We start from the raw sequence: 56,628 nt of genomic DNA on the forward strand, positions 1-56,628 counted from the left end.
CGGCCTCATCTGGCCTTGAAATACAAAACGCCCGATGCGGTGCATCGGGCGCTCGGAGACTGAGCACAGTGTCAACCTATGGCAGGACTTGACACCGCTGACAGGGGTGTCAGTGCGGCGGCAACGGGGTGCCCACGATGGTCTGCGTCAGATGCAGCTTTTCCCGCAGCAGCGGCATGGCGGCCTGAGCAGCCTGCTCGCCCGCGAGAATCGCCTCGTTGCGCGCGGTAAAGTCGCTGCCCTTCACAAACGGCAGCGACGGTGTGATGACCACATCGGCCTGGGCCAGCTCGGTCTTGCTGATGCTCTGACCCATGATGGCTGTCGTCTGCAGCAGCATGCTCGCCTGTCCCGACACAGCCTGGTTGGCAGGGTCTGCCGAGATGTTCACTGCAATCACGAACGTCGCGCCCATCTGCTTGACGTAGGTAACCGGCACTGGCGCCACCAAGCCGCCGTCCACATATTGGCGACCGCTGATCGTTACCGGCTGGAACACGCCCGGGATACTGCAGGACGCACGCACCGCCTGACCGGTATTGCCGCGCCGGAACAGGATCGGCTTGCCGCTCGCCAGGTCCGTCGCAACGATGCCGAGTGGAATGCGCATCTGCTCGATCGTCTTCTGCTTGACCAGCCGGTTGATGTATTTCTCCAGCGCCTCGCCCTTGAGCCAGCCGCCGAAGCGCGTGCCGAAGGGCAGCGCCCAATCGGCGATCATGGCCTCGTCCATCTTGAGCGCCATGCGGTTCATCTCCAGCCCCGACATGCCCGACGCGTAGATCGCCGCTACCACGCTACCCGCGCTCGTGCCGGTGATGAAGTCGATCTGAATGCCTTGGGCTTCCAGCATCTTGATGACGCCGATGTGCGCAAAACCGCGCGCGGCACCTCCGCCCAGTGCCAACCCGATCCGCACGGGCTGTGTGGCTGGTTGAGTCGTGGGCGGCAGCACGGCCGTGGCGGGGGTGACGGGCGTTTCGGTTTTGCCGGACGAGAAACCCGTCACGGTGCAGGCGGAGAGCACGGAGGCGCCGGCGGCACCCAGGAAAAGGCGGCGTTGCATGAGTGAGTTGGGGCGGTTGGTATGCCGCGCAGTTGTGTTCAGTCGTGACCGAGCGCACTGCGGCCGGCCGCCATTGTGCCAAAGTTCAGCGACAGGGTCGGCCAGACACGTGCAGGACGGTTGCTATAATTTCAGTTTTGATAGAGGCCGCTCAGGATCCGCGCTCAGGGTTCGATCACGCGGCCTTATTCGTTCAGCCATTCCTATGACACAGCGCGTCCGTACTCGTTTCGCTCCCAGCCCCACCGGCTTCATCCACCTCGGCAACATCCGCTCGGCACTCTATCCGTGGGCCTTCGCACGCAAGATGAAGGGAGACTTCATCCTGCGCATCGAAGACACCGACGTGGAGCGCTCCAGCCAGGAAGCCGTCGACGTGATCCTGGAAGCGATGGATTGGCTCGACATGGACATCGACGAAGGCCCGTTCTACCAGATGCAGCGCATGGACCGGTACCGCGCCGTGGTTGCTCAGATGGTGCAGCAGGAACTCGCCTACCCGTGCTACATGAGCACCGAAGAACTCGACGCCCTGCGCGAAGCGCAACGCGAGCGCGGCGAGAAGCCCCGCTACGACGGCACCTGGCGCCCCGCACCCGGCAAGATTCTGCCGCCGCCGCCGGCCGGCGTGCAGCCAGTGATTCGCTTCAAGAACCCCATCGGCGGGAGTGTCGTGTGGGACGACGCCGTGAAGGGCCGCATCGAAATCTCCAACGATGAACTCGACGATCTCGTGATCGCGCGCCCGGACGGCACGCCTACGTATAACTTCTGTGTGGTCGTCGACGACATGGATATGCAGATCACGCATGTGATCCGCGGCGACGACCACGTCAACAACACGCCCCGGCAGATCAACATCCTGCGCGCGCTGGGCGGTACGCCGCCGGTCTACGCACACCTGCCGACTGTGCTAAACGAGCAGGGCGAGAAGATGAGCAAGCGCCACGGTGCCATGGCTGTCACGGGCTATCGTGATGCGGGCTATCTGCCAGAAGCCATCGTCAACTACCTCGCCCGTCTGGGCTGGGCGCATGGCGACGCCGAGATCTTTTCGCGCGAGCAGTTCATCGAGTGGTTCGACCTCGAGCACCTGGGCAAGTCGCCGGCGCAATACAACCCTGAGAAGCTTGCCTGGTTGAACAACCACTACATCAAGCAGGCTGACAATGTGCGCCTGGCGGGGCTGGTGAAACCGTTCATCGAGGCGCTGGGTGGCAAGGTGGATGGCGGCCCTGTGCTGGCTGACGTGGTTGCGCTCGTGAAGGATCGCGCCAACACGCTGCGTGAAGTCGCCCAGACAGCGCTGCTGTTCTATCGCTCGGATCTGGCTGTCGAGCCGGAGCTCGCTGCGCAGCACCTGACCGACGACGTGCGTCCTGGCATTGCGGCGCTGGCTGAGAAGCTCGGGGCGCTGCCCGAGTGGAAGCGCGAGGCCATCGGCGCAGTCTTCAAGGAAGTTCTGGCGGCCCACGGCTGGAAGATGCCCAAGCTGGCGATGCCGGTGCGCCTGCTGGTGGCAGGGCAACTGCAAACGCCGTCGATTGATGCGGTGCTGGAGTTGTTCGGTCGCGACGTCGTTCTGCATCGTCTGGCGGCGTGACGTGTGCAGCGCAAAAATTTTTGCGAAAGGGTATTGCCAAGCGCCAAATACTTCCCCTATACTCTTGTTTTCGCTGCAACACGAAGCGAAATGCAGTAAGAAGCAAGCAGTAAAAGGCAGTACCTCGGGGCTATAGCTCAGCTGGGAGAGCGCTTGCATGGCATGCAAGAGGTCAGCGGTTCGATCCCGCTTAGCTCCACCAAAATGCCGGAAGATTCGATTCAAAAAATAAATTTGAAAAGAGGCTTCCAAAACGCAAAGAAGTTCGTTATAGTAGCGGACTTCGCAGCGTAAGACAGAAAGCGTTGCAAAACAGTTTCTGTCCCCTTCGTCTAGAGGCCTAGGACATCACCCTTTCACGGTGAGTACAGGGGTTCGAATCCCCTAGGGGACGCCAAAATAAGAGCTTAACCAGAAGCTCATTAGCAAAATCAGTCTCTAGCTGATTTTGCAACCGACACGGAGCGGTAGTTCAGTCGGTTAGAATACCGGCCTGTCACGCCGGGGGTCGCGGGTTCGAGTCCCGTCCGCTCCGCCAAATCAAAACCCGCTGCTTGCAGCGGGTTTTTTCTTTTGCGCTTTCTATTCAATTCTAGTCATTCCAGATTGACGTCGTTTTAAAGCGGCGGCGAATGGCTTTCTTTAATCGGGCGCACGGCTAACTCGATTGAAATAGCTGACCAGCAACGCGCCGGCCACCATCAAACTGAGCGCATTGGCCGCCCAGAAGCCGGCTGCGCCACGCAGAGGCGTCGCAAACTCGCCCAGTAGTCCAAATCCGAGCACGTAGCCGCCGCCCAGACCCACGCCCCACAGCGATAAGGCGTAGATGACGGTCGGGATGAGCGCGATCTTGTATGCGCGCAGGATGAATGCAGTCATGACCTGCAGCGCATCGAACATCTGATAGAAGGCGATGAAAGGCAGCAGCGGCACCGCAATCGCCAGGACAGTAGCATCGTGCGTGTAGAGGCTGACCAGCTCGCGACGCAAGAACAGCACGGCCGCGCAAACGATGATCGCGCACATCACCGCCAATTTGATGCCGTTCAGCGAGATGCGTCGGGCCGCAACGCGATCGCGCGCGCCGATCGACTGCGCAGCCAGCGTCGACGTCGCGATCGACAAGGACAGCGGCACCATGTAGGCCACTGCCCCGAGGTTGGCGGCAATCTGATGCCCTGCCAAGACCACCGTACCGAGACGCGCGATGAAGATCGCCATCAACGTGAACGATGTGATCTCGATCAGGTAGGTGAAGCCCATCGGCACACCCAGGAGTACGAGTGCCCACAGCCGCGCGCGATTGGGTGGCGAGTAGTGCGTGAAAATCGCAAGCGGCTTGTACGCTGGATTGCGCATCAGGATGGCGGCCGCAGCCACAAACCATAGCCAGCTGATAATCATCGAGGCGAGTGCACAGCCCGGGCCACCCATCGCGGGGACGCCCATGCCGCCGTACAGAAACAGTGCGTTGAGCGGAAATTTGATGGCGAGGCCGGCGAGCTGCAGCACCGTCACCATCACTGGGCGCGACAGCGCGTTGTTCAACGCAGAGTAGATCCGGAAGCCGAGCGCAGCAGGCAATGCGAGTGCTTCATACCGCAAATAGGCGGTGGCTTTCTCGGTGAGTTCCGGTGTCGCATCCGCCAGTTGCAGTAGCGGCGCAGGGAACCACAGGATCAGCATGCCGATAGCCGCGAGCACCAGCCCGAGCCAGACAGCCTGGCGCACTTCTTCGCCGATCTCGCTGTGCCTTTGCGCGCCATACAGTTGGCCGGCGATGGGCGAGAGCGCTTGCAGCACACCCATCAGGCTGATGTACACCGTCACGTAGATCGACCCGCCGAGTCCGATGGCCGCGAGGTCTGCTGCAGTCGCGCGGCCAGCCATCGCCGTATCGAGTACGCCGAAAGCGATGACCGCCAACTGGCCGATCAGCACCGGCCAAGCCAGTGCGGTAATGCGGCGGACGTCGGCGACAAACATGTGGGTACGACCGAGAGCGTTATTGGCGCAGCTTGCGCCGGCGTGTGGTGGCCGGCGCGGGCGGCGGATGTGTGGCGGTGGCCGCCTCGGTCAGGCGGTACATGCGGAAGTGCTCGTCGCGGTCGGCGGGGCGTCGGCCTTCCCAGATCGGGCGCCACTCGTAGTTGGAGACGCTCGTCGGTGCACCGTAGTCGTACGGGTCGTGACGCAGCAGGATGTCGCAATTGTCTTCTGCATTGCCAAAACGGATGTGGCCGAAGTACGCGAACGAGGCAAGCTGCGCATCGCCCATGCGGATCGGCTGCACGCACACGTAGGAACGCGGCAGCGCAAGCGCGGCTGACTGCGCGACATCGCGGTACGTCTTGGCGTAGTTGATGGTGGGCAGCCACAGCGTCATCATCAGCACCCACATCAGCGTGGTGCCGGCGGCCGAGATCACCACTGCGCGCCAGATCGCCTTGGGTGCGCGCGATGTGCGCCAGACGACGATGAGCACCCACGCGGCCGTCACGAGCAGTGCGCAGACCAGTGCGGTCCAGCTGAACTCAGGCCGATAGCCCGGCACGATGCGGTAGACGTTGCGCGCAAGCTGAGGCGGAAAACCTGTCATCTTGGCGATCCACAGTAGCCATAGCGTCCCGCCCAGGATCGTGAAGGCCAGCAGCGCAAACCAGTCGATCGCGCTGATGGCGCCGCGCTTGAGCGTCGGCAGCGCGAACGTGGCCATCACGGCCATCGGTGGAATCAGCAGCAGGAAGCCGTCGTCGCCCGGGTGGGGCTGCATGAGCAGCAGCACCAACTGCGGCAGCAGCACGGCCAACGGCAGCGTGATATGCGGGGCGGTGCGCATGCCGCCCCAGCTCTTCCACGCCCACGCGGCCAGCGGCCAGACCGGCCAGGCGAACAGTGGCAGGTTGCGTGCGACAAAGCCAAGCGAATGCGCCGTGGGGCCGGCGTATTGATGGCGATCGAAGCGCGCCCATTCGCGGACGTAGGTCACGGCGTCCGTCGGATTGTTTGCCAGCAAGTACGTCATCACCGGCCATGAGCAGCCGAGTATGAGCGACACGGGCAGCGCCACTGTCAGCAGGGGTCGCAGCGGCAGTACGCGCGTGGCATGCGCGGCCATCAATACGGCCACCGTGATGGCCAATGGCAGGATTGGCCCGCCCGCCAGCGACAGGCAGCCGATGCCGATGCCGTAGATGAGGCTGCCGTGCACCGGCTTGTCGAGCGCTCGGATCAAGCCATACACCGCGACAGCCACGAAGCACAGCGCCCCGACCAGCGGTGTCGTTTCGTGACCGCGCTGTGCCAGGCCCACGCAGGCGAGGAAGATCAGCAGTGCTCCATCTGCCAGCGTACGGCCGTAGTCGCGCGTGTTTGGCTGGCCGCCAAAGACGAACTCAAACGGTTGGACTTCTGGGCGCCGACCCAGCAGATAGGCCCCGTACCAGATGCAAGCGCTGGTAACGAAGAAGAAGAGGGCGGTGGCCAGGCGAGACGCGTCCGCGGGGCCGAGCCATTGTCCGAAGAGGCGAATGAACGCGCCACCGATCCAGAACACCAGTGGCCCAGATTGCACGACGGGGCGCCCGACGATGTTCGGCATCAGCCAGTCCTGCGCATTGCCGGTGGCCAGTGTCCACATCGCGCCGAAGCCGGCGGCGTCTTCGTTCTTCCACGGGTCGCGCGAGAACAGCCCTGATAGGCCGTAGATCACGCAGATGGCGAGCAGCAGCCAACGCGGCAACTCGCGGGTGGCGGCGGCAGTCAGGCGGATGCGCGAGACGCGGGTGGTGTTCATCGAGTGTCAGGCCGGGCGAGCCCAGCCGGGATTGCACAGCGACGTGCGGATCGTAAAGAGGGCCAAATCAACGGCCTACCATGTGCCGAGAAACAAAAAAGGCAGCCGGAGCTGCCTTTTTCTGACCACTAAGACGGTCTGCACTGAGCGAGTCATGCGCTGAGCCGTCTCCGGCGCCGATATTACTTGGCAGCCTTGCCGATCTTGCTGCCGAACTTGTTGCGGAACTTCTCGACGCGGCCGGCCGTGTCCAGAACCTTTTGCTGGCCCGTGTAGAACGGGTGCGATTCGGACGAGACTTCAATCTTGGCCAGCGGATATTCCTTGCCGTCCAGCGTGATCATTTCCTTGGTCTGGATGGTCGAGCGGGTGATGAACTTGAAGTCGCTGGACATGTCCTGGAACACGACTTCGCGGTAATTCGGGTGAATGCCTTCTTTCATGATGGGCCCTGGGGTAGAGGTAGCCAATTCGCGGCGCGCTTCAGGTGCTCACATGGTAGGAGCCACCGTGCGACCAGCCCTCGAATCACTTGCCGGGTGGAGAAACGAGGATTATGCCAGAGAAACAAGGGCTTGAGCAACGCGCCTGCCGCAAAATCCGTCGTGTCGGGGCATCGAAAAGTGACTCGAAACGCTTATTTCGATCAAGGTTTGCCGAGGCGCTCGATCGTAAGCATGCCGTGACCGTCCAGATCCATGGTCTTGGTGTCGCCGACGCGCAACGAGGTGTCGAGGTTGCGTGCCCAGGTGTCGACCCGGGCAGGGGACTCGGCGTCGGGCGACGGCTGGAACCGATGCAGCGTTACGCCGATGGACAGCGTCTGGAACTCGCCCGATACGACCATCGGCCGCAGGGTGACATCGACGCCGGTCTTGGCCCAGCGGTGACGTATGAATTGGCACGTGGTGGTGTCGCAGCCCAGCGGGATCGTGTCGTCGGGCAGGCCGGCGGCGAAGCGCGCCTCCCATTCCTTGCGTGGTATCGAGCCGCCCACGTCGTACGTATGGGTGCGTTCGAGCAGTGCGACGTGCTGGCCCGTGGTGGATGTTTCGGCCGAAAGCGTGACGCGTTTGGTTTCGGATTGCCCATCGAATTGCGCGGTGACGCTGAGGATCACGGGCGTGGTTGGTTGCGCCAAGGCTGGGGCGGCGGCGAGGCAACAACCGAGCAGCATTGCACGAACCGTTTGGCGAATCGTCATGGCAGGAATCCCTCCTGGCGTTGTTCAGAGTCCAGCACGCGCCGTGCCGGATCTTGCAGGTAGAACGCTTGCAGGAGCGCGTACAACGATGGCAGCGTCTCAAGCAGGGCCAACGGTTCGACGAAGAACGCCTCTGACGCCACCGCAAAGAACTCGGCAGGATGCTGCGCGCCATAGGGATCGAGCAGCGAAAGAATCGGATCCTCGCCCCACCGGCGCTCCGGAAGCTGCTCGCAACGATTGGCAAAGGCGTCGTACTCCGCGTAGAGATCATCGGCCCATTGCTCGCGGTCAACGTTGGCATGCAAGCGCGATGAAAACGCAGGGATGCCGTCCGACTCGCCGTTGAGCATGTCGAGCTTATGCGCGAACTCATGCACCACCACGTTATACGGCTGCGCACCCGGCTCGGCCAGTGCGCCCCCGAGTTCGATGTCCTGCCACGAGAGGATGACCGGACCGTGCTCCCATGCCTCACCGGCGGCTTCTTCGCGCACGTTGTGCACGACGCCGTCTTCATCCATGACTTCCTTGCGGATGACGAACTCGCCAGGGTAGATGACGACGCCGTGCCATCCGCTGTACCACGTGATGCCCAGCTCCAGGATCGGCACGCTGGCTTGCGCGGCAATGCTGACCACCATGTCGTCGGTGAGCGGCAAATCGTGCGCGGTGGTGAATTCCTTTTCGGCGATGAAGAGCGTGGCCGTTTCACGCAGGCGTGCGAGGTCCGTGCCGGGCCAGTCGAGCAAAAAGGGCAGTCCATCCAGCGCGCGTGACCACCGCGCGTCTGAGATGGCGTAACGCGTCAGGCGCCGCGCACGTGCGCGGCCTGAGAACCAGCGGAAAACGGACGAAAGCATGCGGCCAGTATATCGACCGTCGCGCGCGACTTCGCGACGCGCGCTTTCATTTGGGGATGGGGTCAGGCGACCGACAGCAGGCGCGCGCCGCGCTGGTTGGCGACGTACACGGCCTCGGTACGGATGCGTACTTTCAGGCGCCGATACAGGGTGCTGATATGCGCCTTGGCTGTCGCCTCGGAGATGTTCAGCATGCGGCTGATCGTCTTGACCGGATGCCCGCGCGAGAGCAGCACCAGAATCTCGTACTGCCGGGGCGTAATGCCGAGCAGCTTCGGATCGGTCTGAGGGTCGCCAGCGAGCGCAGGGTTGGGCGCACCGTCCAGGCGCGATTCCGGCAGCAGTGCGCTGGCCGGAATGTATTGGCCACCCACCAGCACCAGTTCCAGCGAAGCCGCGATGACTTCGCCCGGCGAATGCTTGAGCGTGTACCCGGACAATCCCATCTGCATCAGCGTACGGATGATGTCGGGCGATTCGGATTCAGCCAGCACGACCACGTGGCGCGCGTGCGGCCGGTGCATGATCTCGCCGATGGCCGACAACTCATCGAGATGTGGCAGCGGCAGGCCGATGACAAGAAGACCCGCGTCGGCATTGGTTTCGATGGCGTCGAACATCCCTTCGTCTGGCTCGACGACAGTGACGCCGGTGACGCCTTTGAGCGTCCGTAGCAGGTGCGCAATGCCTGTACGCACCAACGGATGGGCTTCGATCAAAACAGTGTTCATCGTTGTTCTCGACCTGTTACCGATCTTGCGAACATCCTTGTCGCCCAGGCGAGATACAGGCCGGAGCAGACCCCCGTTCCGAATCATTTTAGTGGCGGAAGTCAAAAATGACAGCCGCCACGGCCATGCCTCGGGACTCTCGTTGCTGCGTCCTGGCTACTGTAGCCCAGCGTTTGCCAGGGCGCGCAATTCGACCACTGGAGAGCCTGCGCCCGACCACCGCGATTTTTGATGGCGACAGCTGTTTCAGTCGCGACACAAAATCGCCTGTCATGCCGGGTTGGATGGTTCTCCGCGTTGAAAATATCCCGTTAAAACAAGGCGTTAGCCGTCATGGCATGGATGTCGCTCTATCCCCGACGGGGAGGAGCTAGCCATGCCGACAATCGCGCAGCGCTGTGCTCGACGTTTGCCGTTCGGGTGGACGGTCGAGAGGACCGGAGTGGTGGCAAACCGCGCGGCCATGATCGTCATGATGCCGGCGCTCGCAATAGACGGCGACCTCATCGTGCGGCGTGCAATCGCGCTGCTGGTCGCCCTTCGAAGCGTTCTCGCCGATACGTTGCCGGCGCGACTCGCATTCGGTCTTGTTCCCACCCGCGCATTCGATCCATCCACCGGTTCTGTCGTGTCCGCACTCACGGACGGCGAACTGAGTACGTCGCATGCGTGGCTTAACAATCCAACGGCGAGGGGGCTTGCGCAATCCCCCCGGAAGTGGGGTGTATCCGGGTGTGTGTCAGCTACCACGCCGGATGATCGGCGCCGCGACAGTCTCTTGGCGCAGGTCGGCGCTGTTGGTGCGACTCCGCGTGCACTAAATGTGGCGCTTTCGCAACGTACGCTGCAGGAGCAGGTACGGCGGCTGTTCAACGGTTTCGTGCTCCGTCCCCCGGCGGGCACTCTTTTCTCATTAGCCATCCTCAAGCGGGATCCCGATGCAAGCCAACCTGACCGCATTTGCCGCGCTAGCGCCGCCGATTCCTTCGCATGCCAGCTGCTGGGTTCAGCGCACTGAACCAAGTATTGGATGAATCGGGTGAGGAAAGCGAGAGGCTGGCCGGGGCGCCATTCCTTCGGCTTGCCCAAAAAAAAGCGCATCCGGGGGGGCATAGCACCCACGCTATGCCCCCGCCGATCGGAATGAAAACGATGAGCCCAGGCCTAGGCCGGGTGCAGTGGATGCTCTGCTCGAATGCCGTGCTTCTGCATCAACCGATACAGCGTGACGCGAGACACCGCCAATTCGCGCGCGGTCATGCCCATATGGAAGCCGTTGCGGGCGATGGCCGTGCGGATGGCATCGGACTCTGCACCCTCGCGCGCTTCCTCCAGTGTCTGGCCCGAGACGGATGCATAGCCTTCGAGGTGCAGGTCGGCCGCGGAGATCTTGCGGTTGTCGGTCATCACCAGCGCGCGGCGCACGCGGTTGATGAGTTCGCGCACGTTGCCCGGCCACGGGTAATGCATCATCGCGTGCAGCGCGCAGGGCGTGAACCCGCGGATCCGGTGCGACGCCTCGCTGGCATGCTGGGCCAGGATGTGTTGGGCCAGCAGCACGATGTCGCTGCCGCGCTCGCGAAGCGGTGGCACCGACAAGGTGAGCACGCACAGTCGATGAAACAGATCGGTGCGAAATCCGCCGTGGTGTTGGGCGGCTTCCAGATCCACGTGCGTTGCCGAAATGATGCGGATGTCCAGCGGAATCGCCTGGTGCCCGCCAAGCCGCGTAATCGTGCCTTGTTGCAGGAAGCGCAGCAGGCTGACTTGGCTCTCAAGCGGCAGGTCGCCGATTTCATCGAGGAACAGCGTGCCGCCGTTGGCATGCTCGACCCAGCCGATATGACGCTGATGCGCGCCGGTAAACGCGCCTTTTTCGTAGCCAAACAATTCGGACTGGATCAGGTGCGGCGGAATCGCCCCGCAATTGATGGCGATGAACGGCCCGCCTGCGCGCGAGGAAGCCTCGTGAATGGCCTGGGCAGTCAGCTCCTTGCCCGTGCCTGACTCCCCCGCGATGAAGGCTGGCGCGCTGTTCTGCGCGACCTTGCGGATGGCGCGAAACAGGCCGTGCATGGCAGGGCACTCGCCCAGCATGCGCGCATGATTGGCCTTCGGCGCTGGCGTGACTTCCTGCGCGAGCGAGGCCATGCCCCAGGCGTGACGCAGCGAATACGCAGCCTCGTCCGTGCGCAGCGGCATCTGCACGTAGTCCACGCAGTAATCGCGCACGAGCTGGCGCACGCGTTCGTGGTTCAGCATGGCCGGCGGCAGGGCCGCCACCCAGCCCACATGCGAGACTTGCATGCAGCGCTCGAGCAAATCCAACTCCGCAGCAGAGAACGCGCTGCCGAAATCGACCAAGCCCGCCTTGGGAACGCCGTCACGAATGGCACAGCCCAGTTCGCGCATCGACGCTACGCGTCGCACGTGCCAGTCCGCACCCAAAATCGTCTCGTCGATCTCCCCCATCCCCGCGCGTGACGCCACTACGACGGTTCGGCACGCGGCAGTACATTCCAGCGACTCTTCGCGCATGGTTTCCCCCGTTCGATTTTTCGTGTGGTTCGTTCTTTGCCGAGGCGGCCCGGCCAGGGCAGGCTTGCAGTATGGTTGCCGGGTTTCTCTTTTGCGATGACGTTTAAGGACGATGGTGGCAAACGCTTGCGCGCCCGGACTGTAATGCAAATGAACTAGCGAATTTCACGACTTTGACAAGAGAACACCGAGGAAAAACTTGTAGTTGACACAGCAATAAAAAAAGCGCACCACGATGGGTGCGCTTTTCGCTATGCAGGCAGGAGACTTAGCCGCCGCGTCGCATCATGTCGAAGAACTCAGCGTTGTTTTTCGTCGTCTTGAGTTTGTCGAGCAGGAATTCCATCGCCTCGACCTCATCCATGTCATGGATGAACTTACGCAGAATCCACACCTTCTGCAGGATGTCCGGCTTGATCAGCAGTTCTTCCCGGCGCGTGCCCGACTTGTTCAGGTTGATGGCGGGGTAGACGCGCTTTTCGGCCAGGCGGCGTTCCAGGTGCACTTCCATGTTGCCGGTGCCCTTGAATTCTTCATAGATCACGTCGTCCATGCGGCTGCCGGTTTCGATCAGCGCCGTACCGATGATGGTGAGCGAACCGCCTTCTTCCAGGTTACGTGCCGCACCGAAGAAACGCTTCGGGCGCTGCAGCGCATTGGCGTCGACACCGCCGGTTAGCACCTTGCCCGAGGTTGGCACCACAGTGTTGTAGGCGCGGGCCAGTCGCGTGATCGAGTCCAACACGATCACCACGTCCTTCTTCAGTTCGACCAGGCGCTTGGCCTTTTCGATGACCATTTCGGCCACCTGCACGTGACGCACGGCAGGCTCATCGAACGTCGATGCCACCACTTCACCGCGCACGGTGCGCTGCATTTCGGTCACTTCTTCCGGGCGCTCGTCGATCAGCAGTACGAACAGCTCGGCTTCCGGATGGTTGGTCGCGATGGCGTGCGCAATGTGCTGCAGCATCACGGTCTTGCCCGACTTCGGGCTTGCTACCAGCAGCGCCCGCTGGCCGCGACCGATCGGGGCGATCATGTCGATGATGCGGCCAGTGATGTTCTCTTCGGCCTTGATGTCGCGTTCGAGCGTGAGCGGCTTGTTCGGGTGCAGCGGCGTCAGGTTCTCGAACATGATGCGGTTCTTCACCGCTTCAGGAGGCTGCGTATTGACCTTGTCGACCTTCACCAGCGCGAAGTAGCGCTCGCCATCCTTGGGCGTGCGGACTTCACCTTCGATGGTGTCACCGGTGTGCAAATTGAATCGGCGGATCTGCGACGGGCTGATGTAGATGTCGTCGGTGCTGGCCAGATACGAGGTTTCCGGCGAGCGCAGAAAACCGAAGCCATCGGGCAGCACTTCAAGTGTGCCGTCCCCGAAAATCGTTTCCCCCTGTTTCGCCTTCTTTTTCAGGATGGCAAACATCAATTCCTGTTTGCGCATGCGCTGCGCGTTATCGATCTCCAGCTGCCCCGCCATTTCCAGCAATTGGGACACGTGCAAGGATTTCAGTTCTGTCAGATGCATAGACGAAAGATGAGGGAAGGGCCCGAACGGGCGGCGAAACGAGAAACGGGGGAGGGGGGGCAGGTCGAGCGAACGCTCGGGGAAACAGATTGGCTGCAATCTTAGCACAACGCTGGCGGGCTTCCAGGCGGAAGTGCGCCAGCGTGTGTGTGGGGCAACGCGAAAGGTCGCCTATAGCCGAAAAACGGCTTACAGGTGGCTGTCCAGGAATGCAGTCAGTTGCGACTTGGACAGCGCGCCCACCTTTTGCGCGGCCACAGCGCCATTCTTGAACAGAATCAGCGTTGGGATGCCGCGAATGCCGAACTTGGCCGGCACGCCCTGGTTCTCATCGACGTTGATCTTGGCGATTTGCACCTTCTCGCCGTAGTCCTTGGAAACCTCGTCCAGGATCGGGGCGATCATTTTGCAAGGACCGCACCATTCGGCCCAGAAATCGACCAGCACGGGTTTGTCGGACTTGAGCACGTCTGCCTCGAAGGACGCGTCGCTCACATACTTGATCTGTTCGCTCATGGCGGGAACCTCTGTTATTTCGTAAAAGCTGGCGACGTGCGCCGAACCCATACATTACACGATTACACGGACCGGCGTGCATTGAGACCACTGTCGGCGCGGATGCTGCTGATATAGTACCGACGCCTCTATTTTCAACCGATTCGACTGTTGATTGTGGCTATCTCGCAGATAGCCGCAGGTCTTCGCTTCCCGGTATATCGCCATATTCCCTCGCATGCAGACGCTTGCCTTCGCGCCTGGCCCAGCATTCCTTTCCCGTGCCGCCGACGCTGCATGGCGCTTTCTGGATGCGCATGCGCAATCCCCCGGTACCGCGACGATCGTCGTGCCGACAGCCGCGCAGATTCCCGGGGTGCGCAGTGCCCTGCATGCCAATGCGCAAGCGGCCGGCACGCCGCGTTTGCTTCCGCGCATTCTGACCCTGGGGCATTGGCTGCTCGATTTGCCACCGGAAGCAGGTTCGCCCGCCGGGCGCACGCCGCTGTCGCGATTGCTTGCGGTGCAGCAGGCGCTCAAGACGCAGGCTTGGCTGCGTGAAGCGCTGGGCGCGCAGGACGATGCCGCCCTGTGGGGCGTAGCGCAGGTGCTCGTGACGGTGTCGGACGAGTTGTCGCAACGTTGGCTGACGCTTGATGCCGCACACAGTGGCGCAGATAGGCGGTCTGATGCGCTGGAGTCGGCGTTGGCGGAAGCGTTGGAGCGCACTTACGCACAATTGTCCGAACGCTTTCTCGGCACCGAATCGCGCATTGTGCTGACGTTCTGGCGGTTGCTTTCAGGCGCGGCGGACCCGATTCCAATGCGGCTGCGTGCCATGCGGCGCTTGCTGGACGAATTGCACGGCCCCATCGTCTGGATGAGCCCGTCGGACCCTGAGGCGGTCGATCTGGATTTCCTGCAGCGTGCCGCCGAGCGCGTGCCAGTGCTGAGCATCGGCTACGACTGGAATGCGCCCGAGGCCGGCACATCTGCGACGCCTTCCACGCATGCGGATTTCCGCGACTTGCTGCTGCACGCCTGGCCTGAGTGCGCGACGGCCGCACAGGCTGCGGACGATGGCGCCGATGCGCGGATGCAGGCGCCAATCCTGCGCATTGCTGGTGCTACACGCTTTGAGGACGAAGCGGCCTTCGCCGCGCATACGCTGGTCGATTGGTTGAACGCCGGGCGCCGCTCGTTGGCGTTGGTGGCGCAGGATCGCATCGTTGCGCGGCGCGTTCGCGCATTGTTGGCGCGCGTGAACGTGCCGGTGCGGGACGAGACCGGCTGGAAGCTTTCCACGACGCGCGCCGCCGCAGCGCTCATGCGCTGGGTCGACGTGGTGCAGGGCGATGGCGACACCGCTGCGCTCCTCGATCTCGTCAAAAGCCCTTTCTGTCTGCGTGACGCCGATGCCGGCACGGCCACGCCCGCATGGGTCGCAGAACTGGAGCGCCGAGTGCGCCGGCACAACGTTTCGGGTGGCTGGGGGCGGCTGCGCCGGCTGGTGGCGGATCGCCCCGCCAATGATGCCGATGCCGATGCCGATGGCGAAGCGAAGGTCAGCCGCCTGGCCGATCGCCTCGGCGTGCTGGCCGACGAAGCTGCGCTGTGGCGCCGTGTCGGCAGCGCGACGCTTGACGCGTGGGTAACGCTGCTGGCAGGCACGCTCGATCGTCTGCATATGCGCACCGGCTTGCAGAACGACGACGCAGGGCGCCAATTGCTCGATTGGATCGACCGCCTGCGGGCATCCATACATGGCAGCACCGATGCGGGCGCGCGTTTTTCGCTCACGGAGTGGCGTGCACTGCTGTCGATGCTGCTCGAATCTGCGGTCTTCAGTGAGCCTTCACCGCCTGCTGATCGGCGTGTTGTCATCCTGCCGCTGAATGGTGCGCGCATGCGGCGCTTTGATGGTGTCGTGGTGGTGGGTTGCGACGATGCGCAGTTGCCGTCGGCGCAGCCGGAGTGGCTGTTTTTCTCCAACGACGTGCGCCGTGAACTGGGTTTGCCCGACCGCGCGCAGCGCTTTGCGCAGCAGGCGCGCGATTTGGCTGAAGTGTTGCTCAACCAGCCCGAGGTCGTGTTGACCTGGCAGCGCCACGGCGGACGCGGCGAGCCGCATCGCCTTTCCGGTTGGCTCGAACGCCTGCAACGCCGGTTGGCGGTGTGCGGCGTGCGTATTGATACGTCCGTCGTGTTGCCCAGCCTGCAGACCACGAGCCAACCAGCCGGCATGCCAGCGCCGGCCGCGCCTGTGCTGGTGCCGTCCACGCTGAGTGCGGCCGCGTACAACAGCCTGCGCCGCTGTCCGTACCAGTTTTTCGTTGGTCGCATGCTTCGCCTGGGCGAGCTGGAAGAGGTCTCCGACGAGCTGGAGAAACGCGACATCGGCGAAATCCTGCACGCAATCCTGCATCGCTTTCATCGGCAGTTGCTGGAAGTGCCGATGCATGACCCGGCTGATCGTCAGGCGCTCCTGCAGGCCATCACCGACGAACAGTTCGGCCCGCTGCTGGCCGAGGATGGCAACGCACTGCGCTTCTATCGGCGTTGGCTCGGTGTGATGCCGTCGTACCTGGCGTGGCAGGCCGCGCGCGAGGCTGACGGCTGGCGCTTTGAGGCTGGCGAGGTCGATGTCGATACGTCGATCACGTTGCGGGACGAGCGCCCGCTGCGCTTGCGCGGCCGTATCGACCGCATTGACGTGCACGACGAACACGGCGTGGCGGTGCTTGATTACAAGACGCAATCGCAGATGGTGCTGGTGCGTCGCGCCAAGGCACCGTTTGAGGATTGCCAGCTCCCGTTTTATGGCGTGCTCGATGCGCGTGCAGTTGCGGGCGGCTGGGTTTCGCTCGACGGCGAGGCGCGCGGGGACAAGCGCGACGTTGCGTTGCCCGACTTCACGCAAGTCGTCGACTGGTTGATTGAACAGATGCAAAAGGACATGACGGCTCTCTCAGCCGGTGCGCCGCTGCCGGCCTTCGGTGATGAATCGGCGTGCCGTTACTGCGCGGCGCGCGGCCTGTGCCGCAAGGGATACTGGACCGACGGTGCTCCGCGCGAGCCGGAGAGCGCGGCATGAGCGATCACGCTTACGAATGCGACGGCGCACCCGTCTCGCCTGAAGCCTTCTCGCGCGCTGCGTGCGAACCGCAGCGCTCGGTCGTGGTGGAAGCATGTGCGGGCAGCGGCAAGACGTGGCTGCTGGTCACGCGTATGTTGCGCTTGCTGCTGGCGGGCGCCGCGCCGTCGGACATTCTCGCCATCACGTTCACGCGCAAGGCCGCCGAAGAAATGCGCCAGCGTTTGCTGGACATCCTCGCGCAACTGGCCGCCGCCGACGATGAGGGCGTCGTGCGCGAACTCGTCGCGCGCACGGTGGACGAGCGCGATGCGCCGGCGCTGATTGAAACCGCGCGAGGCTTGTATGCGCGCGTGCTGGAGTCGCCCTCGCGCATGGCGATCGATACGTTCCACGGCTGGTTCGGGTCGCTGCTGCGCGGTGCGCCGCTGTCGTCGGGGGTGCAGCAGGGCGCGTCGTTGCGTGAAGATGCCGGACGGCTGCGGCGTGAAGCGTGGGCGCCTTTCTGGCGCGGCCTGCTGGCGGAAGATCACGCTGAGTTGCGCGCCGCGTATGAAACGCTTGCCGATCTGGTCGGCGATTTCCAGGCCGGTCGCCTGCTCGATGCAATGTTTCATCAGCGCAGCGATTGGTGGGCGTACAAGGCGCAGGCGGGCGGCCGTCCGCTGGCTGCGTTGGACGAACTGCTTGGCGACGATGCGACGGTCGATCCGTTGATCGAAGCGCTGCAGGATGCGGCATTGCTGGCCGACATGCTGCACGTGTCCGGCTGGCTTGGGCAGGGCGGTGCGGCCGAAGGCAAGCGCGCGGTGGCCATCGAATCGGCGGTGACTGCTGCGCGCGGAATGGATGTCTCTGATGAAGCCGCGCGCGTACGAGCATTTGATGCGCTCTTTGCGGCCTTCCACACGCAGGCCGGCAAGGCGCGTGCCTGCAAGCCGACCAAGGCACTGATCAAGGCCGTCGGCGACGAACACGCGCGAACGCTGGTGACCCTGCACACTGCGCTCTGCGAGGCGCTGACCACCATCCAGGCGCGGCGCCAGGAAGCCCGCGTGCGCGCCGCCAATGCTGCATTGTTCGCTCTGGGTGACGCACTCATCGATCGCTACCAGGCGTACAAACGTCAGACGCGCGCGATGGATTTCACCGATCTCGAATGGGAAGCGGCGCGCCTGATGCAGCAAGACGACACGGCCGCCTACCTGCAGGTGCGGCTCGACGCGCGCTACAAGCATCTGCTGCTCGACGAGTTTCAAGATACGAACCCGATGCAGTGGCGCATCCTGCAAGGCTGGCTGGCCGGTTATGCGGGCACCGGCACGCAGCCGAGCGTATTCCTGGTGGGCGATCCCAAGCAATCGATCTACCGTTTCCGTCGTGCGGATGCCCGGCTGTTCGATGCTGCGCGTGAAATGCTGGTCGCAGAATTCAACGCGACCGTGCTGCGCACCAACCGCACGCGTCGCAACGCGCCGGCGGTGCTGGAGTGGGTTAACGCCGTGTTCCTGCAGGCGCGGGCGCGCGGCGACTATCCCATCTACGCCGAGCAAAGCACGGCCGTGGATGCGCCTGTAGGCAAAGCGCTGCTGTTGCCGCTGGTGCCCGTGTTGGAAGCCGAGCGGGTCGACGAAACCACGCCACGCGACACGCTTACCGAACCGCGCGAAGAGGCCGGCGATTCGCAGCGATATGCAGAGGGCCGCCAAGTAGCCGCCTGCCTGCGCGCGTTGCACGCCAGCGAGCGCATTCGCGAAGGCGGCGTCGAGCGCTCCGTGCGCTGGAGCGATTTCCAGCTGCTCGTCCGCCGCAAGCGCTACCTCGCCGATTACGAACGTGCGCTGCGCGACGCCGGCGTGCCGTATCTGAGCCCGCGCCGTGGCGGTCTGCTGGCGACGCTCGAAGCCCTCGATCTGTGCGCGCTGCTTGATTTTCTGATGACGCCGCAGGCCGATCTGTCGCTTGCACATGTGCTGCGCAGCCCGGTGTTCGCCGCCACGGACGATCACCTCATCGCACTGGCGCAGTTTGGCGAAGGCACTCTCGCATTGACATGGTGGGAGCGGTTGACTGCCTTGGCCGGTCAGGCTGATGCGTCGGACACCTTCCACTATGCGCATCGCATGCTGTCGCGCTGGCTGGCGGTGGCGCCCACGCTGCCCGTGCACGATCTGCTCGATCACATCGTCTACACCGGCGAACTCAAGCGCCGCTATGCCGAACGCGCGCCCGCCGCCAATCGCGATCAAGTGCTCGCCAACCTGGATGCGTTTTTGAAGCTCGCCCTCGATCTGGACGGTGGCCGCTATCCGAGCCTGCCGAAGTTCATGGCGGAGCTGCGGGCCATCCGCCAGGGCGACGAGGACGAAAGTCCCGACGAAGGCATGCAGGGCGACACCGATGCGCCGGATGCCATCGATGCCGAAGTTGCCAGCGAAGGCCTCGATGCCGCACAGATACTGACCGTACATGCCTCGAAGGGGTTGGAAGCGCCGTTCGTCGTGCTGCTCGACAGCCACCATAGCGACGCGCGTGTCGATACCGCCGGCATCCTGATCGACTGGCCGCCGGGCGCGCAGGCACCTACGCATTTCTCCGCGTTTGGCAAGACGTCCGAGCGGGGCCTCGCACGCGATCCGCTCTTCAAGCAAGAACATGATCTCGCCGAGCGCGAGAACTGGAATCTGCTTTACGTGGCGATGACGCGCGCGCGACAAGCGTTGATCGTTTCCGGCGTCGCAAACAAGCGTGATGCCGCTGCAGCCCAATCTGTCGATGAGGGCGACGCGCCCGAAGTGGACGGCACGGCGAGCTGGTACACACACCTTGCCACGGCGGGCGTGGCGTCACCCGCGCCCATGGTGGATGGCGCAGCCGATTCGGCTGACAATGCGGCAGGGCCTGAGGCAGTCTCCTATCACGACTTCCGCGCGCCGCTTACGGTGACAGTGCGTGTCGGCGCCGCTGGCGCATCCGCCGAGGGCCCCGCCGATATCGTCTTCGACCAAGGCGCCGTCGCACAGGGCGAACTGCTGCATGCGGTGCTCGAGCGCCTGACGCGTCGCGGCTTGCCCGAACAGGCGCCCGACGCTGAGACGATCGCGCGCTGGTTCAGCGCCACCGGCGTCACGCAGGCCGACGCCACACGCACCGCTGACGCCGTGCGCAGAATGCTTTCAGCCGAGACGCTGATGCATGTCTTCGACCCTGCGTGTTTCGACGCCGCACATAACGAGATCGAGCTTTTCGCTCCGGACGGTGCGCTGTTGCGCATCGATCGCCTGATCGAACGCGGTAACGACATCCTCGTGGTCGACTACAAGCTGCGCCTGCTGCCCGTCGAACGCGCCGCCTATGCGGATCAGCTGCGCGGCTATGTGGCCGCCATCTCGCCGATGTACCCGGGTCGCAACGTGCGCGCGGGCGTCGCCACCGCGCAGGGCGAATGGATCGACCTGGACGCGTTACCCAAGCCGGTACAGACGTCACACGACGACAGCCAAGGCGCGCTGTTCTGATGCGGGCGGCACAGACGACACAGACGAAAAAGGGGAGGGTGATGCGGGAGGAGGAAAGAGAAGGGGGACGAGCCTGACCCTCGGCACTGGCGGAAAACGGCTGTGGCTGCTTCGTTCCCGACCTGACCAGGTTGACCGCGCCACCATGCGAGGAGGCCCGTCCGACCGCCATTGTAACCGACTCGCACGTCCCCACTTGAATATCCTTGCAATTCGCTCGGCGCGCATGGAGGTTGACGCCTCCAAAACCGCGTCGGAAATCCACCTCGCTTTGCTACAATCCGCCGCATGAGTTATCAAGTGCTCGCCCGCAAGTGGCGCCCTCGCGATTTCACCACGCTGGTCGGTCAGGAACACGTGGTGAAAGCGCTCACGCATGCGCTCGAACAGCAGCGCCTGCACCACGCATACCTGTTCACGGGTACGCGCGGTGTCGGCAAGACGACGCTGTCGCGCATCCTTGCCAAATCGCTCAATTGCGTCGGCGCGGACGGGCAGGGCGGCATCACTGCGCAGCCGTGCGGCGTGTGCCGCGCCTGCACTGAAATCGATGCCGGGCGCTTTGTCGATTACATCGAGATGGATGCCGCCTCCAACCGCGGCGTCGACGAGATGGCCCAGTTGCTGGACCGCGCGGTCTATGCACCCACAAGCGGCCGCTTCAAGGTCTACATGATCGACGAAGTGCACATGCTGACCAACCACGCCTTCAATGCGATGCTGAAGACGCTGGAAGAGCCGCCCGAGCACGTCAAGTTCATCCTCGCGACCACCGATCCGCAGAAGATTCCGGTGACGGTGCTGTCGCGCTGCCTGCAGTTCAACCTCAAGCAGATGCCGCCGGGGCACATCGTGTCTCACCTCGATCGCATCCTTGGCGAAGAGGGCATCGCCCACGAGCCGAACGCGCTGCGTCTGCTGGCCGCCGCCGCCCAGGGTTCGATGCGTGATGCGCTGTCGCTCACCGACCAGGCCATCGCGTACAGCGCCGGCGACGTGAGCGAAGCCGCCGTGCGCGGCATGCTCGGCGCGATTGATCAGAGCTACCTCGTGCGCCTGCTCGATGCACTGGCCGATGAGAACGGCGCCGCGCTTGTCGAGATTGCCGACGAAATGGCCGGGCGCAGTCTGAGCTTCTCGGGCGCGCTGCAGGATCTTGCATCCCTGCTGCAGAAGATTGCGCTGGCGCAGGTCGTGCCCGCCGCTGTGCAGGACGATTGGCCAGAGGCTGATGATGTACGCCGCCTTGCCGAGCGGTTCGATGCGCAGTCCGTGCAACTGTTCTACCAGTTTGCCAACCTGGGCCGCAACGAATTGGCGCTCGCGCCGGATGAGTACGCCGGCTTCACGATGACGCTGCTGCGCATGCTTGCGTTCCAGCCCGGGCAGTCGGGTGGGGACACGGCGCCGCCTTCTGGCGGTGGCGGCGGGAAGCGCGCGATGCCGTTGGCTGCAACGCCAGCCGCATCGACGCGTCCGGCGGTTACGGCGACTGCGCCTGTGGCGGCGCCGGTTGCTCAGGTGGCGCCGGTGGCGGTGCGTCCGGAGCCGGTGGTCGAGGCGCCGCGTGCGACTTATCAGGCAACACCGCCGGCGCCTGCGCCCGTTGCTGCGGTTGCGCACACGCCGGCTGCAGCGCCAGCGCGTCGCTCGCCGGCGATGGAAGCCTTGGCCGCAGCCCGCCAGGCTTCGAACCGTGGCCGTGGCGGTGCTTCCGCACCTGTCGCCTCGCCGGTAGCCGCGCCTGCGCCTGCCGCACGTCCAGCTGCGCCCGCTGTGGGTCCACGTCCGAATCCTGCTGCTGCTGCGCCGGCATCCGCGCCGCCGCGCCGCGAACAGCCGGCTGGCGCTGCCGCTGCGTCCGATGACGGGCCGCCGCCCTGGGATGAAATGCCAGGCGAATTTGCTTCGCCGTCGCTTGACGAGATGGACGCCGCGTTTGCCGGCTGGGATTCCGCGTCGAGCATGCGCCCCGGTGCGCCTGAACCGGCAGCACGTCCAGCGCAGATCGAGGCGCCGTCAGCCGCGCTTGTGCCGGTCACGACGATCGCCCCGGAGCCGTTCGCCGCTGCTACGCCGCCTGATCTGAGCGCCAGCAGTCTTACAACGTTCGACGGCAGTTGGCCGGCGCTGGCGGCCAGCCTGCCGATCCGCGGCCTGGCTCAACAGCTGGCTTACCAGAGCGAGTTGGTGGCCGTGGAAGGCGCCACGATGCGCCTGCGTGTTCCGTTGCCCCCGCTGACCGACGCCAATGTCGTCGAGCGTCTGGAGGCAGCACTCACGGAACACTTCAGCACGCCCGTTCGCGTGGCGTGTGATATCGGACCGGCGCGCGCCACCGCGGCGGCGGTGGACGCCGAGCAGCGCGCCGAGCGCCAACGTAGTGCCGAAGACGCCATCGCCGCCAACCCGTTTGTTCAGGCTCTGGTCCGGGACTTTGCTGCGCAGGTCGTCCCCGGATCGATCCAACCGCACGCGCACTGAACGGAATTTCAGGACTGAACATTGAACCCCGGCGTGCCCCGCTGAGCGGCACGCCTTGCACGACCCATTCCAAGGAGCAATGACCATGATGAAAGGCCAGATCGCCGGGCTGATGAAGCAGGCCCAGCAGATGCAGGAAAACATGAAAAAGGCGCAGGAGCAGCTCGCCCTGATCGAGGTGGAAGGCGTGTCCGGCGCGGGCCTCGTGAAGGTAGTGATGACCTGCAAAAACGACGTGAAGCGTGTGTCGATCGACCCGAGCCTGCTGGCCGAAGGCGAAGACAAGGATCTGCTGGAAGACCTGATCGCCGCCGCATTCAACGACGCCGTGCGCAAGGCCGAGGCCACCACGCAAGAGAAGATGGGTTCGCTCACTTCAGGCCTGGGCGGTATGGCCGGCATGCTGCCGCCCGGCTTCAAGCTGCCCTTCTAAGCAACGCCCGCCAGGATTGCGCCATGGTGCTGGAATCTGCACTGCTGCACGTCACGCCCGGCCAGGAAGCCGCCTTCGAGACGGCCTTCGGCGAGGCTCGCCACATCATCGGTGCGATGCAGGGCTTCGTTTCGCTGTCGCTGTCGCGCTGCATGGAGAAGACGAGCGACTATCTGTTGCTGGTGCAGTGGCAGACGCTGGAAGACCACACCATCGGCTTTCGGCAATCGCCCGAGTACCAGCGCTGGCGTGCGCTGCTGCACCACTTCTATGATCCGATGCCGGAAGTGCTGCACCACACGACTGTTGTGGAGCACGCGTGATGCGTAACGCTCCAGGCACGCCGTCGGCGCTGCAGATGCTGGTTGAAGCCTTGCGCGTGCTGCCGGGCGTGGGCCCCAAGTCTGCCCAGAGGATGGCGTATCACCTGATGCAGCATGACCGCGAGGGGGCGGCGCAGCTGGCACAGGCGCTGTCTGAGGCAACGGAATCGATCCAGCACTGCAGCCGCTGCAATACCTTTACCGAGCAGGAAGTTTGCGAGACCTGCTTGGACACGCGCCGCGATGCATCGGTCCTGTGCGTGGTGGAAACGCCCGCTGATCAGATGATGATCGAGCAGACGCTGACCTATCGCGGCCAATACTTCGTGCTGATGGGGCGGCTCTCGCCGCTGGACAACATCGGCCCGAAAGAGATCCACCTCGAACGCTTGCTGGCCCGTGCGACCGATCCTGCGCTGGGCGGGCCGTGCACCGAGGTCATCCTCGCAACCAACTTCACCAGCGAAGGTGAGGCGACAGCCCATTACATTGGCGAGATGTTGAAGGCGCGCGGCATCAAGGCGACGCGTCTTGCGCGTGGCGTGCCGGTAGGCGGTGAGCTGGAATACGTGGACGCGGGTACCATCGCTCGCGCCGTGCTGGACCGGCGCCAACTCTGATCTTCCGCAGTTGCTTAAAATTCAGCGTGGACGCGTGCCCCGACGATTGATACCGGGCCGCGATCCCGGTTGTACGCCGGATGGACCACATACTGGTAGTTCAGGCCCAGCGTGAGGTGTTTGATGGCCGCCCAGTTGTAGTACAGCTCGGCGATGCGTTCGGTGCCGTAGTTGAGGGCGCCATCACCAATCAGTACGCCCATGCCGCCGGCCGCGAAATATTGGCGTGCCGCGCGCGACAAGCCGTTCACCACCACGGCGGCACCGAACGTGTCGTTCGGGCGTCCCCAACGATTGCCTTTCAGGGAGAACCCGGCCGACACCGACTGGTTGATGTCGGTGAACTCGAATGTTTCCTTGCTGCCGTCGTTCATGCTGGCCCGTGCGAAGACGCCCAGGTCGGAGGTGATTTCCTGCTCCAGGTTCAAGGCAACACCGGGGCGCCAGGCGAGGCGCCGCACGAGGCCCGTGTCCGGCGTGTTGCCCGTCTGTTGGGCGAGGTTGACCGCATCGCCATAACCACCCATCCGGCCTCGCGTTGCAAAGGCGAGCAGCTTGACCTTGCCCGGGCGGCCGAACCAATCATGGCGCGCTTCAAATTCGCCCACCCACTGGTACTGCTTCCACGTGGTGTCGATCGTGACACTGTTGGGTACCATCGAAAGCGCGAAGAGTCCGCCGCGCAGCGACCACCACGATTGCGTCCATTCCACCGCCAGACCATGCGTGTAGCCCCAGGCGTCCGCTGCATAGTCGAATGCGCCGGCATCGATCACCGCCCAGTTCAGGAAATCGCCCCGCGGGTCGTGCGCGTACGTGTTCGTGTCGAATATGTCTGCCACCGAGAACTTGCCGACGGTGATGGTGACGTTGTCTGCCGAGCGGCTGCCGGCAAGCTGGTTGGGGGCTGACTCTACTGCCTGCTGCTCGCCGCCGAGATTGATGACCTGCCGCAGGAACAAGCGCGGCAGCTTGCGGTAGGGAGCATTGTTGCCGATCTTGTAGGCCTCCCCGCTTGAGAAGCCGGCCAGGCCGACCGTATTGCTTAGTCCGAAACCTTGGTCGATTTCCGGGTTCGCGTACAGCTCGGCACCCTTCCACAGGCGCAGCCCGAGGTAGAGCGTGACGTCGACCGTCTCCTTGGTGTTGTTGTCAGGCGTGAGGCTATTGGTGCCGCTGTACGGCGAGCGGAACGACGGATGCCATTGCGTCACATTGGTGAACTGTCCATGCACGTTCCATCGCTCCGGCTCTGGGATGTCCGTGGCAGGCGTATCGGCGCCAGCCGCCAGCGCAGCGCTTTGCAGACTCAATACGAGCATGAAGGCCGCCGTGGCTTGTTGCACGGCTCCCATCAGAGTGAATGGACGGCGAGGGATGACGTGAAGAGGCAGCGAGGGCATGAGGCACGACAAATGGGGCAACCGCTAGAATTCCGGGCTGGCGCAGCCGGAATGAGGCAAAAACCCGGCCATGCTAAGCGCTATGTCATGACTTGCCGATGAAAACTGTAACGATTCGCATTGACCTGTCGCGTTTCTCCAACTCCGCCGGATTATCCGCATCATGAATCTCGCCCGCTTCGATCTCGTCACCCTCGGCCTGTTTGTGGCGGTGGCCCGGCTGGGCAGCATCTCGGCCGGGGCGCGCCAATCGCACCTGGCTGTGGCGGCGGCCAGCAAGCGGATTTCCGATCTGGAAGCGGCCGTGGGCGCGCCGTTGCTGTATCGCCATGCCGCGGGTGTAGAACTGACCGAAGCGGGGCAGGCGTGCTTCCGCCACGCTGTCGGCATCCTGCAGGACGTCGAGCGTATGGCCGGCGCGCTGTCGGACTTTGCCGCCGGCACGCGCGGGCTGGTACGCGTGTGGGCCAATACCTCGTCGATTACGCAATTCCTGGCTGACGACCTGGCCGCCTTCATGCTGGCCAATCCGGCCATCCGCATCGCGCTGGAAGAGCAGGACAGCGGCGATATCGTTGCCGCGCTGCGCGAGAACCGCGCGGACCTCGGCATCTTTGCGGCCGGTACACCGTGCGAGGGGCTGCAATCGTTCGACTATCGCGAGGACGATCTCGCCTTGGTCACGCCGCGCGGGCATCCATTGGCCGGGCGCAAGCAGGTTCACTTCGCCGACGCCGTGGATTTCGACTTCGTCAGCCTGCCGCCGGGCACGTCGCTGGCCGCGCAACTGGTCGACGAAAGCTTGCGTCTGGGCAAGCCGTTGCGCCTGCGCATCCAGGTGCGCAGCTTTGAAGCCGTTTGCCGGATGGTGGCCTCCGGCCTGGGCGTGGGCGTGTTGCCGCGCATCGCCGCACAAAGCCATGTATCGAGCCTGCCGGGCGCCGGTCTGGCGCTCGTGGCGCTCCAAGACGAATGGGCGCATCGCCGCCTGCTGGTGGGCGTGCGTGACCCCGATGCGCTGACCAGCTCAGCACGCCTGTTGATGACGCATCTGCTTGGCAACCCCGCCGCACTCTGAATTCAACGCTCTCTATACGACCATGCCGACACAGGTTTTGCAGGACATCCGCGTGCTCGAACTCGGGCAACTGATTGCCGGGCCGTTTGCCGCCAAGACGCTCGCCGACTTTGGCGCACAGGTCATCAAGATCGAGCCGCCGGGGCAGGGCGATCCGCTGCGCAAATGGCGGATGCTGCATGAGGGCACGTCAGTCTGGTGGGAAGCGCAGTCGCGCAACAAGCAGTCGGTCTGTGTCGACCTGCGTGTCCCGGAAGGACAGGAAGTCGTTCGCAAGCTGGCTGCCGAAGCCGATGTGCTGATCGAGAATTTCCGCCCCGGCACGATGGAAAAGTGGGGGCTGTCGTACGAGGCGCTGTCGACCGACAACCCGAAGCTCATCATGCTGCGCGTGTCGGGCTATGGCCAGACGGGCCCCAAACGGGATGAACCGGGCTTTGCGGCCATTGCCGAAGCCATGGCCGGCCTGCGCTATTTGACCGGTGAGCCGGGGCGCCCACCTGCCCGTGCAGGGCTGTCGCTTGGCGACACGATCGCCGGCCTGCATGGCGCGCTGGGCGTGTTGCTGGCCTTGTACGAACGCGATGCGCGCGGCGGCAAGGGGCAGGTGATCGACGTGGCGCTCTATGAATCCGTGTTCAACCTGACGGAGAGCCTGTTGCCCGAGTATTCGGTGTTCGGTGCGATCCGCCAGCCGGCGGGTGGGGCGCTGCCGGGCATCGCGCCGTCGAACGCCTACCGCTGCGCCGGCGGTGAATACGTCCTGATTGCCGCCAACGGCGACAACATCTTCCGTCGCCTGATGCAACACATGGGCCGGCATGATCTGGCCGACGATCCCGGCCTGGCCCGCAACGACGGCCGCGCGGCGCGTGCCGAGGAAATCGACGCTGCCGTCAATGCTTGGACAAGCACGCTCCCCATCGCCGATGTTCTGGCTGCGCTGCATGCGGCCGAAGTGCCCTGCGGTCCGATCTACACCGTCGCAGACATTGCCGCCGACCCGCACTATCGCGCACGCGGCGTGATCGAAACGGTGCGCGCGCAGTCGGGCATCGAGGTGGAGATGCCGGGCGTGGTGCCCAAGCTTTCCGCCACGCCGGGCGCCGTGCAGGCGAGCGCGCCGCGCCTGGGCCAGCACACGCGTGACGTACTGCGCGGCCACGGCCTGACCGATGGGCAGATCGATGCGCTGGTTTCGCAAGGCATCATTGCCGAAGTCAAAAGCTAAACAGCTAGGACGATCCCGCATGTTGTGTTGCAAATCGTTGCGGTAATATCGCCGCCGAGGCAGTGAACGCACAGAACAGGAGACAGGCATGGGGACACAAGTCATCGGGCGCTGGGCAAAGTGGATGGGCGCTGCACTGTGTGCGACGAGCCTGCTGGCTGCCAGTCCAGCCGTTCTGGCGCAGGGCAAACCTGAAAAGAGCAAGGTCACCATCGCGGTGGGCGGCAAGGCGTTGTTCTACTACCTGCCGCTGACGATTGCAGAGCGTCTGGGTTACTTCAAGGACGAAGGCCTGGACGTTGAAATCGTCGACTTTGCTGGCGGCGCAAAAGCCCTGCAGGCCGTGGTGGGCGGTAGCGCCGACGTGGTGAGCGGCGCGTACGAGCACACGCTGGTGCTGCAGGCCAAGGGGCAGATGTACCAGGAGTTCGTGCTGCAAGGGCGGGCCCCGCAGATCGTGCTGGCGGTCAACAACAAGACGGTGCCCAACTACAAGTCGATTGCCGATTTGAAAGGCAAGAAGATCGGCGTGACGGCTCCCGGTTCGTCGACCAACATCATGGTCAACTATGTGCTGGCGCGCGCCGGCATCAAGCCGAACGAAGTGTCGATCATCGGCGTGGGTCCGAGCAGCGGGGCGATTGCCGCCGTGCGTGCTGGGCAGATCGATGCCCTGGCCAACCTGGACCCGGTGATGTCGATGCTCACGCAAAAGAACGAAGTGCGCGTCGTGTCCGATACCCGCACCCTGGCCGATACCAAGGCGGTGTTCGGTGGCAACATGCCGGCCGGCTGCCTGTACGCGTCTACCGCGTTCATCCAGAAGAATCCCAACACGACGCAGGCGATGACCAACGCCATGGTGCGTGCGCTCAAGTGGCTGCAAAAGGCGGGCCCGTCGGACATCGTCAAGACGGTGCCCGAAGCCTATCTTTTGGGCGACCGTGCGCTGTATCTGGCGGCGTGGGAGAAGGTGCGTGAGGCCATCTCGCCGGATGGCACGATGCCGGCCGACGGCCCGGCTACGGCGCTGCGCACGCTGTCGGAGTTCGATGCGGAAGTGAAGGGCAAGCAGATCAAGCTCGACCAGACCTTCACCAATACCTTCGTGCAGAAGGCCAACGCCAAGTACAAGTAAGTCCCACAGGCTTTCAGCAACGCGCCCGGTTCCGCCCGGGCGCATTGCTTTTGGACCGCAGACCATGTCCCATCCCGCGCTTTCGTTCGATCAGATCACCTGCACGTTCATCTCGCCCGACACGCCGGGCCAGCGTTACACCGCTGTGCAAAACACCTCGCTGGAGGTGCATGCCGGCGAGTTCGTTTCGGTGGTGGGCCCGACGGGTTGCGGCAAATCCACGTTGCTGAATCTGGCGGCCGGCCTGTTGCAGCCGTCTTCCGGGCAGGTGCGGGTGTTTGGCGAGCCGCTGGTCGGTATCAACCGTCGCGCCGGCTACATGTTCCAGGCCGAGGCGCTGATGCCATGGCGCAGCGCGCTCGACAACGTGATGGCCGGGCTGGAGTTTCGAGGCATGCCCGACAAGGAGGCGCGTGATTTGGCGATGTCCTGGCTTGCGCGCGTGGGTTTGGCCGGCTTTGAAGACCGCTACCCGCATCAACTCTCCGGCGGCATGCGCAAGCGTGTAAGCCTGGCGCAAACGCTGGTGCTCGACCCCGACATCATCCTCATGGACGAGCCGTTTTCCGCGCTCGATATTCAGACGCGCCAGTTGATGGAAAACGAGGTGCTCGATCTCTGGGCCGCCAAGCGTAAGGCGGTGCTGTTTATCACGCACGATCTGGACGAAGCGATTGCCATGAGCGACCGCGTGGTCGTTCTGGCTGCCGGCCCCGGCACGCACCCGATCGGCGAATTCACCATCGACCTTCCGCGCCCGCGCGATGTGGCAGAGATTCGCGATCAGGCCGGCTTCGTCGACCTGCACTCGCGCATCTGGGATGTCCTGCGCGAAGAAGTGCTCAAGGGCTATGCGCAGCACCGCCGCGTGGCTTGACCTGAATCTGAACGATTGCATCCATGGCTAACCGTCCGCTTTCTCCATTTGCGCTGCGCACCTGGCAGCTTGGCCTGTTGGTCGTCACGTTGGGTGTGTGGCACTTCGCCACGCGCTCGCAGGAAGTCGCGTTCTTCTTTGGGGAACCGCTGATCGTTGCCCAGCGCATCTGGGCGTGGTTCGTGACCGAAGGCGATATCTATCAGCACCTTGGCGTGACGCTGGCCGAGACGGTGCTGGCATTTGCCATCGGCACGGCCACCGGCCTGGGTGCGGGGCTGTGGCTGGCGCTGAGCCCGGCTGCCTCGGCGGTGCTTGATCCGTACATCAAGGCCGCCAACTCGATGCCGCGCGTGATCCTGGCGCCAATCTTTGGCGTGTGGTTCGGACTGGGGATCTGGTCAAAGGTCGCGCTGGCGGTGACGCTGGTGTTCTTCATCGTCTTCTTCAACGTCTATCAGGGCGTGAAGGAAGTGAGCCCGGTCGTGCTGGCCAATGCACGCATGCTGGGCGCATCGCAGCGGCAGCTGCTGCGCTTCGTCTATCTGCCGAGCGCGACGAGCTGGGTGTTCTCATCGCTGCATACGTCAGTGGGCCTGGCCTTCGTCGGGGCGGTGGTGGGCGAGTACCTGGGCTCCGCGCGCGGTGTCGGTTACTTGATCCTGCAGGCCGAAGGTACGTTCGACATCAACACTGTCTTTGCGGGCATCGTCGTGCTGACGGTCTTTGCGCTGGTCCTGGACTGGCTCGTGGGCTTGATGGAAAAACGCCTGATGCGCTGGCAACCGAAGAGCGGCGAGACTGAAAAGCTCTGAGCGCGCTGACGACGCGAACGTCACATCGACCCTGCCAGGAGCAGGGTCATGCAGCTAGACGGTCGGTCTACTACAATGCGATCCGTCATGAGCAAGCACCCCGAACCCGTCACCGCTGAAGGCGCCGAAGCCCGGCACGACACCCGCGACCGCATCCTGGACGCTGGCGCCGAGCTGATCCTCGGGCGCGGTTTTTCGGCCGTCGGTTTGGCGGAAATCCTTGGCCGTGCGCAGGTACCCAAGGGCTCGTTTTATTACTACTTCGGGTCGAAGGAAGAATTTGGCGTCGCCATGCTGGAGCGCTATTTCCAGGACTACGACGCGGGCGTTGTCAGCCTGTTCAACGACACGCGCATCACCGCCCGTGAGCGGCTGCTGCGCTATTTCTTGGCCTGGATCGATCTGCATGAGCGCAGCGCGTGCGAGGTCACGTGCCTGGCGGTCAAGCTTTCAGGCGAGGTATCGGATTTGTCGGAGCCGATGCGCAAGGTGTTGTCGACAGGGATGACGCGCATGGTCGAGCGCATTGCCACCGCGATCGAGGCCGGTGTCGCCGACGGCTCGTTGGCGCCGGTGCAGGACGCGCACGAACTGGCCGAAGGCCTGTACGCCATGTGGATGGGTGGTGCACTGCTGGCCAAGGCGCACCGCACGGTCGACGCGTTCAAGAGCTGTGTCGCGCAAACGGAAGTGCTGCTGGCCAAGCCCAAACACTGATTCCATTCTGAAACCAATTGCCTGCGAGGCACGTTCCTCGCTTTTTCTTTGATTCCGGTTCTAGATGACCGGTCGAATAGTCCCTCTTCCAGGAGCTGATATGACTCAACAACTGCTGTCCCCGGTTCAGACCGGCCGTACGACCCTCGCGAATCGTGTCGTCATGGCGCCGCTTACGCGCTCGCGCGCCGGCCAGCCGGGTGATGTGCCGACCGAATTGAACGTGACCTATTACGCGCAGCGCGCAACCGCTGGTTTGATTGTCACGGAAGCCACGCAAATTTCCCGCCAGGGCCAGGGCTACGCCTGGACGCCGGGCATGTACACCGATGCACAGGAAGCCGGCTGGAAGACCGTGGTGGATGCTGTGCACGCCAAGGGTGGCCGCATCTCGCAACAGCTTTGGCACGTGGGCCGCATCTCCAACACGCTGCTGCAGGAAAACGGTCAGGCTCCCGTCGCGCCGTCAGCCATCGTCGCCAAGGGCGCGCAGAGCTTTGTCGTGCAGCCCGACGGCACGCCCGCCAATGTGCCGACCAGCGAGCCACGTGCCCTGGCCACGGAAGAAATCCCCGGTGTGATCGCGCAATACCGCCAGGCCGTGCTGCGCGCGCGCCGCGCCGGTTTCGATTTCGTTGAAATCCACGCCGCCAACGGTTATCTGCTGCACCAATTCCTGTCGACCAACAGCAACCAGCGCACCGACCAGTACGGCGGCTCTCTGGAGAACCGCGCCCGACTGATTCTCGAAGTCGTTGACACTGCCATCGACGAGATTGGTGCAGATCGCGTCGGCATTCGCCTGTCGCCGCACTTCGTCGCGCATGACATTGCCGACGCACAAGCCGAAGAAAGCGCGTTGTACCTCGCCCGCGAGCTGACCAAGCGTGGCATCGCCTACCTGCACATCGCCGAGCCGGATTGGGCCGGCGGTCCCGAGTTGACCAACGATTTCCGTCGTCAACTGCGCGACGCCTTCAAGGGCACGCTCATCGTGTGCGGCCAATACACGGCGGAAGAGGGCGAGCAAATGATTGCCTCCGGTCTGGCCGATGCCGTGGCGTTCGGACGCCCGTTCATCGCCAACCCAGACCTGGTGGCGCGCTTCCGTGCCGGCGCATCGCTCAACAAGCCGGATCGCGAAACGTTCTACGGCGGCCAGGAAAAGGGCTACACCGACTATCCGACGCTGGAGGAGGCGGCCTGATAAGTCGCTGCACCAAAGAAAAAGCCGCGCAGGTTGATCGCCTGCGCGGCTTTTTTTGTCTGGCGCCTAAGTCTTTAAGGCTGGATCACCACCTTGCCCGTCACCTTGCGTGCGGCCATGTCCAGCAGCGCTTGTGTCGTCTGCTCCAGCGGATAGCGCGCCGAGATATGCGGGCGGATCTTGCCTTCCTGCATCCAGCCGAGCATCTGCATCATGTTCGCCAGATTCGCCTTCGGCTCGCGGCGAGCGAATTCGCCCCAGAACACCCCAACCAGCGATGCGCCTTTCAGCAGTGCCAGGTTCAGCGGCATCTTGGGGATCTCGCCATTGGCAAATCCGACAACGAGGTAGCGGCCACGCCAGGCAATTGAACGGAACGCCGGTTCCGCATAGATGCCGCCGACCGGGTCATAGATCACGTCCGGGCCCTTGCCGTCGGTCAATTCCTTGATGCACTCGCGCAGGTCTTCGGTCGAATAGTTGATGAGCGCATCAGCGCCGTGGTCCTTGCAGACCGCCAGCTTCTCGTCGCTCGATGCTGCGGCGATCACGCGTGCGCCGATCGCCTTGCCGATCTCGATGGCCGCCAGCCCGACGCCGCCCGCAGCGCCCAGCACCAGCATCGTCTCACCAGCCTTCAGTTGCCCGCGATCGACCACCGCGTGGTGCGACGTACCATACGTGAGCGTGAATGCCGCAGCGGTGTCGAACGCCATGCCCGGCGGCATCGGCATCACCACCTTGGCCGATGCCTTCACCTGTGAAGCAAACGCGCCCTGGCCAAGAAAGGCGATCACGTGGTCGCCGGCCTCGAGGTGCGACACGCCTTCGCCTACTGCATTGACCACGCCCGCGACTTCCGAGCCGGGGGTAAACGGCAGCTCCGGCTTGAACTGGTACTTATTCTGGATGATCAGCACGTCAGGAAAATTCACCCCCGCAGCCTTCACGTCGATCACGACTTCGCCAGCACCCGGCGAGAGGTCCGGCAGCGTTTCGATCACCAGCGACTCGGGCGGGCCCCAGGTCTTGCAGACGACGGCTTTCATCATGTGTCTCCTCAACAGTCTTGCGTTGGATTGTTCGCCATCTCGCATGCATTGCACGCGATCTCGTCTGGCAGTGTAACCGAATAAAAGCACGATCGTTCGATTTGACCGGCTGCGATGAAGCGTCCAGCCTGTCGATGCGTATTTTGTAAGCGTGTAGAACGTGTGCCCAAGCACGATTCGCGAACGTTGCTCGGTTACAATCCGCGCCATGCATATTCTCATTGCCAACGACGACGGATACCTCGCCCCCGGGCTTGCAGCGCTGCATCGCGCGCTGAGCCCCCTCGGCCGCGTGACGGTGGTCGCACCAGAACAGAACCACAGCGGCGCGTCGAACTCGCTCACGCTGCAGCGTCCGCTTTCGGTGTTTGAAGCGACCGACGGTGCCCAGAAGGGTTTTCGCTTCGTCAACGGCACGCCGACCGATTGCGTGCACATCGCGCTCACCGGCATGATCGAAGAGAAACCCGATCTTGTCGTCTCCGGTATCAACCAGGGCCAGAACATGGGTGAAGACGTGCTGTATTCCGGCACGGTCGCCGCCGCCATCGAAGGTTACCTGTTCGGTATTCCGTCGATTGCGTTTTCGCAGGCCGACAAGGGCTGGGCGCACCTTGACGCTGCCGAGCGCGTCGCCCGCGAGGTGGTCGAGCGCTATCTGTCCGATCCGCTGGACGGGCCGGTCCTGCTGAACGTCAACATCCCGAATCTGCCGTACGCCGAGCTGGCAGGTTGGCGTGCGACGCGTCTGGGCAAGCGGCATCAGTCGCAGCCGGTGATCCGCCAGGCCAATCCACGCGGCGAGCCGATCTTCTGGGTCGGTGCCGCCGGCGATGCGAAAGACGCCAGCGAGGGCACCGATTTCCACGCCGTTGCGCACGGCCTCGTCTCGCTGACACCGCTGCAGCTCGATCTGACCGATACGGCCCAACTGCGCACCGTGCGCCGCTGGCAGACGCCATGATCGCCACGGTGGCTCATGTCTGAACGCCCGCGCGATCGGCGCTTCCCGTTGACGCTCGACGCGGTGGTCGAGCGTAAGCCCGTGGAGCGCCAGCGTGAGACGCGTATCTCGTCTGGGGTGAGCGCGGTGTCACGTCCCACGCCGGTGCGTGCGGCATCCGTCGAACGCGCGTCACCCGCATCCGCCCCCGCACCTGCGCCGCAACGCGTGGCGGGGGTCGACGCTGCGGTCGGCGCCGTCGCTGCGAGCGCCGTGCAGGCACGCACGGCGGCAGCGCATGCGGCGGCGGGCGGCATGGCGTCGGACCGCGCGCGTCAGGCATTGGTTGGCCGGGTGCAAGCAGGTGGCGTGAGTGACAAGCGCGTGCTGGCAGCAATCGGCACTGTGCCACGCCATCTGTTCGTCGATGCCGGCCTGGCGTCGCAGGCGTATGAGGATTCCGCATTACCGATCGGCCATCAGCAAACGATCTCGAAGCCGTCAGTGGTCGGACGGATGATCGAGTTGTTGTTGAGTGGACGGTCGGGCCGCACCGGCATGCCGCTGGCACGTGTGCTGGAAATTGGCACCGGCTGCGGCTACCAGGCAGCCGTTCTGGCGCAACTCGCCGACGAGGTGTACTCCATCGAGCGCGTTCGCCCGCTGCACGAAAAAGCCAAAGCGAACTTGCGGCCACTCCGCGTGCCAAACATCCGTCTGCACTATGGCGACGGCATGCTGGGGCTGCCGAAGGCCGCGCCGTTCGACGCCATCATCCTGGCGGCGGCGGGGCTGGAGGTGCCGCAGGCGTTGCTCGACCAGCTGACCGTCGGCGGCCGGCTGATCGCCCCCGTTGCCACCGACCGCAACAGCGGTCCGGCGCAGCAGCTCGTTCTCATTGAGCGTCGCAGCCGCTTCGAGTTTCACAGTACCGCGCTTGAAGGCGTTTTCTTTGTCCCGTTAAAATCAGGAACTGTTTAGCATGTTCATTTCCCGGAGCTCCATGAACCGTCCAAGCCCCGCACGCGCAGGCCGGCTCGCCGTGGCGATGGTGTCGGCCGCACTACTGGCGGCTTGCGCATCCTCCGGCAACCAGGCCCCTGTTCTCGACCGCACCTCGCGTGCAGGCAACGCTGGCACCGTGTCGCAAGAGCCGCCGCCCCCCGGCTACTATCGTGTCAAGCGTGGCGATACCTTGTACAGCATCGCATTGCGTAACGGCCAGGCGCCGCGAGACCTGGTAGCCTGGAACAATATCGCCAACCCGAACCAGATCGAAGTCGATCAGTTGTTGCGCGTTGTACCGCCGAACGCGGATGTCAGCAGCACTGGGGCCGTCGTTACGCCGGTTCGCCCGACCAATACAACTACGCAGCCAGTCGATTCCATCGCGGTCACGCCGCCGCCCACTGCGTCGTCCAGCGCTCCTGCCGGGGCAAGCGACAGTGCAATCTCGCTGGGCTGGCCGGCACGCGGCTCACTCATCAACCGTTTCGATGACAAGAGCAACAAGGGCATCGACATTGGCGGCAAACGTGGCGACGCGGTGGTTGCTGCTGACGACGGAAAAGTGATCCACGTTGGACCCTTGCGTGGGTACGGGAATCTTGTCATCATCAAACACAACGACACGTTCCTGACCGCCTACGGCAACAACGACAAGGTTCTGGTCACCGAGCAATCCACGGTCAAGAAAGGGCAGAAGATCGCCGAAATGGGCAGTACCGATGCGGATCGCGTGAAGCTTCATTTTGAAGTGCGCCGCAACGGTAAGCCGGTCGATCCGATGCGCTACTTGCCGCCTCAATAGAGGAATGCATGCCGCGCCAGAAAGCCGCCACGCCCGTCACCCCAGCCGATGACAACATCGACGCTGCTGTAGAGGGCCAGCGCACCCCAAACGGGCGCGCTGGGCGGCGTGCGCGCGGTGCGGCGCAGCCTCCTGCTGAAGAGATCGAAGTCGTCGATGCGCTTGTCGACGACCTCCCTGTTGCCGATTCCGCCGATCTGAACGACACGTCCGACAGTGCTGACGAGTCGGACGAAGAAGAGGAGGAGGGCGAAGAGGCCGAGGAGGCTGCACCCGAGGAAGATTTCCGCAAGGTGCTGCAGGCCGAGCTGGCCGCCGACACTGTTCAGCACTATCTCAATCGCATCAGCATCAAGCCGCTCCTGACGCCAGCGGAAGAGCTGCATTTCTCGACGCTGGCCAAGGCGGGCGAATTTGCCGCGCGTCAGGTCATGATCGAGCGCAACCTCCGCCTGGTCGTGAGTATCGCCAAAGGTTATCTGAACCGCGGTGTGCCGCTGCTCGATCTGATCGAGGAGGGCAACCTGGGTCTGATGCACGCGATCGAAAAGTTCGATCCGGAACGCGGGTTCCGCTTCTCGACGTATGCAACGTGGTGGATCCGCCAAAGCATCGAGCGCGCGATCATGAATCAGGCGCGCACCGTCCGTTTGCCGGTGCATGTGATTCGCGAGCTCAATCAGGTGCTGCGCGCTAAGCGCCATCTGGAAAAGAGCGGCGTGGATGGCCGAGACGCGAGCCTTGAAGACATCGCCCACCTGCTTGGCAAGACCACGGAAGAAGTGCAGGACGTGCTCTCGCTCAACGAGCACACGACTTCGCTGGATACGCCGTTTGATCTTGATCCGGGCACGAGCCTGCTCGACTTCCTATCGGACGAGCATGGCGCATCGCCGGATCAGGAAGTGGCCCATCGCGAGCTGTCGCAGTTGATGAAGTCGTGGCTCGCACGCTTGTCCGACAAGCATCGCTATGTGGTCGAGCGCCGCTTTGGCCTCAACTACATCGAGCCTGCAACGCTGGAAGAACTGGCCGCCGAGATGGGTTTGACGCGCGAACGCGTGCGGCAGATCCAGCAGGAGGCGCTGGTCAAGCTAAAGCGTCATTTCGCCTCTCAGGGCGTACGCAAAGACGCGGTGCTGTAAGGCGCCGCTGTCCCTCTTTCGTTCCCCTTTTTCAGTCGTTCCGCAGCGCCAGCAGCATCGGTTGATGATCCGATGCCTGTGTAGCGCTGTTGATTTCCAGGCGCAGCACACGCGGTTTCAGTGGCTCGCTAATCAGCATGAAATCGCACGCGTAGGCTGGTTCAGTCCAGTCAGCGCGGTCGTAGACACCGAAGGTCGGCGGCTGCGGCGTTGCGCCGTGCGCAATCTCCCACGCATCATGCAAAGCGGGTTCGCGAGCGAATGGCGCGGTGGCCAAGCGCTTGGGCATGGAATCCGCTTTGCAGTTGAAATCACCGCAGATGATGGTTGCCTTGGTCTGCGCGAGCGGCCGGAAAGGGCCCGCTTCGGGTTCTGCGCCAAGCGTGGCTGGTTGATTCGCACGCGCGCAACCTTCCGTGTGGATGGCTCGCAGCGCATCGATTTGCGCCACACGTTGCAGCTCCGAGTAGTACTCCAGATGGGTGGTGACGATGCGCAAGACACCAAACGGCGCCTGCACCACCGCCTCAATGGCCATTCGCGGCATGCACGGTGTGGCATCCGGCGGACAGGGCAATGCATGGCGCTGGATGTAATGCACGGGCAGGCGGGTGGCAATGGCGTTGCCGAAGCGCTGCACATGCGCGCCGTTGTGGCGCTCCAGCGCGAAGCCGCCGATGACGGTGTACTCGCTGCCAAGCGCCTCGGCGAGCTCGCTCCATTGGTCCGCGCCTGGTTGCCCCGGCAGATCACTGAAGCCGGAGGTGACTTCCTGCAGGCACAACACGTCGAATTCGGCCATCTCCCGCCCTTGCTTGAGTTGGCGCGCGAGGCTGACGTGCCCGTCGGCGCCACGGCCCCACTGGATATTCCACGTCAGGATGACGGTGCCCATGCTGGTCCTCCGGTATCTTACAATGCCGCCCTTGTCCTCATTTTGCCCAGGCTCGCTCGTGTCTCAAGCTGCACCCAACGTCACGCCTTCCTCTTCTGCTCCAGTAACGGTCGCGCCGGACACGCCGCCGGCCAAGCCTCGTGGTCGCCGCAAGCCCGAAATGCCCGTGGCGGGCCCGCTCGACATCGTCTCGCTGGATGGCGAAGCGCGCGGCATCGGCCGTTTGACCAACGAGGACGGCACGCCGGGGAAGGTTGTGTTCGTGGAAGGCGCGTTGCCGGGGGAGCGGGTCATGTACCGCAGTCACCGCGTAAAGCCGTCGTACGAGCAGGCGGGTGTCGTCAACATTCTGCGCCAGTCTGCTTCACGCGTGACGCCGCAGTGCAAGTTCTTTGGAGTGTGCGGTGGCTGCTCGATGCAGCATCTGGATTCGCGCGCACAGGTTGCGATCAAGCAGCGCGTGCTGGAAGACGACCTCTGGCATCTGGCCAAGCTGCGTCCCGACGTAGTATTCCGCCCCATTGCTGGCCCGGATTGGGGCTATCGCTATCGCGCCCGTCTGACCGTGCGCCATGTTGCGGCCAAAGGCGGCGTACTGGTGGGTTTTCACGAGCGCAAGAGCAGCTATGTGGCGGACATGACGTCGTGCGAGGTGTTGCCGCCGCACGTGTCCGCGCTGCTGGTTCCGTTGCGCGAATTGGTGGGCCGCCTGTCGATCGTACAACGTATGCCGCAGATCGAACTGGCGGTCGGCCAGGATGTAACCGCGCTGGTGTTGCGCAACCTAGAGCCGATTACCGCTGAGGATGAGGCGGAGCTGCGTGCTTTCGCCGATCATCACAACATCCAGTTCTGGCTGCAGCCGAAGGGCCCGGATACGGTCTATCCGTTCTATCCGCTCGATCGCACGCTGACGTACACGTTGCCCGAGTTCGGCATCACCATGCCGTTCAAGCCGACGGATTTCACGCAGGTCAATCACCAGATCAACCGGGTGCTGATGTCGCGCGCGCTGAAACTGCTCGACGCGCAGCCGGGCGATCGGCTGCTCGACCTGTTCTGCGGTATCGGCAATTTCACGCTGCCGATGGCCACACGTGCCCGCGAGGTTATGGGCATCGAAGGCAGTGAGGCGCTGACGACACGTGCGCTTGCCAACGCCCAGCACAATGGCCTGCACACGAAGACCTCATTCGCTTGCCGCAATCTGTTTGAGGTGTCGGCTGATGACGTTGCCGCGCTGGGCAAGTTTGATCGTTGGCTGATCGATCCGCCCCGCGAAGGGGCGCTGGCCGTGTCCAAGGCGCTGGCCGAGCTGTCGCAGAGCGGCGGTGATGCGGCCGATTTGCTGCCGAAGCGCATCATCTATGTGTCGTGCAATCCGGCGACGCTGGCGCGCGACGCAGGCTTGCTGGTGCACGAGGCAGGCTACCGACTGGCGGGTGCGGGCGTGGTGAACATGTTCCCGCACACGTCGCATGTTGAGTCGATGGCGGTGTTCGAGCGCGACTGATCTGAGCGATTCCGCGTCTCACGGACAAAGAAAAACCGGCGCACCAGGCGCCGGTTTTTTTCGCTGCGCTGTTGCCAGCGTGCTGTGCGTGCTTAGTTACGATTGCCGCCGAAGATCCCCAGGATCGCCAGCAGGTTCGTGAAGATATTGTAGACGTCCAGGTAGATCGCCAGGGTGGCGGTTACGTAGTTGGTCTCGCCGCCGTTCACGATGCGCTGCACGTCGAACAGGATGTAGGCGGAGAAGATCGCGATGGCCAGCACCGAAATCGTCAGCATCATCGCCGGCAATTGCAGCCAGATATTGGCCACCGAGCCAACGATCAGCACCAGCACGCCCATGAACAGCCATTTACCCAGGCCCGAGAAATCGCGCTTGCTGACCGTGGCTACCGTCGCCATCACACCAAAGATGATCGCCGTGCCGCCGAACGCCGTCATGATGAGCGACGCACCGTTCGAGAAGCCCAGAATCATGCCGATCAGCCGCGACAGCATCAACCCCATGAAGAACGTGAAGCCGAGCAGCAGTGCCACGCCCAGGCTGCTGTTCTTGAAGCGCTCAATGGCGTAGAAGAAGCCAAAGGCCACTGCCATGAAGATGACGAAACCCATCAGCGGGTTACGCCCCATCAGGTTGAATCCGGTGGCGACACCAATCCACGCACCGAGGATGGTGGGGATCATGGAAAGCGCGAGCAGCCAATAGGTATTGCGCAGCACGCGGTTGCGGACGGCCAACGCGCCGGCGGTGCCGGAAGCGCCAAAACCGTACGTGTTGAGTTGGTTGTCCATGCGAACTCCTTGGGTGAATGACATTGCAGACAATACGACGATACAGCGAATGTGGCATCCGAACCGGGCTTTTGCAAGCCACACCGTCCCTACTTGGAGAGTCAGCATGCCACGCGGTTCCGACTACTGGTGGGCGATCGCGCCGGAAAATGCCCTTGACGGGTGATTTTTTGTGCTCTCGATAAGGGGATGCTAAGGCGTGTTCGTCGGGCCGACGAGCCCTGTAGTGAAACGTGACGATATCGTCTCCTGATGCGGCCGGCGTACGCGGCATCCGGTTGCACCGCTTGACATCCATCCGGTTCCCTCCCGTGTTAGAATCTAACGTTTATCTTTCACGTAACACCTTCATTTTTTGGAGTTTTTGATGGCGCTCGAACGCACTTTGTCGATTATCAAACCGGATGCCGTGGCCAAGAATGTCATCGGCCAGATCTACGCCCGCTTCGAAGGAGCCGGCCTGAAGATCGTCGCAGCCAAGATGATCCACCTGTCGCGCGCAGAAGCCGAGCAGTTCTACGCCGTGCACAAGGAGCGCCCGTTCTTCAAGGATCTGGTGGACTTCATGATCTCTGGCCCGGTGATGGTGCAGGCTCTGGAAGGCGAAAACGCAATCGCCAAGAACCGTGACCTGATGGGTGCTACCGACCCGAAGAAGGCTGAGAAGGGCACGATTCGCGCCGACTTCGCTGACAGCATCGACGCCAACGCCGTGCACGGTTCGGATGCTGCTGAAACGGCTGCCGTGGAAGTCGCCTTCTTCTTCCCGGGCCTGAACATTTACAGCCGCTAAGCGTCAACACTAGACTGGGATTGGTGGTTTCGGGTTGCAAGTCATGAGCGATGTGGTGAATCTCCTCGATTTCGACGCACAGGGTCTTCTCGCGTACTGCGAGAGCCTGGGTGAGAAGTCGTTCCGCGCCAAGCAATTGCAGCGCTGGATTCACCAGTCGGGTGCGTCCGAGTTTGGCGAGATGACGGATCTCGCCAAGTCGCTGCGCGAAAAGCTCGCGACCCGCGCCAACATCCAGGCGCCGGCGGTCATTTCCGATCACCTTTCGTCGGACGGCACACGCAAGTGGCTGGTCGACGTTGGGCAGGGCAATGCCGTCGAGACGGTCTACATCCCCGAAGAGACGCGCGGCACTCTATGTGTGTCGTCTCAGGCGGGGTGTGCCGTCAACTGCCGGTTCTGTTCGACCGGCAAGCAAGGTTTCTCGCGCAATCTCAGCACTGGCGAGATCATCGGCCAGCTCTGGATGGCCGAATTCGCCATGCGTAAGCAGCTTGGCCGTGGCCCCAAGGACGACCGCGTTATCACCAACGTGGTGATGATGGGCATGGGTGAGCCGCTGCTGAACTACGACGCTGTGGTGCCGGCTCTGGCCCTGATGCTTGACGACAACGCGTATGGCCTTTCGCGCCGGCGCGTAACGGTATCCACGTCCGGCGTGGTTCCGATGATGGACCGCCTTGCGCGGGATGTGCCGGTGGCGCTTGCTGTGTCGCTGCATGCGTCCAACGATGCGCTGCGCGACGTGCTCGTGCCGCTCAACAAGAAGTACCCGCTGGCCGAACTGATGGCTGCCTGCCGCCGCTATCTCGAGTTTGCCCCGCGTGATTTCATCACCTTTGAATACTGCATGCTCGACGGCGTCAACGACACCGTCGAGCATGCCCGTGAACTGCTGCGCGTCGTGGCCGACGTGCCGTGCAAGTTCAACCTGATCCCATTCAACCCGTTCCCGGAATCGGGCTTGAAGCGCTCGAACAATGAGCAGATCCGCCGCTTCTCGCAAGTGCTGCTGGATGCCGGCATCGTCACCACCATCCGCAAGACGCGGGGCGACGACATCGATGCGGCCTGCGGCCAGCTCGCTGGCGAGGTCAAGGACCGCACGCGCTTGGCCGAGCGCGGCAAGTTCGGCAAGATCGTCGAGATCCCCGTGGTCGGGGCCGACTCAACTCACCGCATGGGTACCGCATGAAGCGTTGGTCGACTGCTGTCAGTCTGGTCTTCACGCTGGCAGCCGCCGGGTGCGCGTTGTCGCCGCCGGTCCAGACACAGACACGAGAAGTTACAACAGTACCCGATCAAAAGGCCGACGCCGGTCGCCGGGCCGCGATCCGATTACAACTCGCGACGCAGTACCTGGAAGCCGGCCAGAATGCGACAGCGCTTGAGGAAATCAAGAACGCCATCGCGATCGACTCGAACGTGCCGAATGCGTATCACATCCGCGCGCTGGCTTACATGAACCTTGGTCAACGCGAACAGGCTGACGAGAGTTTCCGCAGCGCTCTGGCCGCGACACCACGAGACGGTGACCTGCTGAACAACTACGGCTGGTTCCTGTGCTCGCAAGGCGGCAAGCCAGATCAAGGCATGGCGATGCTGCGCCAAGCCATCGAGGCGCCGGCCGCCGGCAGCCCCGCCAAACCGTGGACGAACCTGGGCGTTTGCCAGATGCGTCAGGGCGATCTGGATGGCGCCGAGAAGAGCTTGACGCGCGCTACCTACATCGATGCAAACAATTCGCTGACCAACCTGACATTGGCGCAGCTGTACTACAAACGCCGCGAATATTCGCGTGCCATGCCGTTTATCGAGCGTGTGAATGGCCGCGGCAATCCGACGGCAGAAAGCCTGTGGCTGGGCGCTCGCATCGCGCGCCGCCTCGGCGACACTTCGCAGCAGAACGCATGGAGCGCGCAATTGCAGCGCCGCTTCCCCAATGCGCCCGAAGAGGCGGCATTCGAACGAGGAGCCTGGGATGACTGACCGCGAGGTGGCAAGCGCTGCCGATTTTTCTCATGGCGCGGCGCCTGTCTCGAATCCGCCTGCCGCCCCTTCGCCGGAGCGCGACGATGCGCTGCGCGAGATTGCCGAACGTCTGCGTGCCGGCCGTGAGCGTCAACGGCTGACTGTCGACGATCTGGCCACGCGCCTGAAAGTGGCCCCGGGCAAGTTGTTGGCGGTGGAATCGGCGGATGTCAGTGCGTTGCCTGACATGACGTTTACCAAGGGCCTCATGCGCGCCTATGCGCGCGCCCTGCAGGTCGATGTCGATGACCAGCTTGCGCGTTTGAACGCGCGTGCGCCGGTCACCAACATCGGCTTGCGTCCCGAGGGCGGGCTGGGTGAATCGTTTTCCGACAAGCCGAGTTTCGCCAAGCGTCGCGGCGGCAATGGCCGCTGGCTGATTGGTGCGCTGGTTGCGGTGATTGTGGCGGCCGGTGCGCTGGCCGGTATGGACCGTCTGAAGCAATGGTTCGCCACGCAAACGGCAGCCACGCAAAATACCGAATCCACCGCGAAGGAAACGCCGGCTGCGGAGCAAACCGCGCCCGCGCAAGTGGCTCCAGCAACTGAGCAGGCTCCGTCCGAAACGCCGGCCGCTTCGATGCCGACACCGCTGACGCCTGTTACACCGGCCGCTCCAGCATCGGGTGTGGTGACTGCGCCATTGGCGCCGCCGCCTACGCTGCCGCGTTCGGACAACGGTGCCGTTCCGGCGCCCGCCGTAGCGGCTGCGGGTGGCAAGCCGGCTGTCATCAACGTCGAGGCTCCGGTCGCTGCTCTGCCGACAGAAGCTGCCAAGCCGGCTGAATCGGGCGGCGGTTCGGTCTCGGTGCGCTTCTCCGGTTCGTCTTGGTACGAGATCAAGGACAAGACCGGCAAGACGCTCGCCAGTGGCATTTCCAAGGAAGGCGACGCGCGTGATCTGACCGGCACGCCGCCGTTCAAGGTCGTCTTCGGCAATGCAGGAGCCGTTGAATCGCTGGCCGTGGGTGGCGCGACCGTCGATCTGCAGAAGTACGCCCGCAATCGCGTGGCACGGGCCACGTTGCCCTGAACCGTTTTGTAATTGGCGCGGTGCCTGTAGGCAGCGCGCCCTGTCTGATCATGGAAATCTCCACGCCTCTCGATTGCGCTCCAGCCTTGGTGGGCCCGCTGCCGCGCCGGAACTCGCGCGCCGCGCAAATCCGCTGGGGTGATCGTGTCGTGCACGTCGGTGGCGACGCGCCGGTCTGCGTGCAATCGATGACGAATACCGACACTTCGGACGCCATCGGTACCGCAATCCAGGTAAAGGAGCTGGCGCGTGCCGGCTCTGAGTTGGTGCGCATCACAGTGGATACCCCGGCCGCCGCGGCCGCGGTGCCTGCCATCCGCGAGCAGCTCGACCGCATGGGTGTGGATGTGCCGCTTGTCGGCGATTTCCACTACAACGGCCACAAGCTGCTGCAGGACTATCCGGAGTGCGCGCAGGCGCTATCCAAGTACCGGATCAACCCCGGCAACGTCGGGCAGGGTGCCAAGCGCGACACGCAGTTCGCGCAGATGATCGAGATTGCTTGCCGCTATGACAAGCCGGTGCGTATCGGCGTGAACTGGGGCAGCCTCGATCAGGATCTGCTTGCGCGCATCATGGACGAGAACGCGCAACGTGCAACCCCCTGGGATGCCCGCGCCGTGATGGTCGAGGCGCTGATCACCTCCGCGATCCAGTCCGCGCAAAAGGCTGAAGAACTGGGCTTGCCAGGCAGCCAGATCATCCTGTCGTGCAAGGTGTCGGCGGTGCAGGATCTGATTGCTGTGTACCGCGAGTTGGCGCGTCGCTGCCATTACGCGCTGCACCTGGGCCTGACCGAGGCCGGCATGGGGAGCAAGGGTATCGTCGCTTCCACGGCGGCGTTGTCGGTGCTGCTGCAGGAAGGCATCGGCGACACGATCCGCATTTCGCTCACGCCGGAACCGGGTGCGCCGCGCGAGAAGGAAGTCATCGTCGCGCAAGAGATTCTGCAGACCATGGGCCTGCGCAATTTCACGCCCATGGTGATCGCGTGCCCGGGTTGCGGGCGCACGACCAGCACGGTGTTCCAGGAACTGGCGGCGCGCATCCAGTCGTATTTGCGCGAGCAGATGCCGGTGTGGAAGGAGCAGTACCCCGGCGTCGAAGAGATGAATGTGGCCGTGATGGGCTGCATCGTCAACGGCCCCGGAGAGAGCAAGCACGCCAATATCGGCATTTCGCTGCCAGGCACGGGCGAGTCGCCGGCGGCGCCGGTTTTCGTTGACGGCGTGAAGGTGAAAACACTGCGCGGCGAGCGCATCACAGAAGAATTCCAGGCGATCGTCGACGAGTACGTGCGGACGCATTACGGCGCACAGACTCCTGCGACGGTCTAAAGCGACATCAGGCTTCGGAAACCAAAGCCGAAGCACGAAACGACCGGCCGGCTCTGCATGAAGGTAGATGCGAGAAGTCGGCTTTCAACGTGACATCATGAGCGATACACAAAAACAACGCGTGCAGAAGATCGCTGGCGTCAAAGGCATGAACGACTTGCTGCCTGCTGATGCCCCGCTGTGGGAGCACTTTGATAACGCCGTGCGCAGCATGCTGCGCGCCTATGGCTACCAGCAGATCCGCACGCCGATCGTTGAGCAGACGCAACTGTTTGTGCGTGGCATCGGCGAGGTGACGGACATCGTCGAGAAGGAGATGTACACCTTCACCGATGCGTTGAACGGCGAACAACTGACCATGCGCCCCGAAGGCACCGCTGCCGCTGTGCGCGCCGTGATCGAGCACAACCTGCTGTACGACGGCCCGAAGCGCCTGTGGTACACCGGCCCGATGTTCCGCCACGAGCGTCCGCAGCGCGGCCGCTATCGCCAATTCCATCAGGTGGGTGTGGAAGCGCTGGGCTTTGCAGGCCCGGACATCGACGCTGAAGTCATCCTGATGTGCCAGCGCCTGTGGGACGACCTCGGCCTGGTCGGCCTGAAGCTGGAGCTGAACTCGCTCGGACAGGCGGAAGAGCGTGCCGCGCACCGTGCCGATCTCATCAAATATCTGGAAGGTTTCCAGGACGTTCTGGATGAGGACGGCAAACGCCGTCTGTACACCAACCCGCTGCGCGTGCTCGACACCAAGAACCCCGCGCTGCAGGACATGGCTGCCGGCGCGCCGAAGCTGCTCGACTACCTGGGCGACGAATCGCGCGCGCACTTTGAAGGCGTGCAGAAGCTGCTCAAGGCGAACAACATTCCGTTCATCATCAACCCGCGTCTGGTGCGCGGGCTAGATTACTACAACCTCACGGTCTTTGAGTGGACGACCGACAAGCTGGGCGCGCAAGGCACAGTGGCGGGGGGTGGCCGCTATGACCCGCTGATCGAGCAGATAGGCGGCAAGCCTGCCCCCGCATGCGGCTGGGCGATGGGCGTGGAGCGCATCATCGAATTGTTGCGTGAGGAAAAGCTGGAGCCTGAAGCGCAAGGCTGTGACGTCTACATCGTCCACCAGGGCGACGAGGCGCAGGTTCAGGCGCTGATCGCGGCAGAGCGACTGCGCGACGCCGGCCTCGACGTCATCCTTCACGCCTCGCCGGAAGGTCGTAACGGTAGCTTCAAGTCGCAGTTCAAGCGTGCTGACGCAAGTGGCGCATCCTATGCGGTTATCATTGGCGACGACGAAGTCACCCAAGGCGTCGCCCAGATCAAGCCGCTGCGGGGCGATCCGACCGCGGATGCCCAGCAGACCGTGCCGTCGGACCAACTGGTCGACCGCCTGATCGACGCCATGGTGGCCAATAACGACTAACAGCGGGCAGCTGACCTCGGCAGCGAACGACCGCGATTCACTCCCAATATTCAAGCTCTGCAAAGCATGGCCTACGATCTCGAAGAACAGGAACAAATTGAGAGCCTCAAGCACTGGTGGCGTGATAACGGCAACGTAGTCACATGGGTCGCCATCGTGGTGCTGCTGGCTGTGGCCGGTTGGTTTGGCTGGAAGAACTGGCAGCGCAAGCAGGCCGGCGAAGCGTCCGTGCTGTACGAGCAGGTACAGAAGGCCGTTGATGGCAAGGATGCTGAGAAGATCAAGCGCGCCGCCACTGACATGGAAGACAAGTTCGGCGGCACGGCTTACGCGCAGATGACCGCGCTGGCCGCAGCCAAGGCGCTGTACGAAGCCAACGATGTAGCCAGCGCCAAGGCGCAGCTGCAATGGACGGTTGATCATGCGCGCGACGACGAATACAAGGCGCTCGCCAAGCTGCGCCTGGCTGGCCTTCTGCTCGATGAGAAAGCCTACGATCAGGGCATCGCGCTAGTCTCCGGCGACGTTGCGCCGGCGTTCGCCGGGCTCTACGCCGATCGTCGCGGCGATCTGCTGGCCGCGCAGAACAAGAACGAAGACGCCCGCGCTGCCTACAAGCTGGCGTTGGAAAAGTTCGGTCCGGCTGACGCTTCGGCGCGCCAGATCGTGCAGTTCAAGCTGGATGCCCTGGGCGGCGCCTGATTGGCGCACCCTCGTGCAGTTCAACGCATAACAAAAGGATCCCGATTTCATGATTCACGCACTTGAGCAGGGTGGTGTCGCGCGCGGTATTGCACAGGCGGCGCGCGTGGCAGTGCTGGCACTGGCAGCGACGGCTGTCCTTGGCGGTTGCTCGCTGTTCAGCAGCAAGAACAAGCATGAGCCGGCCAAGCTGATGGAAGTTCAGCAAGTGCTGGCCGTGCGTCAGGTGTGGAGCGTCAGCGTCGGCAAGAGCGGCCGCTATGTGATGCAGCCGGCTGTGGCGGGCAACAACGTCTACGTGTCGGCCGCCGGCGGTACTGTGACCGCCCTGGATGGCGCGACCGGCCGCACGGTCTGGCAAGGCAAGGCGGACGTGGACCTGACCACTGGCCCTGGCAGCGACGGCTCGCTGACCGTCGTGGCGGGTGAGAAGGGCGCGGTCATCGCTTTCGACGAGAAGGGCACGCAGAAGTGGAAAGTCGCCGTCAACGGTGAAGTCCTGACGGCGCCGCTGGTTGGCCAGGGATTGGTGATCGTCCGCACGACGGATGGCCGCGTCCTGGGTCTGGACCCAAGCAATGGCGAACGCAAGTGGATCTATCAGCGTTCTCCCTCGGCGCTGAACCTGCGCAGCAGTCTGCCGATGATTTTTGCCGGCGATAACATCATCCTGGGTTTTGCCGGTGGCAAGCTGGGCGCGCTGTCGGCCAGCAATGGCGCGCTGCGCTGGGAAGCTGCCGTGTCGTATCCGCGTGGCGTATCGGAAATCGAGCGGCTGAACGATGTGACCGGTGCGCCGTCGGTCAACGGTTCGCAAGTCTGTGCAGCCAGTTTCCAAGGTCGCGTGGCGTGTTTTGATATGAGCACTGGCGCCCCGCGCTGGGGTCGTGATTTCTCGTCGCCGACCGGCGTGACGCAAGATGATGGCGGGTTGTTCGCCGCTGACGAGAAGTCGGTTGTCTATGGCTTTAACGCACAAAACGGTGCCGACCTCTGGAAAAACGACGCGCTGCTATGGCGCGACCTCGGTACGCCGCTGGCGTTTGGCCGTGCGGTCATCGTGGGCGATTCCGAAGGTTGGCTGCATTTCCTGTCGCGCGATGATGGCAAGTTCGTCGCGCGCGTGAAAACCGACGGCAGCGCCATTGGCGCAGCACCTGTGGTGGTCGGCCAGACACTCGTCGTCCAAACCCGCGGCGGCGGTGTCTACGGCTATCTGCCGAAGTAACATTCGCGGCCGCGGCCCGAGTGGTCTGCGGCGGCACACGCATCACATCGGGGCGGCTGCGCCGCCTTGAACTTGCGCCCGCGTACTCCGCGGGCGTCTTGCATCTGCGTCATCAGGCATTCAGCCGTGCAGATGCCAACCGCAGTTGCAGCAACCAGAATTTGCCGTGGCGCCATTCGCGTACGGCACACAAGCATGAAACCAGTCATTGCCCTTGTAGGGCGGCCGAATGTCGGCAAATCGACCCTCTTCAATCGTCTGACCCGCTCGCGTGACGCGTTGGTCGCGGATATTCCTGGCCTGACGCGCGATCGCCACTACGGCGAAGGCCGCGTGGGCGACCGTCCGTTCATCGCCATCGATACCGGCGGCTTCGAACCCGTTGCCAAGGAAGGCATCGTGGCTGAGATGGCCAAGCAGACGCGCCAGGCCGTGGTTGAAGCCGATGTCGTGATCTTCATCGTCGATGGACGCCTGGGACTGGCGCCGCAGGATCGCGTGATCGCCGATTACCTGCGCAAAACCGGGCGCCGCATCCTCCTCGCCGTCAACAAGGCCGAGGGCATGCGCTACACCGCCGTCGCCAGCGATTTCTACGAGCTTGGTCTGGGCGATCCGGCTGCCATTTCGGCCGCGCACGGCGACGGAGTCAATGATTTGGTGGCGGAGGCGCTCGACCTGGCATTTGCCGAGCGCCCCGAGCTTGCCGAGGCAGCCGACGCGCACGACCACGGTACCCGTATCGCCATCGTTGGCCGTCCGAACGTGGGCAAGTCGACGCTGGTGAACGCGCTGATCGGCGAAGAGCGCGTGATTGCGTTCGATATGCCCGGCACCACGCGCGACGCCATCTACGTGGATTTCGAACGTAACGGCAAGCCTTACACGCTTATCGATACGGCAGGCTTGCGCAAGCGCGGCAAGGTGTTTGAAGCAATCGAGAAGTTCTCGGTGGTGAAGACGCTGCAGTCGATTGCCGACGCCAACGTGGTTGTGCTGATCCTCGATGCGCAGCAGGACATTTCTGATCAGGACGCGCATATCGCCGGCTTCATCGTCGAATCCGGCCGCGCGCTGGTAATCGGTGTGAACAAGTGGGATGGCCTGACCGGGCATGCCCGCGATCGCATCAAGCACGATATGGAGCGCAAGCTGCAGTTCCTGTCGTTTGCCAACGTGCATTACATCTCCGCCAAGGAACGTACGGGCATTGGTGCGCTGATGAAGTCCGTGGACGCCGCTTATGCTGCCGCCATGGTCAAGCTGCCGACGCCCAAGCTCACGCGTGTGCTGATGGAGGCGGTCGAGTATCAGCAGCCGCGACGCGCAGGCGTTTCACGCCCTAAGCTGCGCTACGCGCACCAGGGCGGTTCCAACCCGCCGATCGTGGTGATTCACGGCAATGCATTGTCGAATATTCCTGAAACCTATCGCCGCTTCCTGGAAGGGCGTTTCCGCGAGGCCTTCCAACTGAAGGGCACACCGCTGCGGATCGAATTTCGTACGAACAAAAACCCGTACGCCCAATCGAACGATTGAGCAGCGCGCGGGCGGTGCTCGTCGGCAGGGGCGTGTAACGCGGGGGCATTCGAACGGGGGATCACCAAAAAGGCCGAGCCAATTCATATGGCGGGGTCATCGGTTTTCCGTTTGCTTTCCCTGATTTCTAAGGCTAAATTCTCGAGACATGGCGCTTGGTGTCTGCAAACCCCAGGCGCCATTGGCGTCATTTGGACGCGTCTGGCCGACTCTTTTGACGAACTTTTTTTTGCGTCGCCTGCTTGAACCCGGGCTTCCTAGCCCCATAACCCATCACTAAACCTATAAATCTGGAGTGTGCCATGAGCAACAAAGGGCAATTGCTACAAGACCCGTTTCTGAATGCGCTGCGTAAGGAGCATGTGCCGGTGTCGATCTACCTCGTCAACGGTATCAAGCTGCAAGGCAACATCGAGTCGTTCGACCAGTACGTCGTGCTCCTGCGTAATACCGTGACGCAGATGGTGTACAAGCACGCAATCTCCACCGTGGTGCCGGCCCGTGCCGTGAATTTCCGTGTGGACGAAGCGCCTGACGCCTGATTCTGCCTCGCTCCCGCCGCCGTCCGCGCGGCGGGACGCACCCACCCCGTTTCTCCCTTCTCCATTCCCCGTTTGGCATCCCATCCCACCTCCAGCTCGGAGCCGACACGCGCTATTTTGGTCGCAGTCGATTTCGGCAAACATGATTTCCAGGAAAGTCTGAGTGAACTGGCGCTACTGGCCTCGACCGCCGGCTCTGAACCGCTGCGCGCGGTTACCGGTAAGCGCACCAGGCCCGATGCGGCGCTGTTCATCGGTGCTGGCAAGGCGGAAGAAGTGAAGATCGCCGCAGACGAGGAGGATGCGGAGATCGTCATCTTCAACCACGCGCTGAGTCCCGCTCAGCAGCGTAACCTCGAGCGCTTTTTCGGGCGCCACGTAGTCGACCGGACTGGCCTCATCCTTGACATCTTCAGCCAGCGCGCGCAGAGCCACGTGGGCAAGGTGCAGGTAGAACTTGCTCGCGTGCGGTACCAGGCGGCCCGTCTGGTCCGGGCGTGGAGCCACTTGGAACGCCAGAAGGGCGGCGTCGGCCTGCGCGGCGGCCCGGGCGAGCGTCAGCTCGAACTGGACCGCCGGATGCTGGACGAACGCGCCAAGCGTCTGTCGTCCGAGTTGGACAAACTCCAGCGTCAGCACGACACCCAGCGCCGTTCACGCAGCCGCAACGACGCGTTTTCCGTCTCCCTGGTCGGCTATACCAACGCCGGCAAATCGACGCTGTTCAATGCGCTGACCAAGGCACGCGCGTACGCTGCCAACCAGTTGTTCGCCACGCTGGATACGACCTCTCGCCGTTTGTACCTGGAAGGGCTGGGCAATGTGGTGCTGTCGGACACGGTCGGTTTCATCCGCGATTTGCCGACGCAACTGGTGGCCGCATTCCGTGCCACGCTGGAAGAAACCGTGCACGCCGACGTGCTGCTGCATGTGGTGGACGCCGCCAGCACAGTCAAGCACGAGCAGATGGAGCAGGTCGATCGCGTGCTGGACGAAATCAATGCCAGCGGCATCCCCCAAATTCTGGTGATGAACAAGATCGACGCGGCTGAGGAGCTGCGCGCGGCTGGCCCGCGCATCGAGCGAGACGAAACCGGCGCTGTGCGGCGCGTGTTCGTTTCCGCCATAGAAGGGACCGGGCTCGATCTGTTGCGCGAAGCGCTGGTCGAGACTGCGATCCGCCTGCGTGAGCACCCCGCGTCGCATGGCGGCGATTTCGATCCGCGCTTCGACACCCGACGTGATTCGCCGCCGGCCCACCGTGACGAACTGTCGCAAAGCTTGCCGAGCAGCGGTTCTTCCGCCAAAGGTGACGAAGAGGGCTGATAGAATGGCCCGCTACTTCTTCGCAGTCAGACAATCAGGACAAGCCCGACCGCTCATGCCCGAGATTTCGACCCAGTCTTCTTCCATGGCCTCGCCGCGTCCGGCGCGAGGTTTGTGGCACCGCTTGCGTGTGCTGCTTTCGCTGAACGATCCGCGCTGGGGTCGCGGCGATGACAACAACAACGCCGAGCGCGAAGGCAACAAAGACGAACCAAAGCGTCAAAGCAAACCGCCTCAGGATGGCCCCCCCGACCTTGACGAGTTGTGGCGCGACTTCAATCGCCGCCTGAACAACCTGTTCGGCCGCAAGGACAGCGGTAACGGTAGCGACGGCCCCACGCCGCTGCGTCCCGGTAACGGCCGTGGCGGCTCGGGCCTGGGCATCGGCGTGCTGCTGGCGGTGCTCGTTGGCCTGTGGCTAGCCAGCGGTTTCTTTATCGTGCAGGAAGGCCAGACGGGCGTGATCCTGCAGTTCGGCCGTTTCAAGTACCTGGCAACGCCGGGTATTAACTGGCGTCTGCCGTATCCGGTCGAATCGCACGAAATCGTGAACCTGTCGGGTGTGCGCACGCTTGAAATCGGTCGGACTACCCAGATCAAGGACACGAACCTGAAAGATTCCTCGATGCTCACGCAGGACGAGAACATCGTCGACGTGCGCTTCTCGGTCCAGTACAACATTGCCAATCCCGTCGACTACCTGTTCTACAACCGTACGGACCGTGGCGGCGATGAAGAACTGGTGACGCAGGCGGCCGAGACGTCGGTGCGCGAGATCGTCGGTCGCAACAAGATGGATGCGGTTCTGTACGAAGGTCGTGATGCTGTGGGCCGTAATCTCGCGGAATCGATTCAACGCATCTTGTCGGCGTACAAGACCGGGATTCGAATCCTCAGCGTGAACGTGCAGAGCGTGCAGCCGCCCGAGCAGGTGCAGGCCGCGTTCGATGACGTGACCAAGGCTGGCCAGGACCGCGAGCGTGCCATTTCTGAAGGTCAGGCTTACGCCAATGACGTGGTGCCGCGCGCCAAGGGCACGGCCGCGCGTCTGGGCGAAGAGGCCCAAGGCTACAAGGCACGCGTCACTGCGCGTGCGGAAGGTGATGCGGCGCGCTTTGCGTCGGTGCAACGTGAGTACGCGAAAGCGCCGCAGGTCACGCGCGACCGTATCTATCTGGAAACCATGCAAGACATTTACGCCAATTCGACGAAAGTCTTGGTCGACCAGAGCAATGGCAGCCTCTTGTATTTGCCGCTGGACAAGCTGATCGCGCAAACGCAGGGCGACACATCGCGCCCGGCTCCCGCGCCGGGTGCTTCTGCGCAGGACAGCGGTTCTGCGCAGGGCGTGCCCACTCCCTCCAATCCGTCACCGGCCAATGACGCAGATTCGCGCTCGCGCGAAGCGCTGCGCAACCGTGACCGCGATTCGCGCTAACAGGAGGGCACTATGAATCGTCTGATTTCTGCCTTCGTGGCGCTGGTCATTGCCCTGGCGGTGTTCTCGTCGGTGGTGTTCGTGGTGGATCAGCGGCAGTACGCCGTGGTATTCGCCTTTGGGGAGATCAAGCAGGTCATCAAGGAGCCGGGGCTGCATTTCAAGCTTCCGCCCCCGCTGCAGAACGTGGTGTTCATGGATAAGCGCCTGCAGACCATCGATGTGGCCGGCGCCGATCGTTTCATTACGGCAGAGAAAAAGAACCTGCTGGTCGACTGGTTCGTGAAGTGGCGCGTGTCCGATCCGCGTCTGTTCTACGTGAGCTTCAAGGGCGATAGCCGCCTTGCGCAGGACAGCATGACGCAGAAGATCAACTCCATCGCCCGAGATGAGTTTGCGCGCCGCACTGTTTCCGACGTGGTATCGACGGATCGCGAAGCTGTGATGCAGAGCATCCTCAAGGGCGTACAGGAGTACGGCAAGTCGGTCGGCGTGGACATCATCGACGTGCGCCTGAAGCGGGTGGATCTGCTGGCCAGCGTGACCGAATCGGTCTACCGTCGCATGGAAGCCGAGCGCAAGCGCGTGGCCAACGAGCTGCGTTCGACGGGGGCTGCTGAGGGCGAAAAAATCCGCGCCGATGCCGACCGTCAGCGCGAAGTCGTCCTGGCCGATGCCTACCGAGATGCGCAGAAGATCAAGGGGGAAGGCGATGCCCGCGCCGCTGACATTTATGCCGAGGCGTTTGGCCGTGATCCGCAGTTCGCCGCATTCTGGCGCTCCATGGAGGCGTATCGCGCATCGTTCCGAGATCGGAAGGACGTGATGGTGCTGCAGCCGAACAACGATTTCTTCAAATACATGCGCAGCCCGAACGGCGGCAGCTCGTCAGCAGCGCCGGCTGCCCAGACGGGGCGACATCGCTAGTACAATGCTTCGCTGATTATTTGAGGCGGACAGACCCCGGCTTGCCGGGGTTTTGTTCGTTTGCCAACCGCATCCCATGGAAGAGTCACTCCCCAACGTTTTGCTCGCAGCGTGCGCGCTGGTGCTCGTATTCGAGGGCATCTTGCCGTTCGTGGCGCCCCACGCCTGGCGACGCGCGTTCCAGACGCTGACTGATCTGCCCGACGAAAAGCTTCGCATGGTCGGCCTTGTGTCGATGGCGATCGGGCTGATCCTCCTGCGGTTGCTGCATCGCTAGCGCACTTCCTGCCTTTTTACGAATTTCTGCCGTACCAAGACTCCAGAGCGAGACCGCCATGCCGACCAATTGGTTGCTGCCTGAATCCATTGCTGACGTGCTGCCTTCCGAGGCACGCAAGATTGAAGAGTTGCGTCGCCGCATGCTCGACCTGTTCCGCACCTACGGCTACGAACTGGTCATGCCGCCGATGCTGGAATACATCGAGTCGCTGCTCTCGGGCACCGGCCATGATCTGGACCTGAAGACATTCAAGCTGGTCGATCAGCTCTCGGGCCGCACCATCGGCCTGCGCGCGGACATTACGCCGCAAGTCGCCCGCATCGACGCCCACTTGCTGAATCGTGCTGGCGTGACGCGTCTGTGCTACGCGGGTTCGGTGTTGCATACGCGCCCAAGCGGATTCCACGTCACGCGCGAGCCGCTGCAGATCGGTGCCGAAATCTATGGCCATGCCGGTCTGGAGGCCGATCTGGAAATCCAGGAGCTGATGCTCGCCGCGCTGTCGGCCGCTGGTTTGGCAGATGTGCGCCTGGACCTCTGCCACGTTGGCGTGGTGGCGGCGCTGCTGGAGCAATCGCCGATCGCCGCCCGCATTCAGGACGACCTCTTCACAGCGCTCGCCGCCAAGGATGTGCCCGCTCTGCGCGCCATCACGGTCGATCTGCCGCCGGCGCAGCGCGATGCCATCAATCTGCTGCCGGCACTGTACGGCGGTGTGGATGTGCTCGCTCGTGCGCGCAAGCAGTTGCCCGCGCTGCCAGCCATTGGCCGTGCGCTCGACGACTTGGCTACGCTGGCAGAGCGTGCAGGCGGTGCGACCGTTAACATCGACCTCGCCGATTTGCGTGGCTACCATTACCACAGTGGTGTGATGTTTACTGCCTATGTGGCCGGCGTACCGAATGCCGTGGCGCGTGGCGGCCGGTATGACAAGGTCGGAGAGGCTTTCGGCCGCGCGCGTCCTGCGACCGGTTTTTCGCTGGACCTGCGTGAGGTCGCCGGGATTTCGCCGGTGGAAGCGCGGGCCGCTGCCATTCACGCGCCCTGGTCGGGGGACGCCAAACTGCGCGAGGCGATTGCCGCGCTGCGCGCTGCGGGCGAAATCGTGATCC

Annotated in this window: 49 protein-coding genes, 3 tRNA genes and 1 other RNA gene (1 of these 53 only partly in view); 38 read left to right on the forward strand and 15 right to left on the reverse strand. The window is 63.3% G+C overall.

Annotation, left to right across the window (positions count from 1 at the left end):
- Positions 1-109 precede the first annotated feature (109 nt).
- Positions 110-1,066, reverse strand: coding sequence for a patatin-like phospholipase family protein (locus ACUXH0_RS24730; protein ID WP_012435296.1), 957 nt, complete (start codon positions 1,064-1,066; stop codon positions 110-112).
- Positions 1,067-1,271: 205 nt separating this feature from the next.
- On the opposite strand from ACUXH0_RS24730, the gene gltX reads away from it, so the two are divergent.
- The 4 genes from gltX to ACUXH0_RS24750 all read left to right on the forward strand — a co-directional run bounded on the left by gltX (position 1,272) and on the right by ACUXH0_RS24750 (position 3,207).
- Entirely contained in the window at positions 1,272-2,669 is a 1,398-nt protein-coding gene (gltX, locus tag ACUXH0_RS24735; protein ID WP_012435297.1) for a glutamate--tRNA ligase, read from the forward strand.
- 126 nt (positions 2,670-2,795) lie between these two features.
- Positions 2,796-2,871: transfer RNA gene (locus tag ACUXH0_RS24740), tRNA-Ala, on the forward strand.
- A gap of 119 nt (positions 2,872-2,990) precedes the next feature.
- Positions 2,991-3,066, forward strand: a tRNA-Glu gene (locus ACUXH0_RS24745).
- A gap of 64 nt (positions 3,067-3,130) precedes the next feature.
- A tRNA-Asp gene (locus tag ACUXH0_RS24750) sits at positions 3,131-3,207 on the forward strand.
- A 104-nt stretch (positions 3,208-3,311) separates the two neighbouring features.
- Here the strand turns inward: ACUXH0_RS24750 and ACUXH0_RS24755 are convergent.
- The 6 genes from ACUXH0_RS24755 to ACUXH0_RS24780 form a co-directional block, all read right to left on the reverse strand.
- A complete protein-coding gene (locus ACUXH0_RS24755; protein WP_012435298.1) occupies positions 3,312-4,658 on the reverse strand; it encodes an MATE family efflux transporter in 1,347 nt (448 codons plus the stop codon).
- A 19-nt stretch (positions 4,659-4,677) separates the two neighbouring features.
- Complete coding sequence (locus ACUXH0_RS24760) at positions 4,678-6,468, reverse strand: ArnT family glycosyltransferase (protein WP_012435299.1); 1,791 nt, start codon at positions 6,466-6,468, stop codon at positions 4,678-4,680.
- A gap of 182 nt (positions 6,469-6,650) precedes the next feature.
- Positions 6,651-6,911, reverse strand: a complete 261-nt coding sequence (locus ACUXH0_RS24765; RefSeq protein ID WP_004626237.1) for a type B 50S ribosomal protein L31 — start codon at positions 6,909-6,911, stop codon at positions 6,651-6,653.
- A 203-nt stretch (positions 6,912-7,114) separates the two neighbouring features.
- Complete coding sequence (locus tag ACUXH0_RS24770; protein WP_004626239.1) at positions 7,115-7,672, reverse strand: hypothetical protein; 558 nt, start codon at positions 7,670-7,672, stop codon at positions 7,115-7,117.
- Positions 7,669-8,535, reverse strand: a complete 867-nt coding sequence (locus ACUXH0_RS24775; protein ID WP_012435300.1) for a M90 family metallopeptidase — start codon at positions 8,533-8,535, stop codon at positions 7,669-7,671. Before ACUXH0_RS24775 ends, ACUXH0_RS24770 begins: the two co-directional genes overlap by 4 nt.
- Positions 8,536-8,597: 62 nt before the next feature.
- Positions 8,598-9,266, reverse strand: a complete 669-nt coding sequence (locus ACUXH0_RS24780) for a LuxR C-terminal-related transcriptional regulator (RefSeq protein ID WP_182594814.1) — start codon at positions 9,264-9,266, stop codon at positions 8,598-8,600.
- 376 nt (positions 9,267-9,642) lie between these two features.
- Between ACUXH0_RS24780 and ACUXH0_RS24785 the strand changes: the two genes are divergently transcribed.
- Positions 9,643-10,284: a hypothetical protein gene (locus ACUXH0_RS24785; RefSeq protein ID WP_012435302.1), complete on the forward strand. Its 642-nt coding sequence runs from the start codon at positions 9,643-9,645 to the stop codon at positions 10,282-10,284.
- Between the two features lie 146 nt (positions 10,285-10,430).
- Here the strand turns inward: ACUXH0_RS24785 and ACUXH0_RS24790 are convergent, their stop codons facing one another.
- From ACUXH0_RS24790 to trxA, 3 genes are all read right to left on the reverse strand, one after another.
- Positions 10,431-11,804, reverse strand: coding sequence for a sigma-54 dependent transcriptional regulator (locus ACUXH0_RS24790; protein ID WP_004626248.1), 1,374 nt, complete (start codon positions 11,802-11,804; stop codon positions 10,431-10,433).
- A 268-nt stretch (positions 11,805-12,072) separates the two neighbouring features.
- Positions 12,073-13,335: a transcription termination factor Rho gene (gene rho / locus ACUXH0_RS24795; RefSeq protein ID WP_004626250.1), complete on the reverse strand. Its 1,263-nt coding sequence runs from the start codon at positions 13,333-13,335 to the stop codon at positions 12,073-12,075.
- 189 nt (positions 13,336-13,524) lie between these two features.
- Positions 13,525-13,851: a thioredoxin TrxA gene (gene trxA / locus ACUXH0_RS24800; RefSeq protein ID WP_004626253.1), complete on the reverse strand. Its 327-nt coding sequence runs from the start codon at positions 13,849-13,851 to the stop codon at positions 13,525-13,527.
- 217 nt (positions 13,852-14,068) lie between these two features.
- On the opposite strand from trxA, the gene ACUXH0_RS24805 reads away from it, so the two are divergent.
- Entirely contained in the window at positions 14,069-16,924 is a 2,856-nt protein-coding gene (locus ACUXH0_RS24805; protein WP_182594813.1) for a PD-(D/E)XK nuclease family protein, read from the forward strand.
- Positions 16,921-20,442: a UvrD-helicase domain-containing protein gene (locus ACUXH0_RS24810; RefSeq protein ID WP_182594812.1), complete on the forward strand. Its 3,522-nt coding sequence runs from the start codon at positions 16,921-16,923 to the stop codon at positions 20,440-20,442. Before ACUXH0_RS24805 ends, ACUXH0_RS24810 begins: the two co-directional genes overlap by 4 nt.
- A gap of 63 nt (positions 20,443-20,505) precedes the next feature.
- Here the strand turns inward: ACUXH0_RS24810 and ffs are convergent.
- Positions 20,506-20,604, reverse strand: an RNA gene (gene ffs, locus ACUXH0_RS24815) — signal recognition particle sRNA small type.
- A gap of 126 nt (positions 20,605-20,730) precedes the next feature.
- Here ffs and ACUXH0_RS24820 point away from each other — a divergent pair.
- From ACUXH0_RS24820 to recR, 4 genes are all read left to right on the forward strand, one after another.
- Positions 20,731-22,926, forward strand: a complete 2,196-nt coding sequence (locus ACUXH0_RS24820; protein WP_182594811.1) for a DNA polymerase III subunit gamma/tau — start codon at positions 20,731-20,733, stop codon at positions 22,924-22,926.
- 85 nt (positions 22,927-23,011) lie between these two features.
- Positions 23,012-23,359, forward strand: coding sequence for a YbaB/EbfC family nucleoid-associated protein (locus ACUXH0_RS24825; RefSeq protein ID WP_004626260.1), 348 nt, complete (start codon positions 23,012-23,014; stop codon positions 23,357-23,359).
- Between the two features lie 23 nt (positions 23,360-23,382).
- Complete coding sequence (locus tag ACUXH0_RS24830; RefSeq protein ID WP_012435306.1) at positions 23,383-23,682, forward strand: antibiotic biosynthesis monooxygenase family protein; 300 nt, start codon at positions 23,383-23,385, stop codon at positions 23,680-23,682.
- Positions 23,682-24,302: a recombination mediator RecR gene (recR, locus tag ACUXH0_RS24835; protein ID WP_012435307.1), complete on the forward strand. Its 621-nt coding sequence runs from the start codon at positions 23,682-23,684 to the stop codon at positions 24,300-24,302. The genes ACUXH0_RS24830 and recR overlap by 1 nt, the downstream gene beginning before the upstream one ends.
- Positions 24,303-24,316: 14 nt before the next feature.
- Here recR and ACUXH0_RS24840 read toward each other — a convergent pair whose 3' ends face one another.
- On the reverse strand, positions 24,317-25,657 hold the full coding sequence (locus ACUXH0_RS24840) for a carbohydrate porin (protein ID WP_024542252.1): 1,341 nt from the start codon (positions 25,655-25,657) through the stop codon (positions 24,317-24,319).
- A gap of 211 nt (positions 25,658-25,868) precedes the next feature.
- Here ACUXH0_RS24840 and ACUXH0_RS24845 point away from each other — a divergent pair, with 211 nt between their 5' ends.
- From ACUXH0_RS24845 to ACUXH0_RS24875, 7 genes are all read left to right on the forward strand, one after another.
- On the forward strand, positions 25,869-26,783 hold the full coding sequence (locus tag ACUXH0_RS24845; protein WP_004626267.1) for a LysR substrate-binding domain-containing protein: 915 nt from the start codon (positions 25,869-25,871) through the stop codon (positions 26,781-26,783).
- 22 nt (positions 26,784-26,805) lie between these two features.
- Complete coding sequence (locus tag ACUXH0_RS24850; RefSeq protein WP_004626269.1) at positions 26,806-28,014, forward strand: CaiB/BaiF CoA transferase family protein; 1,209 nt, start codon at positions 26,806-26,808, stop codon at positions 28,012-28,014.
- An 88-nt stretch (positions 28,015-28,102) separates the two neighbouring features.
- Positions 28,103-29,152 carry an ABC transporter substrate-binding protein gene (locus ACUXH0_RS24855; RefSeq protein ID WP_012435309.1) on the forward strand — a complete coding sequence of 350 codons (1,050 nt, stop codon included), beginning with the start codon at positions 28,103-28,105 and terminating at the stop codon, positions 29,150-29,152.
- Between the two features lie 64 nt (positions 29,153-29,216).
- Complete coding sequence (locus ACUXH0_RS24860) at positions 29,217-30,029, forward strand: ABC transporter ATP-binding protein (RefSeq protein WP_012435310.1); 813 nt, start codon at positions 29,217-29,219, stop codon at positions 30,027-30,029.
- 23 nt (positions 30,030-30,052) lie between these two features.
- Positions 30,053-30,844, forward strand: a complete 792-nt coding sequence (locus ACUXH0_RS24865; protein WP_012435311.1) for an ABC transporter permease — start codon at positions 30,053-30,055, stop codon at positions 30,842-30,844.
- An 87-nt stretch (positions 30,845-30,931) separates the two neighbouring features.
- Positions 30,932-31,561: a TetR/AcrR family transcriptional regulator gene (locus ACUXH0_RS24870; RefSeq protein ID WP_024542253.1), complete on the forward strand. Its 630-nt coding sequence runs from the start codon at positions 30,932-30,934 to the stop codon at positions 31,559-31,561.
- A gap of 100 nt (positions 31,562-31,661) precedes the next feature.
- A complete protein-coding gene (locus tag ACUXH0_RS24875) occupies positions 31,662-32,768 on the forward strand; it encodes an alkene reductase (RefSeq protein ID WP_004626279.1) in 1,107 nt (368 codons plus the stop codon).
- 74 nt (positions 32,769-32,842) lie between these two features.
- Here ACUXH0_RS24875 and ACUXH0_RS24880 read toward each other — a convergent pair whose 3' ends face one another.
- Positions 32,843-33,817: an NADPH:quinone oxidoreductase family protein gene (locus tag ACUXH0_RS24880; protein ID WP_182594815.1), complete on the reverse strand. Its 975-nt coding sequence runs from the start codon at positions 33,815-33,817 to the stop codon at positions 32,843-32,845.
- Positions 33,818-34,028: 211 nt separating this feature from the next.
- On the opposite strand from ACUXH0_RS24880, the gene surE reads away from it, so the two are divergent.
- From surE to rpoS, 4 genes are read left to right on the forward strand one after another with little or no spacing between them, the layout of a single operon-like run.
- Positions 34,029-34,784 carry a 5'/3'-nucleotidase SurE gene (gene surE, locus ACUXH0_RS24885; RefSeq protein ID WP_182594810.1) on the forward strand — a complete coding sequence of 252 codons (756 nt, stop codon included), beginning with the start codon at positions 34,029-34,031 and terminating at the stop codon, positions 34,782-34,784.
- A gap of 15 nt (positions 34,785-34,799) precedes the next feature.
- Positions 34,800-35,744, forward strand: coding sequence for a protein-L-isoaspartate(D-aspartate) O-methyltransferase (locus ACUXH0_RS24890; protein ID WP_012435313.1), 945 nt, complete (start codon positions 34,800-34,802; stop codon positions 35,742-35,744).
- A gap of 1 nt (position 35,745) precedes the next feature.
- The gene (locus ACUXH0_RS24895; RefSeq protein WP_012435314.1) at positions 35,746-36,573 is read left to right on the forward strand and encodes a peptidoglycan DD-metalloendopeptidase family protein; all 828 of its coding nucleotides are present in this window, start codon (positions 35,746-35,748) and stop codon (positions 36,571-36,573) included.
- Between the two features lie 8 nt (positions 36,574-36,581).
- Positions 36,582-37,718: an RNA polymerase sigma factor RpoS gene (rpoS, locus tag ACUXH0_RS24900; RefSeq protein ID WP_012435315.1), complete on the forward strand. Its 1,137-nt coding sequence runs from the start codon at positions 36,582-36,584 to the stop codon at positions 37,716-37,718.
- Between the two features lie 31 nt (positions 37,719-37,749).
- Here rpoS and ACUXH0_RS24905 read toward each other — a convergent pair whose 3' ends face one another.
- Positions 37,750-38,613 (reverse strand): endonuclease/exonuclease/phosphatase family protein, encoded by an 864-nt coding sequence (locus tag ACUXH0_RS24905; RefSeq protein ID WP_004626291.1) that lies wholly within the window; start codon positions 38,611-38,613, stop codon positions 37,750-37,752.
- Between the two features lie 160 nt (positions 38,614-38,773).
- On the opposite strand from ACUXH0_RS24905, the gene rlmD reads away from it, so the two are divergent.
- Positions 38,774-40,126, forward strand: coding sequence for a 23S rRNA (uracil(1939)-C(5))-methyltransferase RlmD (gene rlmD / locus ACUXH0_RS24910; protein ID WP_012435316.1), 1,353 nt, complete (start codon positions 38,774-38,776; stop codon positions 40,124-40,126).
- Between the two features lie 92 nt (positions 40,127-40,218).
- Here rlmD and ACUXH0_RS24915 read toward each other — a convergent pair whose 3' ends face one another.
- Positions 40,219-40,920 carry a Bax inhibitor-1/YccA family protein gene (locus ACUXH0_RS24915; RefSeq protein WP_004626295.1) on the reverse strand — a complete coding sequence of 234 codons (702 nt, stop codon included), beginning with the start codon at positions 40,918-40,920 and terminating at the stop codon, positions 40,219-40,221.
- A 367-nt stretch (positions 40,921-41,287) separates the two neighbouring features.
- Here ACUXH0_RS24915 and ndk point away from each other — a divergent pair, with 367 nt between their 5' ends.
- From ndk to ACUXH0_RS24990, 15 genes are all read left to right on the forward strand, one after another.
- Entirely contained in the window at positions 41,288-41,713 is a 426-nt protein-coding gene (gene ndk / locus ACUXH0_RS24920; RefSeq protein ID WP_004626298.1) for a nucleoside-diphosphate kinase, read from the forward strand.
- 43 nt (positions 41,714-41,756) lie between these two features.
- Positions 41,757-42,908, forward strand: a complete 1,152-nt coding sequence (rlmN, locus tag ACUXH0_RS24925; RefSeq protein WP_012435317.1) for a dual-specificity RNA methyltransferase RlmN — start codon at positions 41,757-41,759, stop codon at positions 42,906-42,908.
- Positions 42,905-43,702 (forward strand): type IV pilus biogenesis/stability protein PilW, encoded by a 798-nt coding sequence (gene pilW / locus ACUXH0_RS24930; protein ID WP_012435318.1) that lies wholly within the window; start codon positions 42,905-42,907, stop codon positions 43,700-43,702. The genes rlmN and pilW overlap by 4 nt, the downstream gene beginning before the upstream one ends.
- A complete protein-coding gene (locus ACUXH0_RS24935; RefSeq protein WP_004626304.1) occupies positions 43,695-44,777 on the forward strand; it encodes a RodZ domain-containing protein in 1,083 nt (360 codons plus the stop codon). The genes pilW and ACUXH0_RS24935 overlap by 8 nt, the downstream gene beginning before the upstream one ends.
- 50 nt (positions 44,778-44,827) lie before the next feature.
- Entirely contained in the window at positions 44,828-46,114 is a 1,287-nt protein-coding gene (ispG, locus tag ACUXH0_RS24940) for a flavodoxin-dependent (E)-4-hydroxy-3-methylbut-2-enyl-diphosphate synthase (RefSeq protein ID WP_004626306.1), read from the forward strand.
- Between the two features lie 97 nt (positions 46,115-46,211).
- The gene (hisS, locus tag ACUXH0_RS24945; protein ID WP_024542254.1) at positions 46,212-47,534 is read left to right on the forward strand and encodes a histidine--tRNA ligase; all 1,323 of its coding nucleotides are present in this window, start codon (positions 46,212-46,214) and stop codon (positions 47,532-47,534) included.
- 66 nt (positions 47,535-47,600) lie between these two features.
- Positions 47,601-48,236 carry a YfgM family protein gene (locus tag ACUXH0_RS24950; RefSeq protein WP_004626309.1) on the forward strand — a complete coding sequence of 212 codons (636 nt, stop codon included), beginning with the start codon at positions 47,601-47,603 and terminating at the stop codon, positions 48,234-48,236.
- A gap of 49 nt (positions 48,237-48,285) precedes the next feature.
- A complete protein-coding gene (gene bamB / locus ACUXH0_RS24955; RefSeq protein WP_004626311.1) occupies positions 48,286-49,464 on the forward strand; it encodes an outer membrane protein assembly factor BamB in 1,179 nt (392 codons plus the stop codon).
- A gap of 195 nt (positions 49,465-49,659) precedes the next feature.
- Positions 49,660-51,003: a ribosome biogenesis GTPase Der gene (gene der, locus ACUXH0_RS24960; RefSeq protein WP_004626313.1), complete on the forward strand. Its 1,344-nt coding sequence runs from the start codon at positions 49,660-49,662 to the stop codon at positions 51,001-51,003.
- Positions 51,004-51,305: 302 nt separating this feature from the next.
- Positions 51,306-51,545 carry an RNA chaperone Hfq gene (gene hfq / locus ACUXH0_RS24965; RefSeq protein WP_004626316.1) on the forward strand — a complete coding sequence of 80 codons (240 nt, stop codon included), beginning with the start codon at positions 51,306-51,308 and terminating at the stop codon, positions 51,543-51,545.
- A gap of 72 nt (positions 51,546-51,617) precedes the next feature.
- A complete protein-coding gene (gene hflX, locus ACUXH0_RS24970) occupies positions 51,618-52,871 on the forward strand; it encodes a GTPase HflX (RefSeq protein ID WP_012435321.1) in 1,254 nt (417 codons plus the stop codon).
- A gap of 55 nt (positions 52,872-52,926) precedes the next feature.
- Positions 52,927-54,309 (forward strand): FtsH protease activity modulator HflK, encoded by a 1,383-nt coding sequence (gene hflK, locus ACUXH0_RS24975; RefSeq protein ID WP_024542255.1) that lies wholly within the window; start codon positions 52,927-52,929, stop codon positions 54,307-54,309.
- A gap of 12 nt (positions 54,310-54,321) precedes the next feature.
- Positions 54,322-55,236 (forward strand): protease modulator HflC, encoded by a 915-nt coding sequence (gene hflC / locus ACUXH0_RS24980; protein ID WP_012435323.1) that lies wholly within the window; start codon positions 54,322-54,324, stop codon positions 55,234-55,236.
- 76 nt (positions 55,237-55,312) lie between these two features.
- On the forward strand, positions 55,313-55,513 hold the full coding sequence (locus ACUXH0_RS24985) for a DUF2065 domain-containing protein (RefSeq protein ID WP_004626323.1): 201 nt from the start codon (positions 55,313-55,315) through the stop codon (positions 55,511-55,513).
- 58 nt (positions 55,514-55,571) lie between these two features.
- A protein-coding gene (locus ACUXH0_RS24990; protein ID WP_012435324.1) for an ATP phosphoribosyltransferase regulatory subunit crosses the window boundary here: on the forward strand, positions 55,572-56,628 show its 5' portion. It continues 107 nt past the right edge of the window; only the first 1,057 of its 1,164 coding nucleotides appear in the window; its start codon is at positions 55,572-55,574; its stop codon lies off the right edge, out of view.

The sequence above is a fragment of the Ralstonia sp. 110700041-2 genome (assembly GCF_056280165.1).

Excerpts from the sequence above, each read along its gene's own strand:
- ACUXH0_RS24730 (WP_012435296.1), bottom strand. The coding sequence starts at position 1,066 with ATGCAACGCCGCCTTTTCCTGGGTGCCGCCGGCGCCTCCGTGCTCTCC.
- gltX (WP_012435297.1), top strand. The coding sequence starts at position 1,272 with ATGACACAGCGCGTCCGTACTCGTTTCGCTCCCAGCCCCACCGGCTTC.
- ACUXH0_RS24755 (WP_012435298.1), bottom strand. The coding sequence starts at position 4,658 with ATGTTTGTCGCCGACGTCCGCCGCATTACCGCACTGGCTTGGCCGGTG.
- ACUXH0_RS24760 (WP_012435299.1), bottom strand. The coding sequence starts at position 6,468 with ATGAACACCACCCGCGTCTCGCGCATCCGCCTGACTGCCGCCGCCACC.
- ACUXH0_RS24765 (WP_004626237.1), bottom strand. The coding sequence starts at position 6,911 with ATGAAAGAAGGCATTCACCCGAATTACCGCGAAGTCGTGTTCCAGGAC.
- ACUXH0_RS24770 (WP_004626239.1), bottom strand. The coding sequence starts at position 7,672 with ATGACGATTCGCCAAACGGTTCGTGCAATGCTGCTCGGTTGTTGCCTC.
- ACUXH0_RS24775 (WP_012435300.1), bottom strand. The coding sequence starts at position 8,535 with ATGCTTTCGTCCGTTTTCCGCTGGTTCTCAGGCCGCGCACGTGCGCGG.
- ACUXH0_RS24780 (WP_182594814.1), bottom strand. The coding sequence starts at position 9,266 with ATGAACACTGTTTTGATCGAAGCCCATCCGTTGGTGCGTACAGGCATT.
- ACUXH0_RS24785 (WP_012435302.1), top strand. The coding sequence starts at position 9,643 with ATGCCGACAATCGCGCAGCGCTGTGCTCGACGTTTGCCGTTCGGGTGG.
- ACUXH0_RS24790 (WP_004626248.1), bottom strand. The coding sequence starts at position 11,804 with ATGCGCGAAGAGTCGCTGGAATGTACTGCCGCGTGCCGAACCGTCGTA.
- rho (WP_004626250.1), bottom strand. The coding sequence starts at position 13,335 with ATGCATCTGACAGAACTGAAATCCTTGCACGTGTCCCAATTGCTGGAA.
- trxA (WP_004626253.1), bottom strand. The coding sequence starts at position 13,851 with ATGAGCGAACAGATCAAGTATGTGAGCGACGCGTCCTTCGAGGCAGAC.
- ACUXH0_RS24805 (WP_182594813.1), top strand. The coding sequence starts at position 14,069 with ATGCAGACGCTTGCCTTCGCGCCTGGCCCAGCATTCCTTTCCCGTGCC.
- ACUXH0_RS24810 (WP_182594812.1), top strand. The coding sequence starts at position 16,921 with ATGAGCGATCACGCTTACGAATGCGACGGCGCACCCGTCTCGCCTGAA.
- ACUXH0_RS24820 (WP_182594811.1), top strand. The coding sequence starts at position 20,731 with ATGAGTTATCAAGTGCTCGCCCGCAAGTGGCGCCCTCGCGATTTCACC.
- ACUXH0_RS24825 (WP_004626260.1), top strand. The coding sequence starts at position 23,012 with ATGATGAAAGGCCAGATCGCCGGGCTGATGAAGCAGGCCCAGCAGATG.
- ACUXH0_RS24830 (WP_012435306.1), top strand. The coding sequence starts at position 23,383 with ATGGTGCTGGAATCTGCACTGCTGCACGTCACGCCCGGCCAGGAAGCC.
- recR (WP_012435307.1), top strand. The coding sequence starts at position 23,682 with ATGCGTAACGCTCCAGGCACGCCGTCGGCGCTGCAGATGCTGGTTGAA.
- ACUXH0_RS24840 (WP_024542252.1), bottom strand. The coding sequence starts at position 25,657 with ATGGGAGCCGTGCAACAAGCCACGGCGGCCTTCATGCTCGTATTGAGT.
- ACUXH0_RS24845 (WP_004626267.1), top strand. The coding sequence starts at position 25,869 with ATGAATCTCGCCCGCTTCGATCTCGTCACCCTCGGCCTGTTTGTGGCG.
- ACUXH0_RS24850 (WP_004626269.1), top strand. The coding sequence starts at position 26,806 with ATGCCGACACAGGTTTTGCAGGACATCCGCGTGCTCGAACTCGGGCAA.
- ACUXH0_RS24855 (WP_012435309.1), top strand. The coding sequence starts at position 28,103 with ATGGGGACACAAGTCATCGGGCGCTGGGCAAAGTGGATGGGCGCTGCA.
- ACUXH0_RS24860 (WP_012435310.1), top strand. The coding sequence starts at position 29,217 with ATGTCCCATCCCGCGCTTTCGTTCGATCAGATCACCTGCACGTTCATC.
- ACUXH0_RS24865 (WP_012435311.1), top strand. The coding sequence starts at position 30,053 with ATGGCTAACCGTCCGCTTTCTCCATTTGCGCTGCGCACCTGGCAGCTT.
- ACUXH0_RS24870 (WP_024542253.1), top strand. The coding sequence starts at position 30,932 with ATGAGCAAGCACCCCGAACCCGTCACCGCTGAAGGCGCCGAAGCCCGG.
- ACUXH0_RS24875 (WP_004626279.1), top strand. The coding sequence starts at position 31,662 with ATGACTCAACAACTGCTGTCCCCGGTTCAGACCGGCCGTACGACCCTC.
- ACUXH0_RS24880 (WP_182594815.1), bottom strand. The coding sequence starts at position 33,817 with ATGAAAGCCGTCGTCTGCAAGACCTGGGGCCCGCCCGAGTCGCTGGTG.
- surE (WP_182594810.1), top strand. The coding sequence starts at position 34,029 with ATGCATATTCTCATTGCCAACGACGACGGATACCTCGCCCCCGGGCTT.
- ACUXH0_RS24890 (WP_012435313.1), top strand. The coding sequence starts at position 34,800 with ATGTCTGAACGCCCGCGCGATCGGCGCTTCCCGTTGACGCTCGACGCG.
- ACUXH0_RS24895 (WP_012435314.1), top strand. The coding sequence starts at position 35,746 with ATGTTCATTTCCCGGAGCTCCATGAACCGTCCAAGCCCCGCACGCGCA.
- rpoS (WP_012435315.1), top strand. The coding sequence starts at position 36,582 with ATGCCGCGCCAGAAAGCCGCCACGCCCGTCACCCCAGCCGATGACAAC.
- ACUXH0_RS24905 (WP_004626291.1), bottom strand. The coding sequence starts at position 38,613 with ATGGGCACCGTCATCCTGACGTGGAATATCCAGTGGGGCCGTGGCGCC.
- rlmD (WP_012435316.1), top strand. The coding sequence starts at position 38,774 with ATGCCCGTGGCGGGCCCGCTCGACATCGTCTCGCTGGATGGCGAAGCG.
- ACUXH0_RS24915 (WP_004626295.1), bottom strand. The coding sequence starts at position 40,920 with ATGGACAACCAACTCAACACGTACGGTTTTGGCGCTTCCGGCACCGCC.
- ndk (WP_004626298.1), top strand. The coding sequence starts at position 41,288 with ATGGCGCTCGAACGCACTTTGTCGATTATCAAACCGGATGCCGTGGCC.
- rlmN (WP_012435317.1), top strand. The coding sequence starts at position 41,757 with ATGAGCGATGTGGTGAATCTCCTCGATTTCGACGCACAGGGTCTTCTC.
- pilW (WP_012435318.1), top strand. The coding sequence starts at position 42,905 with ATGAAGCGTTGGTCGACTGCTGTCAGTCTGGTCTTCACGCTGGCAGCC.
- ACUXH0_RS24935 (WP_004626304.1), top strand. The coding sequence starts at position 43,695 with ATGACTGACCGCGAGGTGGCAAGCGCTGCCGATTTTTCTCATGGCGCG.
- ispG (WP_004626306.1), top strand. The coding sequence starts at position 44,828 with ATGGAAATCTCCACGCCTCTCGATTGCGCTCCAGCCTTGGTGGGCCCG.
- hisS (WP_024542254.1), top strand. The coding sequence starts at position 46,212 with ATGAGCGATACACAAAAACAACGCGTGCAGAAGATCGCTGGCGTCAAA.
- ACUXH0_RS24950 (WP_004626309.1), top strand. The coding sequence starts at position 47,601 with ATGGCCTACGATCTCGAAGAACAGGAACAAATTGAGAGCCTCAAGCAC.
- bamB (WP_004626311.1), top strand. The coding sequence starts at position 48,286 with ATGATTCACGCACTTGAGCAGGGTGGTGTCGCGCGCGGTATTGCACAG.
- der (WP_004626313.1), top strand. The coding sequence starts at position 49,660 with ATGAAACCAGTCATTGCCCTTGTAGGGCGGCCGAATGTCGGCAAATCG.
- hfq (WP_004626316.1), top strand. The coding sequence starts at position 51,306 with ATGAGCAACAAAGGGCAATTGCTACAAGACCCGTTTCTGAATGCGCTG.
- hflK (WP_024542255.1), top strand. The coding sequence starts at position 52,927 with ATGCCCGAGATTTCGACCCAGTCTTCTTCCATGGCCTCGCCGCGTCCG.
- hflC (WP_012435323.1), top strand. The coding sequence starts at position 54,322 with ATGAATCGTCTGATTTCTGCCTTCGTGGCGCTGGTCATTGCCCTGGCG.
- ACUXH0_RS24985 (WP_004626323.1), top strand. The coding sequence starts at position 55,313 with ATGGAAGAGTCACTCCCCAACGTTTTGCTCGCAGCGTGCGCGCTGGTG.